53 protein-coding genes (1 of these 53 cut by a window edge) are annotated in these 56578 nt (G+C 64.1%); 28 read left to right on the forward strand and 25 right to left on the reverse strand.

From position 1 onward, the window contains the following. Positions 1-274: 274 nt before the first annotated feature. Both HV711_RS15295 and HV711_RS15300 read right to left on the reverse strand, forming a co-directional pair. Positions 275-1546 carry an SGNH/GDSL hydrolase family protein gene (locus HV711_RS15295; RefSeq protein ID WP_035482538.1) on the reverse strand — a complete coding sequence of 424 codons (1272 nt, stop codon included), beginning with the start codon at positions 1544-1546 and terminating at the stop codon, positions 275-277. 148 nt (positions 1547-1694) lie between these two features. Then, the gene (locus HV711_RS15300; protein ID WP_035482541.1) at positions 1695-3320 is read right to left on the reverse strand and encodes an NAD(P)/FAD-dependent oxidoreductase; all 1626 of its coding nucleotides are present in this window, start codon (positions 3318-3320) and stop codon (positions 1695-1697) included. 225 nt (positions 3321-3545) lie between these two features. On the opposite strand from HV711_RS15300, the gene paaA reads away from it, so the two are divergent. From paaA to HV711_RS15340, 8 genes are all read left to right on the forward strand, one after another. After that, positions 3546-4544 carry a 1,2-phenylacetyl-CoA epoxidase subunit PaaA gene (paaA, locus tag HV711_RS15305; RefSeq protein ID WP_013589842.1) on the forward strand — a complete coding sequence of 333 codons (999 nt, stop codon included), beginning with the start codon at positions 3546-3548 and terminating at the stop codon, positions 4542-4544. 38 nt (positions 4545-4582) lie between these two features. After that, positions 4583-4867 carry a 1,2-phenylacetyl-CoA epoxidase subunit PaaB gene (gene paaB / locus HV711_RS15310; protein ID WP_013589843.1) on the forward strand — a complete coding sequence of 95 codons (285 nt, stop codon included), beginning with the start codon at positions 4583-4585 and terminating at the stop codon, positions 4865-4867. An 8-nt stretch (positions 4868-4875) separates the two neighbouring features. After that, positions 4876-5679 (forward strand): 1,2-phenylacetyl-CoA epoxidase subunit PaaC, encoded by an 804-nt coding sequence (paaC, locus tag HV711_RS15315; RefSeq protein ID WP_013589844.1) that lies wholly within the window; start codon positions 4876-4878, stop codon positions 5677-5679. A 25-nt stretch (positions 5680-5704) separates the two neighbouring features. Continuing rightward, entirely contained in the window at positions 5705-6274 is a 570-nt protein-coding gene (paaD, locus tag HV711_RS15320) for a 1,2-phenylacetyl-CoA epoxidase subunit PaaD (RefSeq protein WP_028362224.1), read from the forward strand. Position 6275: 1 nt separating this feature from the next. Further along, complete coding sequence (paaE, locus tag HV711_RS15325; protein ID WP_028362225.1) at positions 6276-7364, forward strand: 1,2-phenylacetyl-CoA epoxidase subunit PaaE; 1089 nt, start codon at positions 6276-6278, stop codon at positions 7362-7364. A 146-nt stretch (positions 7365-7510) separates the two neighbouring features. After that, entirely contained in the window at positions 7511-8323 is an 813-nt protein-coding gene (locus tag HV711_RS15330) for a DUF1835 domain-containing protein (RefSeq protein WP_035482537.1), read from the forward strand. 24 nt (positions 8324-8347) lie between these two features. Further along, a complete protein-coding gene (locus tag HV711_RS15335; protein ID WP_013589848.1) occupies positions 8348-8956 on the forward strand; it encodes a TetR/AcrR family transcriptional regulator in 609 nt (202 codons plus the stop codon). Positions 8957-9199: 243 nt separating this feature from the next. After that, positions 9200-9868, forward strand: coding sequence for a GNAT family N-acetyltransferase (locus HV711_RS15340; protein WP_015003938.1), 669 nt, complete (start codon positions 9200-9202; stop codon positions 9866-9868). Between the two features lie 121 nt (positions 9869-9989). Here HV711_RS15340 and HV711_RS15345 read toward each other — a convergent pair whose 3' ends face one another. Beyond that, positions 9990-10487, reverse strand: coding sequence for an Lrp/AsnC family transcriptional regulator (locus tag HV711_RS15345; RefSeq protein ID WP_035482535.1), 498 nt, complete (start codon positions 10485-10487; stop codon positions 9990-9992). A gap of 176 nt (positions 10488-10663) precedes the next feature. Between HV711_RS15345 and hppD the strand changes: the two genes are divergently transcribed. Continuing rightward, positions 10664-11761 carry a 4-hydroxyphenylpyruvate dioxygenase gene (gene hppD / locus HV711_RS15350; protein WP_035482533.1) on the forward strand — a complete coding sequence of 366 codons (1098 nt, stop codon included), beginning with the start codon at positions 10664-10666 and terminating at the stop codon, positions 11759-11761. 169 nt (positions 11762-11930) lie between these two features. Here the strand turns inward: hppD and HV711_RS15355 are convergent, their stop codons facing one another. Further along, complete coding sequence (locus HV711_RS15355; protein WP_035482532.1) at positions 11931-12128, reverse strand: hypothetical protein; 198 nt, start codon at positions 12126-12128, stop codon at positions 11931-11933. A 363-nt stretch (positions 12129-12491) separates the two neighbouring features. Between HV711_RS15355 and HV711_RS15360 the strand changes: the two genes are divergently transcribed. Continuing rightward, positions 12492-16100 (forward strand): indolepyruvate ferredoxin oxidoreductase family protein, encoded by a 3609-nt coding sequence (locus HV711_RS15360; RefSeq protein WP_035482530.1) that lies wholly within the window; start codon positions 12492-12494, stop codon positions 16098-16100. 173 nt (positions 16101-16273) lie between these two features. Here the strand turns inward: HV711_RS15360 and HV711_RS15365 are convergent, their stop codons facing one another. Both HV711_RS15365 and HV711_RS15370 read right to left on the reverse strand, forming a co-directional pair. Next, entirely contained in the window at positions 16274-18556 is a 2283-nt protein-coding gene (locus HV711_RS15365) for an NADP-dependent malic enzyme (protein WP_013589854.1), read from the reverse strand. Between the two features lie 280 nt (positions 18557-18836). Continuing rightward, complete coding sequence (locus HV711_RS15370; protein ID WP_035482529.1) at positions 18837-20069, reverse strand: MFS transporter; 1233 nt, start codon at positions 20067-20069, stop codon at positions 18837-18839. A gap of 416 nt (positions 20070-20485) precedes the next feature. Between HV711_RS15370 and HV711_RS15375 the strand changes: the two genes are divergently transcribed. Then, positions 20486-21172, forward strand: a complete 687-nt coding sequence (locus tag HV711_RS15375; protein WP_013589856.1) for an orotate phosphoribosyltransferase — start codon at positions 20486-20488, stop codon at positions 21170-21172. Between the two features lie 122 nt (positions 21173-21294). Here HV711_RS15375 and HV711_RS15380 read toward each other — a convergent pair whose 3' ends face one another. Further along, complete coding sequence (locus HV711_RS15380; RefSeq protein WP_013589857.1) at positions 21295-21984, reverse strand: response regulator; 690 nt, start codon at positions 21982-21984, stop codon at positions 21295-21297. Positions 21985-22307: 323 nt separating this feature from the next. On the opposite strand from HV711_RS15380, the gene HV711_RS15385 reads away from it, so the two are divergent. The 5 genes from HV711_RS15385 to HV711_RS15405 all read left to right on the forward strand — a co-directional run bounded on the left by HV711_RS15385 (position 22308) and on the right by HV711_RS15405 (position 28476). After that, the gene (locus tag HV711_RS15385) at positions 22308-22910 is read left to right on the forward strand and encodes a YbhB/YbcL family Raf kinase inhibitor-like protein (RefSeq protein ID WP_028362233.1); all 603 of its coding nucleotides are present in this window, start codon (positions 22308-22310) and stop codon (positions 22908-22910) included. Positions 22911-23193: 283 nt separating this feature from the next. Continuing rightward, positions 23194-24141: an N-acetyl-gamma-glutamyl-phosphate reductase gene (argC, locus tag HV711_RS15390; protein WP_013589859.1), complete on the forward strand. Its 948-nt coding sequence runs from the start codon at positions 23194-23196 to the stop codon at positions 24139-24141. A 489-nt stretch (positions 24142-24630) separates the two neighbouring features. Then, positions 24631-26052, forward strand: a complete 1422-nt coding sequence (locus tag HV711_RS15395; protein ID WP_028362234.1) for a DUF2957 domain-containing protein — start codon at positions 24631-24633, stop codon at positions 26050-26052. Positions 26053-26151: 99 nt separating this feature from the next. Next, positions 26152-27402, forward strand: coding sequence for a DUF2957 domain-containing protein (locus HV711_RS15400; protein WP_175145139.1), 1251 nt, complete (start codon positions 26152-26154; stop codon positions 27400-27402). Positions 27403-27651: 249 nt separating this feature from the next. Then, the gene (locus HV711_RS15405; protein ID WP_035486044.1) at positions 27652-28476 is read left to right on the forward strand and encodes an OmpW/AlkL family protein; all 825 of its coding nucleotides are present in this window, start codon (positions 27652-27654) and stop codon (positions 28474-28476) included. A gap of 296 nt (positions 28477-28772) precedes the next feature. On the opposite strand, the gene HV711_RS15410 is transcribed toward HV711_RS15405, so the two are convergent. Continuing rightward, positions 28773-29408 carry a LysE family translocator gene (locus HV711_RS15410; protein ID WP_035486046.1) on the reverse strand — a complete coding sequence of 212 codons (636 nt, stop codon included), beginning with the start codon at positions 29406-29408 and terminating at the stop codon, positions 28773-28775. Positions 29409-29485: 77 nt separating this feature from the next. Then, complete coding sequence (locus HV711_RS15415) at positions 29486-30355, reverse strand: NAD(P)-dependent oxidoreductase (protein WP_013589864.1); 870 nt, start codon at positions 30353-30355, stop codon at positions 29486-29488. 144 nt (positions 30356-30499) lie between these two features. Here HV711_RS15415 and HV711_RS15420 point away from each other — a divergent pair, with 144 nt between their 5' ends. Then, the gene (locus HV711_RS15420; protein WP_035486052.1) at positions 30500-31297 is read left to right on the forward strand and encodes a Mut7-C RNAse domain-containing protein; all 798 of its coding nucleotides are present in this window, start codon (positions 30500-30502) and stop codon (positions 31295-31297) included. A gap of 79 nt (positions 31298-31376) precedes the next feature. Further along, positions 31377-31655 (forward strand): hypothetical protein, encoded by a 279-nt coding sequence (locus HV711_RS15425; protein ID WP_013589866.1) that lies wholly within the window; start codon positions 31377-31379, stop codon positions 31653-31655. A gap of 191 nt (positions 31656-31846) precedes the next feature. Here the strand turns inward: HV711_RS15425 and HV711_RS15430 are convergent, their stop codons facing one another. The 6 genes from HV711_RS15430 to HV711_RS15455 form a co-directional block, all read right to left on the reverse strand. Further along, positions 31847-32059 carry a hypothetical protein gene (locus HV711_RS15430; RefSeq protein ID WP_013589867.1) on the reverse strand — a complete coding sequence of 71 codons (213 nt, stop codon included), beginning with the start codon at positions 32057-32059 and terminating at the stop codon, positions 31847-31849. 221 nt (positions 32060-32280) lie between these two features. After that, positions 32281-33033 (reverse strand): IclR family transcriptional regulator domain-containing protein, encoded by a 753-nt coding sequence (locus HV711_RS15435; RefSeq protein ID WP_035486049.1) that lies wholly within the window; start codon positions 33031-33033, stop codon positions 32281-32283. A 274-nt stretch (positions 33034-33307) separates the two neighbouring features. Then, the gene (locus tag HV711_RS15440; protein ID WP_013589869.1) at positions 33308-33559 is read right to left on the reverse strand and encodes a hypothetical protein; all 252 of its coding nucleotides are present in this window, start codon (positions 33557-33559) and stop codon (positions 33308-33310) included. Positions 33560-34406: 847 nt separating this feature from the next. Continuing rightward, positions 34407-35360 carry an IS5 family transposase gene (locus tag HV711_RS15445; protein ID WP_035484719.1) on the reverse strand — a complete coding sequence of 318 codons (954 nt, stop codon included), beginning with the start codon at positions 35358-35360 and terminating at the stop codon, positions 34407-34409. 192 nt (positions 35361-35552) lie between these two features. Then, a complete protein-coding gene (locus tag HV711_RS15450) occupies positions 35553-36287 on the reverse strand; it encodes a DUF2242 domain-containing protein (protein WP_035484031.1) in 735 nt (244 codons plus the stop codon). A gap of 225 nt (positions 36288-36512) precedes the next feature. Further along, on the reverse strand, positions 36513-37175 hold the full coding sequence (locus tag HV711_RS15455) for a transglycosylase SLT domain-containing protein (RefSeq protein WP_035484033.1): 663 nt from the start codon (positions 37173-37175) through the stop codon (positions 36513-36515). A gap of 348 nt (positions 37176-37523) precedes the next feature. Between HV711_RS15455 and HV711_RS15460 the strand changes: the two genes are divergently transcribed. Next, entirely contained in the window at positions 37524-37784 is a 261-nt protein-coding gene (locus HV711_RS15460) for a DUF6723 family protein (protein ID WP_013589872.1), read from the forward strand. A gap of 132 nt (positions 37785-37916) precedes the next feature. On the opposite strand, the gene glmS is transcribed toward HV711_RS15460, so the two are convergent. From glmS to HV711_RS15485, 5 genes are all read right to left on the reverse strand, one after another. Further along, positions 37917-39734, reverse strand: a complete 1818-nt coding sequence (glmS, locus tag HV711_RS15465; protein WP_028362241.1) for a glutamine--fructose-6-phosphate transaminase (isomerizing) — start codon at positions 39732-39734, stop codon at positions 37917-37919. A gap of 63 nt (positions 39735-39797) precedes the next feature. Then, positions 39798-41159, reverse strand: coding sequence for a bifunctional UDP-N-acetylglucosamine diphosphorylase/glucosamine-1-phosphate N-acetyltransferase GlmU (glmU, locus tag HV711_RS15470; RefSeq protein WP_035484035.1), 1362 nt, complete (start codon positions 41157-41159; stop codon positions 39798-39800). A gap of 128 nt (positions 41160-41287) precedes the next feature. After that, on the reverse strand, positions 41288-42262 hold the full coding sequence (ttcA, locus tag HV711_RS15475; protein WP_013589875.1) for a tRNA 2-thiocytidine(32) synthetase TtcA: 975 nt from the start codon (positions 42260-42262) through the stop codon (positions 41288-41290). A 3-nt stretch (positions 42263-42265) separates the two neighbouring features. Next, positions 42266-42661 carry a dihydroneopterin aldolase gene (locus HV711_RS15480; protein WP_013589876.1) on the reverse strand — a complete coding sequence of 132 codons (396 nt, stop codon included), beginning with the start codon at positions 42659-42661 and terminating at the stop codon, positions 42266-42268. Between the two features lie 54 nt (positions 42662-42715). Continuing rightward, positions 42716-43534, reverse strand: coding sequence for an SDR family oxidoreductase (locus HV711_RS15485; protein WP_035484038.1), 819 nt, complete (start codon positions 43532-43534; stop codon positions 42716-42718). A 13-nt stretch (positions 43535-43547) separates the two neighbouring features. Between HV711_RS15485 and HV711_RS15490 the strand changes: the two genes are divergently transcribed. Beyond that, positions 43548-44738 carry a class I SAM-dependent methyltransferase gene (locus tag HV711_RS15490; protein WP_035484040.1) on the forward strand — a complete coding sequence of 397 codons (1191 nt, stop codon included), beginning with the start codon at positions 43548-43550 and terminating at the stop codon, positions 44736-44738. Positions 44739-44754: 16 nt separating this feature from the next. Continuing rightward, on the forward strand, positions 44755-44949 hold the full coding sequence (locus tag HV711_RS15495) for a DUF2905 domain-containing protein (RefSeq protein WP_013589879.1): 195 nt from the start codon (positions 44755-44757) through the stop codon (positions 44947-44949). 85 nt (positions 44950-45034) lie between these two features. Here the strand turns inward: HV711_RS15495 and HV711_RS15500 are convergent, their stop codons facing one another. The 4 genes from HV711_RS15500 to HV711_RS15515 all read right to left on the reverse strand — a co-directional run bounded on the left by HV711_RS15500 (position 45035) and on the right by HV711_RS15515 (position 49956). After that, positions 45035-46267: a multifunctional CCA addition/repair protein gene (locus tag HV711_RS15500; RefSeq protein ID WP_028362245.1), complete on the reverse strand. Its 1233-nt coding sequence runs from the start codon at positions 46265-46267 to the stop codon at positions 45035-45037. Next, positions 46264-46917, reverse strand: a complete 654-nt coding sequence (locus HV711_RS15505; RefSeq protein WP_013589881.1) for a glutathione S-transferase family protein — start codon at positions 46915-46917, stop codon at positions 46264-46266. The genes HV711_RS15500 and HV711_RS15505 overlap by 4 nt, the downstream gene beginning before the upstream one ends. A 37-nt stretch (positions 46918-46954) precedes the next feature. Then, the gene (locus HV711_RS15510; protein ID WP_013589882.1) at positions 46955-47908 is read right to left on the reverse strand and encodes a complex I NDUFA9 subunit family protein; all 954 of its coding nucleotides are present in this window, start codon (positions 47906-47908) and stop codon (positions 46955-46957) included. An 80-nt stretch (positions 47909-47988) separates the two neighbouring features. Further along, on the reverse strand, positions 47989-49956 hold the full coding sequence (locus tag HV711_RS15515) for a lytic transglycosylase domain-containing protein (RefSeq protein WP_035484043.1): 1968 nt from the start codon (positions 49954-49956) through the stop codon (positions 47989-47991). Between the two features lie 77 nt (positions 49957-50033). Here HV711_RS15515 and HV711_RS15520 point away from each other — a divergent pair, with 77 nt between their 5' ends. Further along, positions 50034-50576 (forward strand): 5-formyltetrahydrofolate cyclo-ligase, encoded by a 543-nt coding sequence (locus HV711_RS15520; RefSeq protein WP_035484044.1) that lies wholly within the window; start codon positions 50034-50036, stop codon positions 50574-50576. Between the two features lie 79 nt (positions 50577-50655). Here the strand turns inward: HV711_RS15520 and HV711_RS15525 are convergent, their stop codons facing one another. Next, positions 50656-51168, reverse strand: coding sequence for a winged helix DNA-binding protein (locus HV711_RS15525; protein ID WP_013589885.1), 513 nt, complete (start codon positions 51166-51168; stop codon positions 50656-50658). 202 nt (positions 51169-51370) lie between these two features. On the opposite strand from HV711_RS15525, the gene pxpB reads away from it, so the two are divergent. The 6 genes from pxpB to HV711_RS15555 form a co-directional block, all read left to right on the forward strand. Then, complete coding sequence (gene pxpB, locus HV711_RS15530; protein ID WP_035484046.1) at positions 51371-52024, forward strand: 5-oxoprolinase subunit PxpB; 654 nt, start codon at positions 51371-51373, stop codon at positions 52022-52024. Beyond that, a complete protein-coding gene (locus HV711_RS15535; protein WP_035484048.1) occupies positions 52021-53073 on the forward strand; it encodes a 5-oxoprolinase subunit C family protein in 1053 nt (350 codons plus the stop codon). Before pxpB ends, HV711_RS15535 begins: the two co-directional genes overlap by 4 nt. A 17-nt stretch (positions 53074-53090) precedes the next feature. Next, complete coding sequence (pxpA, locus tag HV711_RS15540) at positions 53091-53843, forward strand: 5-oxoprolinase subunit PxpA (RefSeq protein WP_013589888.1); 753 nt, start codon at positions 53091-53093, stop codon at positions 53841-53843. Positions 53844-54117: 274 nt separating this feature from the next. Continuing rightward, positions 54118-54867: a DUF969 domain-containing protein gene (locus HV711_RS15545; RefSeq protein WP_013589889.1), complete on the forward strand. Its 750-nt coding sequence runs from the start codon at positions 54118-54120 to the stop codon at positions 54865-54867. After that, positions 54864-55820, forward strand: a complete 957-nt coding sequence (locus HV711_RS15550; protein WP_035484050.1) for a DUF979 domain-containing protein — start codon at positions 54864-54866, stop codon at positions 55818-55820. The genes HV711_RS15545 and HV711_RS15550 overlap by 4 nt, the downstream gene beginning before the upstream one ends. 223 nt (positions 55821-56043) lie before the next feature. Beyond that, a protein-coding gene (locus HV711_RS15555) for a tetratricopeptide repeat protein (protein WP_035484052.1) crosses the window boundary here: on the forward strand, positions 56044-56578 show its start. The gene runs 1274 nt beyond the window's last position; the window shows 535 of its 1809 coding nt (coding positions 1-535); the start codon lies at positions 56044-56046; its stop codon lies off the right edge, out of view.

The raw sequence follows: 56578 nt of genomic DNA on the forward strand, positions 1-56578 counted from the left end.
TGTTAGTTTTTAAAGATCGGTTCGCACACTTCGCAGCGCCTGACTTCAACCACCCGGCACCGCTTCGTTCTGCGTCGCTGCATCAGCAGCAGAGAAGCGAGATTATGAAGACTCTCTTCCGTTTCGTCAACTAAATTTTTTCGCTTTCGCTTAAAAAACTGCTTGACGCCACCGCCGCTGGTTTCCGCCGCGGCTCGTCCTTCCAAAACGAGGAGCAAAATAATAGGTCACCGATAGCCTTATGGCAAGGGTGCGACGAAAACTTTGTGCCAGTTCACCTGTGCGCCGGATTCGCCACGGCCTCGACAGGGACCGCGTCGGCCATGGCGGCGTAACCGGCGTCGCTCGGATGGATGTGGTCGCCACTATCGAATTTGCGCTGCAGGCGATCAGGCGCTGCCGGATCGCGCAGGGCGGCGTCGAAATCCACCACGCCGTCAAAAGCATGGCTGGACCGGATCCACTGGTTCACGGCGAGTCGAATATTTTCCCGCTCGGGCGGAAGCGCCGCGGGCGTCAACGTTCCGCCGAACACTTTCACCCCCGCGTGTCGTGCGCCCGCGATCAACCGCTGATAGCCCGCGATCAGCCCGGCCGCCGTCACCGAAGCATGCGGGAAGTCGCAGTCAAGGCCGTTGCGCGCGGGCATCGCCGCAAAATTGATATCGTTGATGCCGATCAGCACAATCACCGACTTCACGCCGGGCCGCTCGATCGCATCCCGCCCAAAACGCGTGAGGAGCGCTTCGCCATAGCAAGGCGAATCGTTCAGCAGCCGATTGCCGCTGATGCCCAAATTGATAACCGCCGTCCACCCGTTGCCCGCACTCGCCAACCGCCGGGCCAATGCGTCGGGCCATCGGCGATTCTGGTTCAGGCTCGAGCGCATGCCGTCCGTGATCGAGTCGCCGATCGTCGCGATCGCCGTCGCCTCAGGCGCCGCGTCGACGGACAGCGCCGTCACCCACGCGTACTGCGTGAAGCGCGCGCGGAACGCCGCGGCTGCCGTGTCTTGCGTGTGATTGCCGGGCGCGGAAACATAATTGAGCTGACTGGAGACCCGGTGCCACGCCTCCATGCGCTGACCCGGCCCGACAAACGCGCTGACCGCATAAGGCGCGCCCTCCGCGACGTCCATCGCGATAGGATCGCTGTCCACCTCGCGGCCCGCCGGGAGGGTCACACTGCTTTTCCCACCGAACGTTACTCGCGCGCCGCCGCCAGCGGACGCCGCAGCGCCGCCGGCCGACCGCGCGATCCGCAGTTCCTCGATCACCAACGGCGTCTTGCCGTACTCGTTGCTGAGATGGATCCGCGCAGACTTCCCTGACAGCGTCGGATAAACAATCTGACGGACGGTGCGGCCGGCAACTTCCGGCGCGCGATAAAGCGGCGGCAAATCGGCACGCTGCGGAATGGGCTGCAGCGCGGTCGCCCAGGCGGCGACCCAATGCGCCGAGGTGTCGGCGGCCGCGGCGGGAACAGAAACGGCAAACTGGCCAAGCAGCGCCGCGCCGCATGCGGCAACCAGGGAGCGGATGGTCATTCCAGTATCTGACTCAGAGCAAAACGAGCATTGTGCACGATTCACGTCGCCCGCCGCGGGGAGCCACACCCAGCCCCGCCGGCGGGAGCGGCGAACAACCGGCAACTGACAGCACGCAACCCGCAAGCCGGCAGCATCGCCCGCGAACTCAGCCGGCCGCTGATGCCCCTGTCATTTTCAAAGCCACGGCTTCTGCCACTTCAATCCCGTCGATGGCCGCCGAGTAAATCCCGCCGGCGTACCCCGCGCCTTCGCCCGCCGGGTACAGCCCCTCGACGTTCATGCTCTGATAGTCGTCACGGCGGCGCACCCGGATCGGCGACGACGTCCGCGTTTCGACGCCCGTCAGCACCGCGTCGTGCATCGCGAAGCCGGCGATCTTCTTTTCCAGCTGCGGGAGCGCTTCGCGGATCGCCTCGATCACGTAGTCGGGCAATGCCGTACTCAGATCCGTGGGATGCACGCCTGGCTTATAGGACGGCACGACCGAGCCGAGCGACGTGGACGGCCGCCCGGCAATAAAGTCGCCGACCAGCTGGCCAGGGGCCATATAGTTGCCGCCGCCGAGTTCGAACGCCCGCTCTTCCCACTTGCGTTGAAACGCAATGCCGGCAAGCGGCCCGCCGGGGTAATCGTCGGGCGTAATACCCACGACGATTCCCGCATTCGCATTGCGCTCGGCCCGCGAATACTGACTCATGCCGTTGGTCACCACCCGGCCGGGCTCGGATGTCGCCGCGACCACCGTGCCGCCCGGGCACATGCAGAAGCTGTACACCGCGCGCCCGTTGCTGCAGTGATGCACGACCTTGTAGTCCGCGGCGCCCAGTTGCTTGTGGCCGGCAAACTTGCCGAACCGGCTGCGATCGATCACACCCTGTGGATGCTCGATCCGGAAGCCGAGCGAGAACGGCTTCGCTTCAATATAGACGCCGCGGTCGTGCAGCATCTGGAAGGTATCGCGCGCGCTGTGGCCCACGGCAAGCACCACGTGGTCGCAGCGCAGCGTTTCGCCGGTCGACAGCTTGAGGCCGCGCACTTTTCCCTGATCGATCTCGATATCGTCCACACGGGTCTGAAACCGCACCTCGCCGCCCAGCTCGTGGATGGTCGCGCGCATCTTCTCGACCATGCTGACAAGGCGAAACGTGCCGATGTGCGGACGGCTCAGATACAGAATGTCTTCCGGCGCGCCGGCACGCACGAATTCGTCGAGCACCTTGCGACCGTAGTGCTTCGGGTCCTTGATCTGGCTGTACAGCTTGCCGTCCGAAAACGTGCCCGCGCCGCCCTCGCCGAATTGCACATTCGATTCCGGATTCAGCACCGACTTGCGCCACAGGCCGAACGTATCCTTGGTGCGCTCGCGCACCGCCTTGCCGCGCTCGAGGATGATCGGCCGAAAGCCCATTTGCGCGAGGATCAGCCCGGCGAACAGCCCGCAAGGCCCCATGCCGATCACCACCGGGCGCGGGGCCGTGAGCTGCGCCGGGGCCTTCGCGACAAACCGGTACGTCATGTCGGGCGTCACGCCGCAATGCGGCACGTCGGCGAGACGCTTGAGCGCGGCGGCTTCGTCCGTGACCTCGACGTCGACGATGTAAGTGAGCTTGATGTCGGCGCGCTTGCGCGCATCGTGCGCGCGGCGGAACACCGTGTATCGGACGAGCCCGTCGCGCGGGACGCCGAGTTCCGCGAGCCGTGCGCGAACGGCGGCGTCGAGCGCGCTCTCGGGGTGATCGAGCGGGAGTTTGATTTCGCTAAGACGTAACATGAAATACGGATGCAGGAGGGGCCGCAAATGGGGCCGCCAATCGCGGCCAATTCGCAATTTTATAGGTTAAGCGTCGGCGCGGGGCTTTGGCGCAAAGCCGATGCATCGCCGATCTGCCCCTCGCCATCTATCGGCACGCGCATGTCGTCTCAAAATATTTATTAACCGACCGGTCGGTTGGTTTATACTGTGCGAACCAGACAACTCCCGCAGACGAGCGTCCCCATGTACACGCAATCCCTGGACATTCCCGGTAACGTGGCCCCGCTGGAATCCGGCGCGGCATCGCCGGACGAGGCGCAGTTCGACGCCGTGATGGCCGCCGACGGCAAGATCGAACCGCAGGACTGGATGCCCGAGGCGTACCGCAAAACGCTGGTGCGCCAGATTTCGCAGCACGCGCATTCGGAAATCGTCGGCATGCTGCCCGAAGGCAACTGGATCACGCGCGCGCCGAGTCTGAAGCGCAAAGCGATTCTGCTTGCCAAGGTGCAGGACGAAGCCGGTCACGGCCTCTATCTCTACAGCGCGGCGGAAACGCTCGGCGTCTCGCGCGATCAGCTGATTGCGGCGCTGCATGCCGGCAAGGCCAAATATTCGAGCATCTTCAATTATCCGACGCCCACTTGGGCAGATGTGGGCGTGATCGGCTGGCTGGTCGACGGTGCGGCGATCATGAATCAGATTCCTCTGTGCCGTTGCACCTACGGCCCGTACGCGCGCGCGATGATCCGCATCTGCAAGGAAGAGTCGTTCCACCAGCGCCAGGGTTTCGACGCGCTGATGGCCATGATGTCCGGCACCGAAGCCCAGCGCGAACTCGTGCAACAGGCGGTGAACCGCTGGTGGTGGCCCGTGCTGATGATGTTCGGCCCGAGCGACAAGGACTCGATCCACAGCAATCAGTCGTCGAAATGGGGCATCAAGCGTATTTCGAACGACGACCTGCGGCAGAAATTCGTCGACGCCACCGTCGAGCAGGCCAAGGTGCTGGGTGTCACGCTGCCCGACCCGGCGCTCAAATGGAATGAGGCGCGGGGTCATTACGACTACGGCGATATCGACTGGGAAGAGTTCTGGCGTGTCGTGAACGGCGACGGCCCGTGCAACCGCGAGCGCCTCGGCACACGCGTGAAAGCCCACAACGACGGCGCCTGGGTTCGCGAAGCGGCGCTCGCCCACGCCGAAAAGCAACGCCAACGCGCACAACAGCACGCCGCCTGAGCCGCGCGGCGCGCCATGCAACGAATCAGGAGATCAGGATGAACAAGGAATGGCCGATTTGGGAAGTCTTCGTGCGCAGCAAGCAGGGACTCGACCATAAGCATTGCGGCAGTCTGCATGCCGCCGACGCGCAAATGGCGCTGCGCATGGCGCGCGACGTCTACACACGCCGCCAGGAAGGCGTGAGCATCTGGGTGGTGCCTTCTTCGGCGATCACGGCCTCGGCGCCGCAAGACAAGGCGGAAATGTTCGAACCGGCGGGCGACAAGATTTACCGCCATCCGACGTTCTACACGCTTCCCGACGAAGTCAATCACATGTAAGCGCGCCCATGAACACGACGCCCGACCATCTGCAATATGTACTGCGCCTCGCGGATACCGCGTTGATTCTCGGTCAGCGCAACACCGAGTGGTGCGGCCATGGCCCGATTCTCGAAGAAGACATCGCGCTCTCCAACATGAGCCTCGACCTGATCGGCCAGGCGCGCCTGCTGTATACGCATGCGGCCTCGCTCGAGCAGCAGCTCACCGGCAAGAAGCGCAGCGAAGACGACTATGCGTACTTCCGCGCCGAGCGCGAGTTCGCCAATTACACCTTGGTCGAGTTGCCTCACTACGGCCCGCTGTCCGCGACCGCGCAGGCCGAGAAGGACTACGCCGTCACCATCGTGCGAAATTTCCTTTATTCGACGCTGATGGCGCACCTGTGGACGGCGCTCATGCAATCGAAGGACGCGCAGCTTGCCGCCATTGCCGCGAAGTCGATCAAGGAGACGAGCTACCACGTGCATCACGCGAGCGAGTGGCTGATCCGTTTCGGCGACGGTACGGACGAATCGCATCGCCGCGCGCAGGCCGCGCTCGACTACCTGATGCCGTACACGCGCGAATTCTTCAGCACGGACGCCGTGGAGGAAGCCGTCGCCGCCGCCGGCATCGGGCCGCTCAGCGCCGATCTCGAATCCGCCTGGCTCGACGACGTGCGCGCCGCGCTCGAACAAGCCACGCTCGCGCTCCCCGAGCCGGTCAAGCACATCACGACCGGCAAGCACGGCGAGCATTCCGAGCACATGGGCTTTGTGCTGGCCGAGATGCAAAGCCTTGCGCGGCAGCATCCCGGTGCGACCTGGTAAGCGCGGCCACTCTGCCGATCCGATCATGACGACCTCGACCGCTCCCCTAGCCGCGCCCCGCGTCGCCCACGACCCCACGCTGCAACGCGCGTGGGCCGTGCTTGAAGCCGTGCCCGATCCGGAGATTCCGGTGGTGTCGATCCGCGAGCTCGGCATTCTGCGCGATGTCCGCCGGGCCGACGATGGCGCGCTCGAAGTCGTGATCACGCCGACTTACTCGGGCTGCCCGGCCATGTCGCAGATCGCCGAAGACATCGGGCATGCACTCGAGCTCGCCGGCCTCACGCCGTATCGGATCGCCACGGTGCTCGCGCCCGCGTGGACCACCGACTGGATGACCGCCGAAGCCCGCGACAAGCTGCGCGCCTACGGCATCGCGCCGCCCACGGGCCATTGCGGATCGGCGGACGGCTCGGCCTTCGCGCCTCAGGAAAAAGTGATGCGCTTCGTGCCGCGCGCGCTGCCCGCGCCGTCGTGCCCACGCTGCGGCTCGGCCCATACCGAACGCCTCGCGCAATTCGGCTCAACCGCTTGCAAGGCCTTGTACCGCTGCCTCGACTGCCGCGAACCCTTCGACTATTTCAAACCCTACTGATATGGCTACCCCGCAATTTCATCCGCTGCGTATCCGCGAAGTGCGGCCGGAAACCGCCGACGCCGTCTCGGTCGCCTTCGAAGTCCCCGCCGACCTGCGCGAGTTGTATCGCTTCACGCAGGGCCAGTTCGTCACGCTGAAGACGCACATCGACGGCGAGGAAACACGCCGCTCGTATTCAATCTGCGTCGGCGTGACCGACTACGACCGCGACGGCGAACTGCGCATCGGCATCAAACGCGTGCGCGGCGGCCGCTTCTCGAATTTCGCATTCGACACGCTGCAGCCGGGCCACACGATCGACGTCATGACGCCGGACGGCCGCTTCTTCACGCACCTTAACGCAGACCACGGCCAGCAGTATGTGGCGTTCGCGGGCGGCTCGGGCATCACGCCGGTGCTCGCCATCATCAAGACGACGTTAGAAGTCGAGCCGCGCAGCACCTTCACGTTGATTTACGGCAACCGCAGCGTCGACCAGATCATGTTCGCGGAAGAACTGGAAGACCTGAAGAACCGCTTCATGAATCGCTTCGTGCTGTACCACGTGCTGTCCGACGATTTGCAGGACGTCGAGCTGTTCAACGGCGTGCTCGACCAGAAGAAATGCGCGGCGTTTCTGGCGAGCCTCGTGCCTGCGGATTCCATCGACGAGGCCTTTATTTGCGGCCCCGCGCCGATGATGGACGCCGCCGAGGCCGCGCTCAAAGCCGCCGGCGTGCCGCCGGAAAAAGTGCATGTGGAGCGCTTCGGCTCGCCGCTGCCGCAAGCGGGCGTGCCGCCCATCGAAATCACCGAAGATACGCCGGCCGCCGAGCTGGAAATCGTGCTGGACGGAAAACGCCGCAAGCTGCGCCTACCCTATCAGGGCGTGAGCGTGCTCGACGTCGGCCTGCGCGCCGGCCTCGCGCTGCCCTACGCGTGCAAAGGCGGCGTTTGCTGCACATGCCGTGCGAAAGTCGTGGAAGGCGAAGTGAAGATGGAAAAGAACTACACGCTGGAAGAACACGAGATCCGCGACGGCTTCGTGCTGACCTGCCAGTGTCATCCGATCAGTGACCGCGTCGTGGTGAACTACGACGAACGTTGACGAGACGCTCGTCGCGCATTGCGCCCGCCGTGCTTTGAGCCGTCCCGCGATCCGCTTACACTAGGGGCCGCTCGCCATCGGACCATTCCGGTCCGCGAGGCGAGCGGCCCTTTGTCAATCGCCCACTAAAACCCCAATCACGGCCGATGAGCACGATCCACCTCACGAACGGCGATGTCGCCGCGGAATCACTGCGCACCGCCTTGCGCGAAGCGGGCTGCGACGATCGCGTGCACGCCTTGCGCGACGACCTCGCGGTCGGCCCTTTGCGCGGCATCGACGACGGCCCCGACGTGCGCGCCACCTTCTGGGATCGCGTGAGCGCGGACACGAAGCGCGACTTCATCCGCGAGTTTCGCGAGCAGGCGGCGGCACTTGAGGCCATCGCGCGCGGCGCAGCGAACCTCGTGGTCTGGCACGCCGAAAGCGCCGCCGATCAATTGATGCTGCGCCGTGTCTGCTATTACCTGCGCAATCAGCCTCAGCGCCTCAACGAAGTGCGTTTGTCGATTCGCGATCTCACCGATGCCGGCGCCTGGGCGCACACCCGCAGGGATCGCGCGACGTCCGTCGGCATGTTCGCACCCGCGGTGCTGCAAACGCGTTTGCCTGACGCGGCGCCGATCTCCGTGCTGCGCATCAGCCGACTCGCGCTCGAATGGCAAGAAGCGAAACACGCCAACGGCGAAACGCGGCGCTGGCGCGACAACACCTTCACGAGCGGCAACTTCGCCGATCTCGACGCCCTGATACTCGAGCACGCCGGCGCCGACTGGCAGCCGGCCGCGCGCGTGGCCGCAGAAGTCATGACCGCCGAGCTCGGGTTTCTCGTCAGCGACAGCATTGTGCTGTGGCGTTTCCGCGAGCTGGCCGCCACACGCCGGATCAGGCTGCGCGGCGACGCGAGCGCGTGGCGCACCCTCGAACTGTGCGCGGCACTCGCACCCTGTCCCCACTGATAAGCCGATAAATAGCAGACCACCATGGCCCGCACCCGAGCCCCCGACCACGAAACCCAGCGCGAGCAGATTCTCGAACTAGCCGCGGCCAAGTTCGCGCAGACGAGCTATCCGAGCACGTCGATGTCAGATCTTGCCGCGGCGAGCGGCACGTCGAAAGCGCGCCTCTATCACTACTACGAGAGCAAGGAGGCGATCCTCTTCGATTTGCTGGATCGCTACACGAAACGGCTCATGCTGATCATCGCCGAGGTGGAGGGCGCGAGCCAGCGCCGCGGGCTGACCGAGCGCGAGACGTTCGCGGAGCTGATCCGCGCGTTCCTCTCCGAATATGAAACGTCGCACAGCCGGCACGTCGCCCTTTTGAACGACGTGAAGTATCTCGTCGACGCCCAGCGCGAGGTCATTCTCAACCGCCAGCGCGACGTGGTCGCCGCCTTTGCGCGGCAACTGGCACGCGCTTACCCGGAGCGCGCCACGCGCGAAAACCAGACCGCGCTCACCATGATGGTGTTCGGCATGATCAATTGGACCTTCACCTGGCTAAAACCGGGAGGACGCATGGGCTACCGGGAATTCGCAGAGCAGGTGGTGGCTATGGTCGACCACGGACTGGGCGCGGAAGCCCGCTGATTGCGCACCACAGCAATACGCACACAGCATGAAGACCCGGGTTGCATAGATACGACATCCTGAAACGAACGCCCGTATTTTTATATTTCTTTTGGTAATTCATAGACTTAGCGTCACAGCATTGCTCCATTAGGTAGCATCTTCCAATCTAGATACGGGTTTTCCCTAGTGCGGAGGTCGGGGTTCGGCTACAATCCTTTTTGCGGTGCACCAACGCCGCGCGATGAAAAGGAGAACCCGACCATGACCATGATTACACCCCGCGCCGCCGAGCCGATCGTCGCGCACGATCGCGCGTCGCTGCCAGCCGGTCGTGCGCCTGCTCTGGTCCGTGAACTCACGGCGGTCGACCGCGACCGTCTGTTGACCCATTTCCTCGCACTGGACGAAGACGACCGCCTGCTGCGTTTCGGACAAGTCGTGCCCGACCACGTCATCGAAAACTACGTCCGCGCGATCGACTTCACGCGCGACACCGTGTTCGGCGTATTCGACGATCAATTGCAGCTCACGGGTGTCGGTCACCTGGCTTACTTGCCGGCGGAAGGCGACAAGCGCACGGCCGAGTTCGGCGTTTCCGTGCTGGAAAGCGTGCGCGGCCAAGGTATCGGTTCCAGGCTGTTCGAGCGCGCGGCCATTCGCAGCCGCAACACACACGTCACCACGCTTTACATGCACTGCCTGTCGCGCAACTCGACCATGATGCACATCGCGAAGAAGGCCGGCATGAAGATCGAATACGCGTACGGCGAAGCGGACGCTTATCTCACGCTGCCGCCCGCGGATCAAACCAGCATCATCACGGAAATGCTCCAGGAACAGGCCGCAGTGTTCGACTATGCGCTCAAACGCCAGGCGCGCCGCACGTCGCGATTGCTCGAGTCTTTCATGCCGGCGGCCGCGGCGGCATAACAAGCGACGCATCGGGGCACGCAAGCGCCCGCGCAGCAACAAGGGGCAGCCGCATGGCCGCCCTTTTTCGTTTACCACGTGGACCTTTGAGCGCCGTGAACCGCGCGTCTTCGCAACACCTTTACAAAATAGGCAGCGCCGTCGTCTCCTTGATCGTTCCCAGCGAGAAGCTCGTTTTGACGTCGATCACCGAAGGATGATGCAGCAGCTGGTCCTGCACGAAGCGCGAGAAGTGCGCCATGTCCTCGACCTGAACCCGCAGCAGATAGTCCATGTCGCCCGTCATCGCGTGGCAAGCCACTACTTCAGGCCAGGTCTGGACGGCCGCGCGGAACAGGTCGGCGTGAGTCGCCTCGCCGCGCGGGCTGAGCGCCGAACCGCCGCGCTTTTCTAGCCGGACATTGACATACGCAAGCAGATCGAGCCCAAGGCGCTGCGCGTCCAGCAGCGCGACGTAGCCGCGAATCACCCCGCTCTCCTCAAGCCGCCGGATGCGCCGCAAACACGGACTCGGCGAGAGATTGATCCGCTCGGCAATCTCCTGATTCGACAACCGGCCATTCTCCTGAAGGATCGCCAGAATCCGCCGGTCGATTGCGTCCATCTCGATATGAGCCACTTTCTGCCGCCGTTAGATGAATTTGAGCCAGAAAATAGCGCAACGCTACGCCTTGGGGATTAAGTTCGCAAGTTTCCGGCGCGATGCGGCCTTTACACTGGCGTCATTCGGTCGCGCTCTATCGCATTTCGCGCGCGCGATTCCGGCGCACAGCGCCCTCGACATGGAGACAGGCAATGCAGGTTCCAACCTGGGACAATCCCGTCGGCACCGACGGCTTTGAATTCATCGAATACACGGCACCGGATCCCAAAGCGCTCGGCAAGCTGTTCGAGCAGATGGGATTCACCGCTGTCGCGCGTCATCGTCATAAGGACGTGACGCTTTACCGGCAGGGCGACATCAACTTCATCGTCAATGCCGAGCCGGATTCGTTCGCGCAGCGCTTCGCGCGCCTGCATGGCCCGTCGATCTGCGCGATTGCGTTCCGGGTTCAGGACGCGGCGAAGGCCTACCAGCAGGCCGTAGAAAAAGGCGCGTGGGGCTTCGACAACAAGACGGGCCCGATGGAACTGAACATTCCGGCCATCAAGGGCATTGGCGATTCGCTGATCTATTTCGTCGACCGCTGGCGCGGCAAGAACGGCGCCGCGACCGGCAGCGTCGGCAACATCGACATTTACGACGTGGACTTCGAGCCGATTCCCGGCGCGAATCCAAACCCGGTCGGTCATGGCCTCACTTATATCGACCACCTCACGCACAACGTGCACCGCGGTCGCATGCAGGAATGGGCGGAATTCTACGAGCGCCTTTTCAACTTCCGCGAAGTGCGTTACTTCGACATCGAGGGGAAAGTGACGGGCGTGAAGTCGAAAGCGATGACGTCGCCGTGCGGCAAGATCCGCATTCCGATCAACGAGGAAGGTTCGGAAACCGCCGGCCAGATCCAGGAATATCTGGACGCGTATCACGGCGAAGGCATCCAGCACATCGCGCTCGGCAGCAACGACATTTACCGTACCGTCGACGGTCTGCGCGCGTCGAACATCTCGCTGCTCGACACGATCGACACGTACTATGAACTGGTGGACCGCCGCGTGCCGAATCATGGCGAGCCGCTCGAGGAACTGCGCAAGCGCAAGATTCTGATCGACGGCGCGCCGGACGATCTGCTGCTGCAAATCTTCACGGAGAACCAGATCGGCCCGATCTTCTTCGAGATCATCCAGCGCAAAGGCAATCAGGGTTTCGGCGAGGGCAACTTCAAGGCGCTCTTCGAATCGATCGAGCTGGATCAGATCCGCCGGGGCGTCGTGCAGGACAAGGCGTGAAACAGTGAGGCGTCCGCCGGCGTTGGCGGATGATCAAAAGCACGCATAGGCGTTGATAAAGCGACAAGGGCGAGGATTTCACGATCCTCGCCCTTGTCGCGTGTTCCGCTGCCTGAGTCCAAGCCGGGCAGCGGCGAGGCAACCATCGACACGCTGCATCAGCAGCGCGTCATGAATTCTGGTCTTCCTTGCGAGACGCGCTCTCGCGCGCGATGCGATTGATGGCAACGCGCGCCGGCGCAACCAGCGCCGTGCGGCTGATCGCGCCAGACAGCGCCCCCGTGCTCGCGTTCGAACGCACCGGCGCGCTCATGGCGAAAAAAGCGGCCGACACCATCAGGAAGGTCTGGATGTTTCTCGTGTTCATGCGTACTCCTTTTCTAACTGCCCTGTTGTCGTGAAGCGCCGCAACATGCGGCACGTTGGCAGACATTGCTCACAGGTGCGGTGTTAGACAGACAGCTCAACTGCGGTTCCGCGAAATTGTAGGTTTTACAGCTTGTTACACCGACTGGCGCGCGCGACGGGCGAACCTTGCAAAAGAACGCGACCGCTGAAATGACTTACCTGACGACCGTGGCTCCGGAAGCTCCCGCCTGATGCGGCGGGTTTTCACCAGTGCTACCATCACTTAAAACACGTCAATATGGCGACCCCGGCCATACGCATTCACAAGATGCCGCGGCCCAAAAGTTCTGGCGATCCCAAACTGGGTGGAGGAGTACACATAATGAATGCCCCGCTAGACGCTGGTCAGCGAGCCTCGCTCGAAGCCGCGCTATCTTCCGTCACGCTCGACGACAAATACACCCTCGAACGCGGCCGCGCATACATGAGCGGCATTCAGGCGCTGGTGCGTCTGCCGATGCTGCAGCAGGAACGGGACCGCGCCGCCGGCCTGAATACCGCCGGCTTCATCTCCGGCTACCGCGGGTCTCCGCTCGGCGGACTCGACCAATCTCTGTGGAAGGCGAAACAGCATCTCGCCGCGCATCAGGTCGTGTTCCAGCCCGGCGTCAACGAAGACCTCGCGGCCACCGCCGTCTGGGGCTCGCAACAGGTCAACCTGTACCCGAGCGCCAAATACGACGGCGTGTTTTCGATGTGGTACGGCAAAGGCCCGGGCGTCGACCGTTCCGGCGACGTGTTCAAGCACGGCAATTCGGCGGGATCCTCGCGGCACGGCGGTGTGCTCGTGCTAGCCGGCGACGATCACGCGGCCAAGTCATCGACCCTCGCGCATCAGTCGGAACACATCTTCAAGGCATGCGGCCTGCCGGTGCTGTTTCCGTCGAACGTGCAGGAATATCTCGACTTCGGTCTGCACGGCTGGGCCATGAGCCGCTATTCCGGGCTGTGGGTCGCGATGAAGTGCGTGACCGACGTGGTCGAGTCGTCGGCTTCCGTGGAAATCGACCCGCATCGCACGAAGATTCTGCTGCCGGAAGATTTCGCAATGCCCGAGGGCGGACTGAACATCCGCTGGCCCGATCCGCCGCTCGTGCAGGAAGCGCGTCTGCTCGACTACAAATGGTACGCGGCGCTCGCGTACGTGCGCGCCAACAAGCTCGATCGCGTGGAAATCGACTCGCCGCACGCGCGCTTCGGCATCATGACGGGCGGCAAGGCCTATCTCGACGTGCGTCAGGCGCTGACCGACCTCGGTCTCGACGACGAAACGTGCGCGCGCATCGGCATTCGGCTGTACAAGGTCGGCTGTGTGTGGCCGCTCGAGGCGCAGGGTGCGCAAGCCTTTGCCCGCGGCCTCGACGAAATTCTCGTGGTCGAGGAAAAGCGTCAGATTCTCGAATACGCGATCAAGGAAGAGCTGTACAACTGGCCGGACACGCAGCGTCCGCGCGTCTTCGGCAAATTCGACGAGAAAGACGGCGCGGGCGGCGAATGGTCGGTGCCGATGGGCAACTGGCTGCTGCCGGCGCATTACGAACTCTCGCCGGCGATCATCGCGAAGGCAATCGCCGCGCGGCTCGCGAAATTCGATCTGCCGTCGGATGTGCGCGCCGGCATTGCCACGCGCATCGCTGTGATCGAAGCCAAGGAAAAGGCGCTCGCGCGCCCGCGCGTCGAAGTCGAGCGCAAGCCGTGGTTCTGCTCGGGCTGCCCGCACAACACGTCGACGAATGTGCCCGAGGGTTCGCGCGCCATGGCGGGTATCGGCTGCCATTACATGACAGTGTGGATGGACCGCAGCACCAGCACCTTCAGCCAGATGGGCGGCGAAGGCGTCGCGTGGATTGGCCAGGCGCCGTTCACGAACGACAAGCACGTGTTCGCCAATCTCGGCGACGGCACCTACTTCCACTCGGGCTTGCTGGCGATTCGCGCGGCGATCGCGTCGAAGGCGAACATCACCTACAAGCTGCTCTACAACGACGCGGTGGCGATGACGGGCGGCCAGCCGGTCGACGGCGTGCTGACCGTGCCGCAGATCACGCATCAACTCGCCGCAGAAGGCGCGTCGAAAATCGTCATCGTCACCGACGAGCCGGAGAAGTATTCAGGCAACGTCGGCCTCGCGCCGGGCATCGACATCCACCATCGCGACCAGCTCGACGAAGTGCAACGTCAGTTGCGCGAGATTCCGGGCACCACGATCCTGATCTACGACCAGACCTGTGCGACCGAAAAGCGCCGCCGCAGGAAACGCGGCGCCTATCCGGACCCGTCCCGCCGCGTCGTGATCAACGAAGCGGTGTGCGAAGGCTGCGGCGACTGCTCGGTGAAGTCGAACTGCCTGTCGGTCGAACCGCTCGACACCGAATACGGCACCAAGCGGCAGATCAACCAGTCCACGTGCAACAAGGACTTTTCCTGCGTGAACGGCTTCTGCCCCAGTTTTGTGTCCGTTGAAGGCGGCCAGTTGCGCAAGCCGAAAACGGCCTCGGGCATTGTCGGCGATGCCATGCCGCCCGTGCCGGAGCCCGCGCTGCCCGCCATCGACCGTCCTTACGGCGTGCTGGTCACCGGCGTGGGCGGCACGGGCGTCGTGACGATCGGCGCGCTGCTCGGCATGGCCGCGCACCTGGAGAACAAGGGCGTCACCGTGCTCGACGTCACCGGCCTCGCGCAGAAAGGCGGCGCCGTGATGAGCCACGTGCAGATCGCGAACAAGCCCGGCGACATCCACGCCACGCGCATTGCCATGGGCGAAGCGAGCCTCGTGATCGGCTGCGACGCCATCGTGACGGCGAGCGACGAATGCGTGTCGCGCATGCAAGCCGGCCAGACGCGCGTCGTGCTCAACAGCGCGCATACGCCGACAGCCGAGCTTATCAAGAACCCGAACTGGCGTTTCCCCGGCAGCAGTACCGAGGCAGACGTGCGCGCGGGCGCGGGCGACGAATGCGTCGATACCGTCGACGCGAACCATTTCGCGGTCGCACTGCTCGGCGACGCCATCTACACGAACCCGTTCGTGCTCGGCTATGCATGGCAACGCGGCTGGGTGCCGCTCACGTATCAGTCGCTGATGCGCGCCATCGAGTTGAACAACGTGCAGGTCGAAAAGAACCGCGCGGCCTTCGAATGGGGCCGTCGGGCGGCACACGATCCGGCAGCCGTGCGCAAGTTCGCGCAATCGCAAGGCAAGGGTGCCGGGGCTGAAGCGGCTGATGCGGCGAGCGGCAAGATCATCTCGCTGCATACGCCGAAGGCGCTCGACACGCTGATCGACAAACGCGCGTCCTACCTCGCGGCATGGCAGAACAACGCTTACGCAGAGCGGTATCGCGTGCTGGTCTCACAAGTGCGGGCAGCGGAATCGGCGCTCGATTCAGCCGACACCCAGTTGCCGCTGACAGAAGCCGTCGCGAAAAATCTGCACAAGCTGATGGCCTACAAGGACGAGTACGAAGTCGCGCGCCTTTACAGCGATCCCGCGTTTATCGAGAAGCTGAAGGCGAGTTTCGAGGGCGACTGGAAACTGCACATCCACCTCGCGCCGCCCCTGTTCTCGAAGAAAGACGCGCAGGGTCATCTGATCAAGAAGAAGTACGGCCCGTGGGTGTTCAGCGCCATGCATGTGCTCGCGAAGCTAAAGTTCCTGCGCGGCACGGCGCTCGACATTTTCGGCAAGACGGAAGAGCGTCGCACCGAGCGCGCGCTGATCGGCGAGTATGAAGCGCTGGTTCGGGAACTGATCGGCCGGCTCAGCGCGCAGAACCGCGATCTGGCCGTCGAACTCGCGAATCTGCCGGACGGCATCCGCGGCTTTGGGCACATCAAGGAAAACAATCTGAAGGGCGTGCGCGTGAAGTGGAACGATCTGCTCGCGCGCTGGCGCGCGCCGCAGACTGGAACGACGCAGCACGCGGCTTGACGCGCTTTCGGACGTACGCCGCGCTCCGCGCTTGGCGCACGGCGTTCGGGCCGCAAAAAAAACCGCCGCGGAAATGAATTCCGTGGCGGTTTTTTTGCAGGCCGGCTGCGGAGCTGACCGCCGCAGGCCACCGGCCATGACGGCCGGTGCGCCCGCATGAGGCGCCGCGCCGATTACCGGTTGTTCACCGACTTGCGCGCGTTCGCCGAAGCGACCGCCGTCATGTTGATGATCCGGCGCACGGTCGCGGCCGGCGTCAGCACGTGGACCGGCTTTTCTGCGCCGAGCAGGAACGGGCCGACGGTCACGCCTTCGCCGCCGACCATTTTCAGTAGGTTGTAGGCGATGTTCGCCGCTTCCACGTTCGGCATGATCAGCAGGTTGGCTTCGCCCGACAGCGTCGTGCCCGGGAAAGCGGCCTTGCGAACGACTTCCGACAGCGCCGCGTCGCCGTGCATTTCGCCGTCGATTTCGAGCGTCGGCGCACGTTCCGCGATCAGCTTGCGCGCCGCGGCCATGCGTTGCGACGATGAAGACGGCGCGCTGCCGAAGTTCGAATTCGACAGCAGCGCGACCTTCGGCGTGATGCCGAACTTTTCGATTTCGCGCGCGGCGAGCATCGTCATGTCGGCGAGCTGCTCGGCGGTCGGCACTTCGTTCACGTACGTGTCGCAGATGAACAGGTTGCGGCCCGGCAGCATCAGCAGGTTCATGGCGGCGAAGTTCTGCACGTTGTCCGCCTTGCCCAGCACCTGCTCGATGAACTTCAGATGCGTGTGGTACTGGCCGATCATGCCGCAGATCATGCCGTCGGCTTCGCCGAGGCGCACCAGAATCGCGCCGATCAGCGTGTTGAACTTGCGCATGGCCGCCTTGGCGACGTCCGGCGTGACGCCTTCGCGCGCGCCCAGTTCGTGATACGCCTGCCAGCATTGCTGATAACGCGGATCGTCTTCCGGATCGACGATCTCGACATCTTCACCGCACTTGAGCTTCGAGCCCATCTTCTTCAGACGCATTTCGATCACCGACGGACGGCCGACCAGAATGGGCTTGGCGATCTTTTCCAGCAGCACGAATTGGGCGGCACGCAGCACGCGCTCGTCCTCGCCTTCCGCGAAGACGATGCGCGCCGGCTCCGACTTTGCGGCCGCGAACACCGGACGCATGACCATGCCCGTGCGGTACACGGTCGTGCCGAGCTCCTCGCGATACGCGTCCATGTCCTTGATCGGACGGGTCGCGACGCCCGAATCCATGGCCGCTTGCGCAACGGCCGGCGCGATCTTGATGATGAGGCGCGGATCGAACGGCTTCGGAATCAGATATTCCGGACCGAATTCGAGCGAATGTCCTTCATACGCCTTCGCGACTTCATCGCCCTGATCGGTTTCTTCCGCCAGCTCGGCGATCGCGCGCACGCACGCGAGCTTCATTTCTTCCGTGATGGTGGTCGCGCCGACATCCAGCGCGCCGCGGAAAATGAACGGGAAGCACAGCACGTTGTTGACCTGGTTCGGATAGTCCGAACGGCCGGTCGCGATGATGCAGTCCGGGCGCACCTTCTTCGCTTCTTCCGGGCGGATTTCCGGCTCCGGATTGGCCAGCGCGAGAATCAGCGGCTGGGTGCCCATTTCGGCGACCATTTCCGGCTTCAACACGCCCGCGCTCGAACAGCCGAGGAACACGTCCGCGCCGCGGATCGCGTCAGCCAGCGTGCGTGCCTCGGTATTGGCCGCATAGCGTTCCTTCGACGGATCCAGGTTGCCGCGGCCTTCGTAAATCACGCCCTTCGAGTCGACGACGAGAATGTTCTCTTTCGACAAACCGAGATTGACCAGCAGGTCCAGACATGCGATAGCCGCCGCGCCCGCGCCCGAGCAGACCAGCTTCACGCTGCCGAGCTGCTTGCCGACCACCTTCAGGCCGTTCAGGATCGCCGCCGACGCGATGATCGCCGTGCCGTGCTGATCGTCGTGGAAGACCGGAATCTTCATGCGCTCGCGCAGCTTCTTCTCAATGTAGAAGCACTCCGGCGCCTTGATGTCTTCCAGGTTGATGCCGCCGAGCGTGGGTTCGAGCATCGCGATAGCCTCGACGAGCTTGTCGGGATCGGACTCGGACAGCTCAATATCGAACACGTCGATGCCGGCAAACTTCTTGAAGAGACAGCCCTTGCCTTCCATCACCGGCTTGGCCGCGAGCGGACCGATGTTGCCGAGGCCGAGCACCGCCGTGCCGTTCGTGATCACGCCGACGAGATTGCCGCGCGACGTGTACTTCTGCGCGTCGAGCGGCTCGTCGTAGATCGCCATGCAGGCGGCTGCCACGCCCGGCGAATACGCGAGCGACAGGTCGAGCTGGTTGGACAGCGGCTTGGTCGGCGTGACCGAAATCTTGCCGGGCTTCGGATTCTGGTGATAGGCGAGAGCGCTTTGCTTCAGTTGTTCGTCCATTTTTTGCCTGCGAGACGTAAGAAATTTGGGCCGGCACACCGCACGCCCGGCGGCGCTTCGTTCTATCGAATGGATCATCGACCGAGGCGCTTTTCGCGTGCGCCGGTTAGGCGCGGCGTCGGTCCTCGGCGGAGGGCGGGACGGTGCGGAGTGCTACGCGGGTCGGTTAGTGTACACCTCGCGCGTGTCCATGGACCGACTGGTTAATGCGCCTCGCCATCGGCGAAACAGCCGCCAGCCATGCTGCGGCGCCGCATTCCCATGCGCCGGCCGGCAGCGCTCAGTGCAGCTCGGCGCCGCGCCGCTCGGGAATAAGAAGGAGCGTGGCGAGCACGTCCAGCACGTAGATCGAAGCGAGAAAGATGAGCGCCACCGCAAACGAATAACGCGCGGCGAGCGCGCCGACCACCACCGGCCCGAAGCCGCCGACCGCCCGGCCCACGTTGAAGAGGACGTTTTGGGCGGTGGCGCGCGCGTCGGTGGGATAAAGCTCGGAAATCAGCGCGCCGTAGCCGCCGATCATGCCGTTGACGAACACGCCCATCGCCGCGCCGCCGACGAGCAGCGCCGCCGGCGTCGTCAGATGCGCGTAGACGAAGACCATTGCCACGGCGCCGAGCTGATAGAACAGAAAGGCCGGCTTGCGGCCGAAACGGTCCGCCGCCACGCCGAAGAGCCAGATGCCGCAGGCCATGCCGACGACGGTCGCGGCCGTCCAGACGCCGGAGCGGGTCAGCGAGTAGCCGAAGGTCTTCGACAGATAGCTCGGCAGCCAGATCATCAGCCCGTAATAGCCGAAGTTCTGCACCGAGCAGAGAATCGCCACGCCTAGACTTGCGCGCGCGGTCCGGGCGTCGGCGATCAGCCGTTTCAGCGGCAACTGGCGCACGCCCCGCGCGGCGCGCTCGGTGAAAAGCGCCGGTTCCTCCACGCGCCGTCGCACGAAGAAGGACGCCACGGCAGGCAGCAAGCCCAGCGCGAACATGCCGCGCCAGCCGATGAGCGGCAACAGCAGCGGCGTCAGCAACGCGGCCGCCAGCACGCCGAGCTGCCACCCAAGGCCGACATACGACGAGACCCGCGCCCGCTGCGCGGGCGGCCACGCCTCGGCCACGAGCGTCATACCGATGCCGAACTCGCCTCCGAGCCCAATCCCCGCGATGGTCCGGTAAACCAGCAGGTCGCCGTAGCCTTGCGCGAGCGCGCACAGCCCCGTGAACACGGCGAACACGAGAATGGTCCACGTCAGCATGCGCACGCGTCCGTAATAGTCGCTCAGCACGCCGAAAATCAAACCGCCGGCCACCGCGCCGATCAAGGTCCACGTGACGAGCGAGCCGGCCTGCGCGGAATTGAGATGCAGATCCGCCGCGATGACGGGCAGCATGAATCCGAGAATCAGCAGGTCGAAGCCGTCCATGGCATAGCCGAGCACGGACGCGACGAGCGCCCGGGCGGCATAGCCGTTTCGGGCGGAAGCGGGCGTGTCGGCAGCGGAAGAAGCGGGCGTCATGGGAAGCAGTCCGTGATTCGGTCGACGACGGCAACAGCCGGCGCCGGAGAAATTCGCGTGAGTGTAAAGGCGGCCCAGACGGCTCACAAGCTAGCCAAAAAGCCAATCCCGACGCGCGACTGCAACGTGCCCCGCGTCACCCCGGCTCGGGCGAAGCTTCCCGGGAAGCGTGGCGGGCCACTGCGCGCCACGACTCACGCGGCGGCGTCAAAGCGGCCGCGACTCGCCGCCCACCCGCACGACAGCCTCCTCGGAAGGACCCGTTTCGGGTAAAATGTCGGCCTACGCGCGCAGCAAAACCGGCCAGCCTCCACTGGCCGGCTGCACATTCCGCCCAGCACGGCGCGGCATGTCCCGCTTGCTGCGCCACCGGGCCCAGCGCCCGCTTCTCCCCGCTCAACCCCAAGGATCCGCCCATGACAGGCTTCGATCGCCAGACGATCTCCGACACCACCGCCAAGATGCTGCTCGAAGTACAAGCAGTGCACTTCAACGCGGAGAAACCGTACATTTTCACGTCCGGCTGGGCGAGCCCGGTTTATATCGATTGCCGCAAGCTGATTTCCTACCCGCGCGTGCGCCGCGGCCTCATGGAAATGGCGGAAACCACCATTCTGCGCGACGTCGGCTATGAGCAGATCGACGCTGTGGCCGGCGGCGAAACCGCGGGCATTCCGTTCGCGGCATGGCTGTCCGACCGCCTGATGGTGCCCATGCAATACGTGCGCAAGAAGCCGAAGGGCTTCGGCCGCAATGCGCAGATCGAGGGTCTGCTGACCGAAGGGCAGCGCGTGCTGCTGGTGGAAGACCTGACCACGGACAGCCGCAGCAAGATCAACTTCATCAATGCGCTGCGCACCGCCGGTGCCACGGTGAATCACTGCTTCGTGCTGTTTCACTACAACATCTTCAAGGAAAGCGTGTCGGTGCTGAAAGACATCGACGTCGATCTGCACGCGCTCGCGACCTGGTGGGACGTGCTGCGCGTCGCCAAGGAAAACAAGTACTTCGACAGCAAGACGCTCGACGAAGTCGAGAAATTCCTGCACGCGCCGGCTGAATGGTCGGCGGCGCACGGCGGCGCCACCACCACGCCGCAGTAATCTCGGCTCTTACGCCTCGGCCAAACAGAAAGGCCGCCTGTCTCGCGACAGGCGGCCTTTTTGCTGCAACATGCCGAGCGGCTCGCCCGGCGATTTATCCGTCAGCGCACTGCGGCGAGCAGCTACGCGACATCGCCCGTATCTTCCGCCGAATGCGACGACAGGTTCAGCAAGCCGTTGCTCTGCGCGTACTGAAAGAGTTCCGAATCGCGGTCGATGCCGAGCTTGCGCATCGCCGTGTTTTTCTGCGTGCTGATTGTCTTGATGCTGCGGTTCAGTTGCTCCGAAATTTCCTTGATGGTCATGCCCGACACGAACAGGCGCACGACTTCCAGTTCGCGCCTCGACAGCATGACTTCGTCGCTCTTGCCGCCTGCGTTCATGCGCAGCGCGTCGAGCGACGCCTTCACCGATGGGCTCAGATATTCGAGATGCCGGCTCACGTGCTGCACCGCGAGCCCGATATGGCTCAGGTCGTCGGACTTGTTGACGACCGACGTCACGCCGAGCTCCCGCAACCGTTGCAGCAAGGCGGCGTTTTCCAGCATCGTTAGCACGACGATGGGAAGGTTCGGAAAATTGCGGCGCAGATAGCCGATCAACGGCAGGCCGTCGCCGAACTGCCCGCCCGGCATGGCGAGGTCGGTGACGAGCACGTCGCACGCGGTGGTTTGCAGCACCTTGATCAATTCCGTGGACTGCCTTGCTCGCGCAACCACCTGGATGCCGGGAAACTTGAGCAAGGCCTGTTCGGCGCCGAATAGGATGACTGGATGATCGTCGGCGATGACGACCTTGACTACGTCTTGCATTGCCCGCACCTCGACAAGAAAATCCCTCTCCAAAACTTCAGACATGCGTTGTTATTCTTAATGTTTAGTTCGACCTAATAGGACACGGGCGACATCGCGTACATTGTTCCGACTATAGCTGATTTTAGGCTCGCAATCCGCTTGCGCGCACAACAATGATGCATCGTAGAGCTAATGTTAGACTTGATTCGACGTCGAGGCACAAAATAGGGACAATAAACACCGCGAGGCAACCGCCTTGCGCCCTCGCAGCGACCTGATGCTGCATGGGATCTGAGCCGGCGCCCGCGCGCCCACTCCGATCGACACAGGAGAACCGGCACATGCGCTCGCGTTGCCTGGTTGTTTCGCACGCTTCACCGTCTAGCAGTACGCCGTTTTTTGTCTGCGCCACGCTCGGCCTGGCGCTCTGGCTCGCGCATGGCCCAGCGGCCTTGGCCGAGACCACGTTTTCGATCACGAGCGCGAGTTTTCGCGCGGGTGGCGCAGTCAATTCCCCACAGGTTTTCGATCAGGACGACTGCAAAGGCGGCAACCGTTCGCCGCAACTGACATGGCGCGACGCGCCGGCCGGGACCCGCAGCTTCGCGATCACCATGTTCGATCCCGATGCGCCCGGTCGCGGCTGGTGGCATTGGGCGGTCGCGGGCATTCCGGCGACGGTCGAGAGCCTGCCCGAAAACGCGAGCGCGTCCGGCTTCCTGAAAAAGCTCGGCGCCGTGGAAGCCCGCAACGATTTCGATGTCGACGGTTACGGCGGCCCCTGCCCGCCGCCCGGCAAACCGCACCGCTACGTGATCACCGTGTATGCGCTGAATACTGCCAACCTCCGTCTGGCGCAAGGCCGCCCGGCGCTGATGTTCGATCACGAGATCGGCACGGCGGCGATCGGCAGCGCGAAGATGGTGGTGAACTACGGCCGGTAGGCCGGCACGCCGGCGCTCGCGCGGGGCCGGTTCCTCGCGAATGCGGTGCTGCGACGACTTAACGCCCCCCGCCCGCACGCACGCCAGGCCGCCCGCAAAGCCCCGAGCCCGGGCCGGCCGCGTCCGACAAGTCACGCCACTGTCACTTCGCGCGGGCATCGTCGTTTTTCCGCTGTTTTTGCGCCGTTTTCCCGCACCTGCGCACGCGCATGCCGATGAAGTCTTAAAATGGCGGTTTCGCGCGGCGTCGGCCGCCGTTCCCCAAGAAGCCAGTGAGATCGAGATGAGCACGAAAGTTTTTGTCGACGGACAGGAAGGCACGACCGGCCTGAAGATTTTCGAATACCTGTCGCAGCGCGCCGACGTGGAAATTCTGCGTATCGACGAAGCGAAGCGCAAAGATATCGAAGAGCGCCGCCGTCTCATCAACGCGTCGGACGTCACGTTCCTGTGTCTGCCCGACGTGGCTTCGCGCGAATCGGCTTCGCTGGTCGAGAACGAGCGCACGGTGCTGATCGACGCGAGCACCGCGTTCCGCACGTCGCCGGACTGGGCTTACGGCCTGCCGGAACTTGCGCGCTCGCAGCGCGAACGCCTGCGCACGGCCAGGCGCATTGCCGTGCCGGGCTGCCACGCGTCGGCATTCGTGCTCGCCATGCGGCCGCTCGTGGAAGGCGGCGTGGTCGCGCCGGAGTTCGACGCGCATGCCTATTCGATTACCGGCTACAGCGGCGGCGGCAAGAAGATGATTGCCGACTACGAAGCCGGCGGAAACAGCAAGCTGAAGAGCCCGCGTCCTTACGCGCTCGGTCTCACGCACAAGCATCTGCCGGAAATGGCGGCGCATACGGGCTTGAAGTCGGCGCCGGTTTTCACGCCGATTGTCGGAGATTTCTACAAGGGTCTTGCGGTCACGACGTACTTCTCGCCGCGTCAACTGGCGAAGAAGACCACGCCGCAAGAAGTGCAGGCGCTGCTTGCCGAGTACTACGCGGGCGAAGCGTTCGTGCGCGTCGCGCCGTTCGACGCAGAGGCGAATCTCGACGGCGGCTTTTTCGACGTCCAGGCGAACAACGACACCAATCGCGTCGATCTCTTCGTGTTCGGCACGGCGGAGCGCTTCGTGACCGTTGCGCGTCTCGACAACTTGGGCAAGGGCGCTTCGGGTGCGGCGATCCAGTGTATGAATCTCGCGATCGGCGCCGCCGAGGAAAGCGGTTTGAAACGATAACGAAAGTTTAATAGCGCGGCAATGTGCCGTTTGCAAGCTTCACGAAAGCCGGTCTTTAAGACCGGCTTTTTTTGTTTTAAACCCGCCGCCGCTCCGATCGATTGAAAGATAATCAGTAGTAGCCCGCATTACTTTAAAAATCGAAAACAGGCTGGGCGGGATTTTTAAGGTAAGTTTTCCCGTCGACGACCCGCGCGGCATACTTTTCCGCCTGGGGAAACTCCGGATTTTTTGTCGAACGGTCGTTCGAAGATCATGGAGCCATTTTGCTCCAAGGCTTACCAGTCAAGGGCGTGCAAGGAAACAACGACGAGCCGCCTCGCGTCGCAATCTGCGTTTTTGTTTAAAAGGGCCGATAGCGCCCGCGCACTGCGCGTTTCGCCAAAATGCCGCTGTTTGAATCGTGCTTTTTAGACGGCTCATTCAATTGACATGCATTAATCGCGCGGCGAAATTAGCTCGCACAAATACATGAAGGGAGACAGCAGCATGGCGGACGCCATTATTCGAGGTTTGGCAGTGGCTATTGCCACGACTCCGTTTCTTATTGCTTGCGGCGGCGGTAAATCCGATAACCCGGGGCCGATCAACGCGCCGCAATGCTCGGGGTCGAGCTGCGGCGTACAAGGTCCGCCTGCTTCCAGCAGCACCTCCGCTGCGCTGTGTCCCGCGACCGCCGACATCGTCAAAAGCACGTTTCTCGGCGGCGCCGGCAGCGGCGAGGTCGTCCAGCTGAATATCAATGCCACCGCGATGACTTACACGCTCAAGTGGCTGGAATCGCCGATTCCGCTGCGCACCGGCACGGTCACGCCGACACGCGCGGGCACGCAGATCACGGGCGCGGTAATCCATCCGCCAACCGGCACGCTGCCGACCGCGGAGCAAACGCGCTGCGCCTTCATTCTCGGCGCCGGCACCGGCACGGCCGCCGGCGACGGCCAGCCCTACACGACGCCCGGCTTCACCAACAACCCGAATCCGCCGATGATCTTCGTCGGCCAGGGCGTAGCGGGCGGCGGCATTCCCGGCGCGACGATCCAGTTCGACGGACTCTCCGTTCCGCTGATCGGCTCGGGCATCGGCGCGGTGCCGAACCGCCACTTCGACTTCTACCCGTTCCTCGGCTTCGCGAGCACGACCACGGACATCACGAAGCTGCCCGGCACCTACAACGGCCTCCTGTATCACCTCGCGCCATCCGGCAACTATTCGACCGTCGCGACCAACACCGTCGAAACCTTCGACGCGAGCGGCACCTGCACGAGCAGCAACGCCGCGAACCCGAACTACTCGCCGAATGCGGGCGGCTGTCTGTCCACCGGCAATCCGTGGACCCTGAACAGCAGCGGCTACTTCGACAGCCAGCAGGCGCCGCAGATCGTCCAGCAGTTCCAGATGCCGCTGATCGGCGCGACCGGCAAGTCGGCCACGGCGCACATGGTGCTCGGCCAGATCAACGGCGCGACGGTGCCGCTCATTGTGCGCACCGGCTATATCAACCTCGGCACGGCGCCGCTGCATCTCGACGCCAAGGTCGACGACGAATCGGGCATCGCGATGCTTGCCGCCGCGACCCCGCTTGCCTCGGGCGGCTTCGACGGCGGCTACGTGGGCGCGGACTCGAACTTCAAGTACACCGCGACGCTGATCCAGGGCGCCGTCGGCACCTTCATCAATCCGACCACCTCGGCGGCCGAAAGCGGCTTCGGCCTCGGCTACGGCCTCGCGAGCCCTGGACTCGTCGGCGTGCAGGACACCAACGGCAAGACTGGCCTCGCGATCGCGTCGGGCGGGCTTTATGCCATCGAAGTCCAGGGCGCCGAGAACGGCGGCATCGCCCCGACGTCGGCCAATTCGGATACACCGAGCACGCCCTATTTCGGTATCGGAGCGCAAATCAGCAAGTAGTCCATGGAGCACACGCAGTTCGCAGTACGAGACATAAAAGAGCAAGCGGTGGCTGGACAGGGAGCCGGCCATCTACAACGAAAAAATTCTGGAGGCGGTATGAAATGGAGATTTCTGTCGGTGCTCGCATTAGCGGCACCGTTGCTCGCGGCATGCGGCGGCGGAGGCGGCGGCAATGGCGACGGTCCGGTGACGCAAGTTCGGCTGTGTCCCGCGACGCTGGACTACAACACGGTCTACACGGGCGGCGGCGGTGACGGCGAACTCGTCAAACTGCAGCTCGACACGACGAAGATGACCTGGCAAGTCACCTATGTGGAATCTCCGATTCCGGCGACCACCGGCACCGTCGTGCCGACGCGCGCCGGCCAGACCGCAAGCGGCACGCTGACGCAGGAAACCCTGCTGCCGACCAACAAGCTCAACCAGTGCGCGTTCCGGCTGAACGGCGCGAGCCTCGACCCGAATCGCCCGGCGCGTATTTTCGTCGGCGAAGGCGTGGCGGGCGGCACGATTCCGGGCGCCGAGATTTCGTTCGGCGGCATTCTCGGCGTCGGCGCGGTGCCGGATACCAAGTTTCCGTACTACCCGTTCATCGGTTTCTCGTCGATTGAAACGGATCTTGCGAAGGTGGCCGGCACCTACAACCAGCTCGGCTATCACCAGGTGCCGTCGCAGAATTTCATGCCGGTCGCCGTGGATACGAAGATTACGATCAACGCGGACGGCACGTGGACCGAATGCGACAACTCGGGCGTCAACGCGGGCAAATGCCAGCAGCCGGGCAGCAATTTCGCGCAGGCGTCCGACGGCAGCGGCGCGTTTCAGACCAACAACTTCCAGGGACAGGCGAAACCCACGCTCGCCACCACGCCCGAAGCGCGCGGCTACATGATCGTCGGCAAGCTGCGCAACCAGCTCGTGCCGATTCTGGTGCGCACCGGCGCCGCGAACTCGTCGGTGACCGTGCCGCAAAACGGCGCGCTCGGCCCTTACGCCGACGACGAATCCGGTATCTCCATTCTCGCGCCGCAAAGCGCGCTGGCGCTCAACTCGCAGAACGGCGAGTACATCGGCGTAGATAGCCAGTTCGACTATCGCACCACCGCGCTCGAAGGCACGCAGGCGACGCTGCTCGATCCGTTCAACCCGTCGCAGGCTTCGCTCGCGACGGCGCTGAACCTCGACTTCACGCAGACCGTGCCCGGCGTGGTCACGACGACGCACGTGGGCGCGTCCACGGGCAATACGCCGACCGGAAAGATGATTTTCACGGGCGGCGTGTTCGGCTATCTCGATCTGACCAACGCCGCCTCGCCGTATTTCACGATCGGCGCCTTCGTCCAGTAACCGGCGCGTTCCGCGCCGTCCGCACGCAATGAGGCGTTCGCGCCCCGGCGTTCGTGCCTTGGGCGACGGTGTCCTAGGGCATTCGCGCTCCCGGGCATTTTCGCCGCGCGCATTCATGCACCGGCTTCCGTCCGCGCTGCAGCGCGGCGGCCGGCGCACCGCCTGTTCCGCGCGCGGCTCCGCGGTCTACCCGCCGACGCCCACCGCGCGCGCATGGCGCCCGACGGCCGCTCAAGGAGGAGCAACACCATGAAAAAGATCTGTCTTGCAATACTGGCCGCGTGCCTCTCAGTCAGCGCTCACGCGCAGCACGCGGGCGACAACGTCGCCGTGCTCGGCTGGTTCCACGTCATGCCGAAAGATTCGAGCACGCCGCTGACCACCAACGTCGCGCCAACGCCGATCAACACCCCGCTGCGTCTGCCGAACTCCTTCACGTCAGCGGGCACGAGTCTCTCGACGAACACCGCCAACACGGTCGGCCTCGTCATGAGCCATTACCTGACCGATCACATTGCGGTGACGACCGTGGCGGGCGTGCCCCCCGTGTTCAAGATCTACGGTCACGGCACGATCAAGCCGCCGGGCCCGGCGGGCGCGCTCGGCCAGCAGAATATCGGCGATCCGCAAACCAATCCGATCGTGAAAAGCGTGCGCCAATGGAGCCCGGCCCTGCTCTTTCAGTACTACTTCAATGCGCCGACAGCGAAGTTCAGGCCGTTTATAGGCGTGGGCGTGTCGTACAACTGGTTTTCTGACATTCAGCTGAGCCAGAACTTCGTGCAATCGACGCAGGAGAATCTCGGCGCCATCCTCGCCGCCGGCGCAGGGAAGCCGGGCAAGACGCAGGTGTCGGCGAAGGCGTCGTCGTCGTGGGCGCCGGTGTTCAATGCGGGGCTCGCGTACAACATCACCGACCATTGGGGTCTCGTGGCGTCGGTCACCTACATTCCGCTGAAGACGACGTCGTCCGTCATCATCAAGGCGGCGGACGGCACGGAACTGGGCGTGTCCAAAGCCGAACTGAAAGCCGACCCGATCATTTCCTTCCTCGCGGTTTCCTACAAGTTCTGAGCGGATAGCAACACTGGCAACCCTGCGGCATACGCGTCGCAGCTTCAGGCGCAGTAAGCCGGCGGCCCTCTCAAGGGCCAGCCGGCTCCGTGTTTTTGCAAGACCGGGGAAATTGTGGGCAAAAAAAAGCCCGCCTAAGTTGGCGGGCTGAATCCATATCAGAGGAGACATGGAGGAGACAAGACGAACTATAGCAAATGGTTTGGTGCGACGCAACATGAAAATCAGGGTTGTCCCCTCTTGTTGCGAATTCGCCACATGTGCTTGTTCGGCAGCATGAGTCCCGCCAGAGCCTGTTAATGCCGGACGAGCGCCATCATCGCGCCAAAGCCGACAAACACGCCGCCTGTCAGCCGATTGAACAGACGCGCCACGCTGCGGCTCCTGAGCCGCGTACCGATGCGCGTGCCGAACCCCGCATACACGAGATACCAACTCACTTCGATCACGGCGAACGTGGCGACAAGAATGCCGAACTGCGGCCGCTTGGGCAGCGCGGCGTCGATGAATTGCGGCAGCAGGGCGGCCGCGAACAGAATCGCTTTCGGGTTACTGCCCGCCACCAGAAAGCCGTTGCGAAACAACGCGAACCGCGAATGGGCCGGCTTCGCGGCCAGTTCCTCGACTTGCGACGCGGCGGCCTCGTCGGCGGGTGCGCGCCACGCCTTGATGCCGAGATAGACCAGATAGGTCGCGCCGATCAAACGCAACGCGTTAAAGAGAGCCGGCCACGCTTCGAGAAACACCCCAAGCCCCGCCGCCGATACCGCCAGCATCAGCACCAGCGCCGACAGGCAACCCGCCATGGTGGCACCGGTGCGGCGCAGGCCGTGCCGCGCGCCGTGCGTCATGACGAGCAGCATGTTGGGGCCGGGAATGGCGCACACGACAAAGACAGTGGCCACAAACAGCCACCAGGTATGCAGACTCATCACATCACCGTGTAGAAAATGGGACGGCCATTATCGCCTGTTGCGCGGCCGCTCGCGCGCCGCGCTTGCGGCAATGCTCAGCGGCCGGCGCGGCGGGCCGCCACCTGGCCGAGCACGGCGAAGTCCTTCTCACCGTCGCCGTGCGCGACCGCCTCGATCAGGCTGTCGCGGACAACGCTGGCAATGGGCAGGGGTGTCGTGACTGCGTCGGCCGCGGCGAGCGCGAGGCGCAGGTCCTTGAGTCCCAAGCGGGCCTTGAAGAGCGCCGGCTCGTAGCTGTTTTCCGCGATCATCTTGCCGTAGCCTGCATAGACGGGTCCGGGGAAAATGCCGCTCGTGATCACGTCGAGGAAATCCTGGATCGCGAGACCATGGCCGGAGACAAGCGCGGCGGCTTCGCCGAGCGTCTCGACGGCCGCGCCGAGCATGAAGTTCGCGGCCAGCTTCATGACATTCGCCTGTTGCGGCAGCGAGCCGATGCGCCAGGTTTTCTGACCGATCGCGTCGAACACCGGCTGCACACGGTCGATCGCCTCCGCCGGGCCGCCCGCGACGATCGTCAGCTTGCCCGCCGCGGCGACGTCGGGCCGGCCGAGCACTGGCGCCGCGACGTAATTGATGCCGCGCGACGCGTGCGCGGTCGCGAGTTCCTCGGCCAACGCGACCGAGATCGTCGCCATGTTGACGTGAATGAGCCCGCGCGGCGCATGTTCGAGCAACGACGCCGTCACGACCTCGCGCAGCGCGGCATCGTCGGCGAGCATGGAAAACACAGCGTCGCCGGCAAAAGCGTCGGCTGGCGTCGCGACGATTCGCGCGCCCGCGTCCGCGAGCGCTTGCGCGCGCTCCGGCGAGCGGTTCCACACGCGCACCTGGTGTCCCGCTTTCAGAATGTTTGCAACCATCGCGGCGCCCATCTCGCCGAGACCGATAAAACCGATGTCCATCTGTGGCTCCGTCTTCTAAAGATGTGGAAGTAAAGCACACCCATGCGACAGATGCAGGAAAACGCGGCAACGCGGGCACGCGAACGCGGCGGCGGGGGCGCGCGCCGCCCGGCACGCAACGGCGCGCAGTGCGATACTGCGACGATGGTCACCGCGACTTTCCGCTTCTACGAGGAGCTGAACGATTTTCTCGCCCGGCCGCTGCGCCGGCGCGCGTTTGCCTATGCCTGCGCGCGCGACGCGACCACGAAGCACGCGATCGAGGCGCTCGGCGTGCCGCATACCGAAGTCGAACTGATCCTCGTGAACGGCGAGTCGGTCGGTTTCAACCATCTGCTCGCGGATGGCGACCGCGTCGCCGTGTATCCGAAGTTCGAGGCGCTCGACATCCGCCCGCTGCTGCGCGTGCGCGAGCGGCCGCTGCGCGTCGTGCGCTTCATTGCGGATGCGCATCTCGGCGGCCTCGCCCCGCTGCTGCGGCTGGCGGGCTTCGACACGCTCTACGACAACCATTTCCCCGACGCCCACATCGAAGCGCTGGCCGCCGCCGAAGAGCGCATCGTGCTGACGCGCGACCGCGAGCTGCTGAAACGCCGCGCCATCACGCACGGCTGCTACGTGCGCGCGCTGCGGCCGCGCGAGCAATTGCGCGAGGTGTTCGAACGGCTGGATCTCGCCGGCAGCGCGCAGCCGTTTCGACTCTGTCTGATGTGCAACGCGCCGCTTCGGCGCATCGCGCGCGACGAAGTCGGCGACCGCGCGCCCGATGGCGTCCTGCAGCGCCACAAGCAGTTTGTCACCTGCGACGTATGCCGACGTGTCTTCTGGGAAGGCACCCACTGGCAACGGATGCGAGCTCTGATGGACAGCATGGCGGCCACGCCCGCCCAGTCCGATTCGCTTGATTCCGGTGAATGCGGTGCGCCCGGCGCTTCGGCCTGAAACGCGCCGCGGCGCGCTCGCCCGACGTAACGCCGCGTGCGTACAATGCGGGATTACTTATCTGTCAGAGGCCTGACGTATGGCGATGAAAAAAACCGACCTTGAAAAGAACAAGGCGCTCAAACTGAACAACGCAATGAAGCAGTCCACTGCCGAGCGCTTCGGCAAAGCCGCGGCTGCGGCGCCCAAGGTCGATCGCCGGGAACAGCGCAAGCTCGATCAGGCGCAAGGACTTGTGGCGTTCGCGTGCAAGCTGAACGGTGATCTGGTCGCCGAGCTGAAAGAGCGCGCTGCCACGCATCCAGAAGGCATGACGGGGCTGCTGAACGAAGTCATCAAACGCGGTCTTGCGGGATAAGCATAGCTCGCGAGTGACGAGTGCCGGCGCGGCATGCACGCTTGCTGTCCGCGCGTAGACTGCGATTGCGCCGAGCCGGCGCGATAAACCCGGCTGAATGCAAAAAGGCCAGAGCTTGAGCTCTGGCCTTTTTGCTTGCGGCGCGTCTTGAGTGCGGCTGAAAAGCCGCGCCCGCTGGCGCGACGCGCCTCTTAGTTCTGCGAACCCTTGTCGTTCGTGCCGGCTGCCGATGCCGCTGCCGCGACCGGAGCGCGCTTGCCGTGCGACTTCAGCTTCTTGATGTGATGCTTCTTCGGTGCGCTAGCTGCAGCAGCCGGAGCGGCTGCGTCCGATGCTTGCGCGAAAGCCTGAACCGAGACCAGCGCGATGGATGCAGCTGCGAGCGAGACGATAACTTTTTTCATGTGTTGTTCCCCAAACCTCAACGACTGAGTCAGTGTGAATGAAATAGCTGCACGGTGAAGCAGGGAGGGCTTAGGAGCCTTACCGCTCCCCGCGGGAGAGTATTACCTGGCGTAGGCGGTTTGTCATGCGCAAAACCGGATATGTATTTTCCTGGAGACAGCTTGCTTTCGACATGCTTTCACTCACAAACACCCGATATGGGGAGACGACGCGCCGCGCATCAGACGAGGTTGCGCAGCAGGCTGGCGGTCTCGAGCAGCGTCGGCAGAACGCGGTGTAGCGCCGCGTTGGCCGACTCCTGGCCGATCGGCATGCTGACGCTGATCGCAGCGACGACCGTGCCGTGCCGGTCGCGCAACGGCACGGCAACGCCGCGCACGCCGAGTTCCAGTTGCTGGTCGGTGACCACATAGCCGTTGCGGCGGATTTCGCCGAGCACTTCGCGCAGCCGTTCGACGGTGGAATAGGTGTGCGGTGTGAACACCTTGATCGGGTACGACGCCAGCCATTGCTCGATACTCCCGGGTGCCTGGAACGCCAGCAACACCAATCCCGCCGACGACAAAGGCGCCGGCGCGCGCGAGCCCAGCACGAAGCCGACCGCCATCGCGCGATTCACGCCGTTGCGGGCCACGTAGACCACGTCGTGTTCGTCGAGAATCGCGACGAGCGCCGTCTCCTGAAGCGTCGCCGTGATGCGTTGCAGGAAGGGCTGCACCGTGCGCGGCAAGCGCGCGGAGTCGAGATACGACTGACCGAGCCGGAGAACGCGCGGCGCGAGCCAGAAGAGCTTGCCGTCCGTGTCGACATAGCCGAGCTCGCGCAGCGTCAGCAGATAGCGGCGCGCCGCGGTGCGCGACAGCCCGGCGCGGCCCGCGACGGCGGTCGGCGTCATGCGCGCGTGTTCTTCGTCGAATGCTTCGATGATGGCCAGTGCCTTGGCGGCGCCGGCGATCCAGTCTTTGTCGTCCATCGGGTTGCCATGAGAGTCGGCCGGCTCATGGGCGGTGCGGCAGGCGCCGCGCGCGGGGCCGCTGTGTCGGAGACAGTCGATACAGTCGGTACGGAAAGGCCGGCCACTGCGCGCCATTGTGCCGGAAGCGGCGCGGCCGTTGCGCGGTAATCGCGCACACCGGCGCGATGCCAGGTCGCACTTCGGTTTGCTGCCGCGAGGGACTGGCTGGATTTGCCAGCAGCGGCAATTCACTCGAGCGCCGGGGCTCGACGCATCCGAGCCCCAACAGCGTTCAGGCCGCCCGGGGATGCGCGTACAGGTGCTGGGCGTCGCCCGTCGGCGGAAACACGCACCAGCAACCGTCGTCGTGACGGAAGAAGAAAAGTCCGCGGGAGCCGTTTGCTGCCGACGTTTCAACATGGACATAGCGCCGGCCGCCCACGCGCGTGCGGCTGAATTCGGTGACGTGAACAGCCGCGGAAGGCGCCGGCGCGAGCCACTTCTCGACGAGGAAACGCAACGAGTGTTCGCTCGTGGCTCTCATGACCTGCTCCCAGCCGGTTTGTTCGCCGATGCTTCGCGGACCGTATCCGTGCTGTCGTCGCTTTCGTGACTCTCGCCGGAAGCCTCGTGCCGCTCGGCCGATGCAAGCGCCATCTCCCGGTTAGTGGCGGCCGCCCGCAACGTGCTGCAATGGGCTGCATGCCGGATATCCGAAAGGAGACGGACCAACTGTCGTGCTGTTTTGCGCTTCATTCCACACCCCCGCACTGCACCAATTACTTCAGAGATCACTTTAACTCTATGCCTGGATCGGGCGTTGCCAAACCGGTTTTGACAAAATAGCAACAGTTGCGCTCGCAAAAACACACACGCAATCTTCGTACCGTCCGCCTTCAATTTGCGCGCGACGGGCAAAGCCATCTGTACGCTCGCGAGCAAACGCCAGACGAAAGCCGCACTCGCGCGGAGTGCTGCGCCCGGCCAGTTATCCACACCGGCCTTTGCATAACGTTGGGATAGCGCATGGAACAGCCTGTGCGCCGAATCTTGATAAGGCGGGCACGGCGTCACGCGCCGCAAAACTTATCCCGCTCTGGCCGTCTTTCTGCAGAGCCGTCCCGCGCGGTTATCGGATTCCCATTACCTTGATGTAACGGAAGAATCGGCGGTTATCCACAGAGCGGACTTACCCTTGTTAAGGAAGCTCTGCACAACACGTTTCAAAAAACCTGCGTCCTACACAGACGATGGCAGGACGCGAACAGATGCCGGGGCTGATGTTTTGTCGCGACATGTCGGGCCGCCAATGTCGGTGAGAGAGTCGCTAGGGCGCACGGTTTGTCAAATGGAGCGAGAGCCAGAGGCCCACTTCGTTGTGCGCGGCATCTCTACGCTTTGTGCAGCGCCTTGCGCATCATCCATAAATTGCCCAGCGCAAGTAACGTAGTGATCTGAGCGGTGTTCTTCGCCAGTCCCCGGTATCGCGTCTTTAGGTAACCAAACTGTCGCTTGAGGATTCGGAAAGGATGTTCGACCTTCGCACGAATGCCGGCCTTCAGTCGTTCGATTTTGTCGTAGATTGCATCGACACGGTTCTTCAAGTTCAGTTGTCTTCGCTTGCTGGGTCGCATCGCAACATGCCATCGAGCCGAGCCCTTTTGCTGCCGTTTTTCGATGCCCCGATATCCAGCGTCCGCGTAAACATCTGTTTCTTCGCCGTGCAACAACGATAGTGCTGCGTTGATGTCGTGTACGTTAGCCGCTGTTCCGACGACTGTGTGAACCAGGCCTGAGTCCGCGTCCACGCCGACGTGCGCTTTCATGCCGAAGTACCAGTTGCGGCCTTTCTGGGTCGACTGCATCTCTGGGTCGCGTGAACCGGAGCCGTTCTTCGTCGAGCTAGGCGCTGCAATCAACGTGGCGTCGACAGCCGAACCCGCCTTAAGCATCAAGCCCTTCTCGCTCAATATCTCGTTGACTACCGCGAGGATCTTCGCGGCGATACCATGTGTTTCAAGTAGACGCCGAAACCGCAAGATGGTCGTTTCGTCCGGGAGACGGGTCATCGCACCATCGAGGCCCGCGAACTCGCGATACAGCGGGACATCGTAGAGTGCTTCTTCCATCGCCGGATCCGACAGACCGAACCACTGCTGCATGAAGTGCACCTGCAACATCGTCGCAACCGGAAATGGCGGACGCCCAGTTTTCCCCTTCGGATAATGCGGCTCGATCAACGCAATCAGCCTCGACCAAGGCACGACGCGTCTCATCTCGTCGAGAAACTCGCGCTTGCGCGTGCGTTTGGTTGACAGGTTCAAGCCGAGATGAAGTTGCGTCATCGTGATGCCTCCAAGTCGTTCATCTACTGATAGTATCCCTAACCGTTACTTTAAGAAGGAGTTTTGCAGAGGTTCCTTAACTACTACTACGTATGTATACGAAGAAAGTAAACGACATAGGACAACTGCCGCGGCGCGCTGCGTTTGCAAGCGAAGCGCGCCGCGTTCCGTGGCAACGCAGGGTCTTGGAACTTAACGGAGGGTGCCGGCTTCGCTCGCAGGCGCGAGAGCGGCGGCTTTATTGATCGAGAGGTCGGGGGTTTGCGCTGCGGGTGTCGATAGCGGTGCGGGTGCCGGCGCTATAGCCGGTGCTGTTGCCGTTACTGGCGCAGCCTCCACCGGGACCGGCAACACATGCGTCTCGATGCGGTCATTGACGACAGGCTGAGTCCGCACCACCGTCTGCAGATAATGATCGACGAGACCGAAGAAGCGGTCGTAGAACTTGCCCGACGGAATCGTTTCGCTGGAGATTTTCACCATGGCGTCGCTGTTCGAGCGGATCGGCAACGAGAGCGAACCGAGCACGCTCAGCCCGACGCTCGCCGACGTATCGCTCTTCTTCAGCGCAAAGCCGTTTTGCACCGCATTGACGTAGACGATGCTCGTACTGCTCGCCTCTTCGCCGGGCGTGCAGACCACGTGAAATTCGACGACCACGTGCGTGTCGCCAGACGGCTGGAAGTTCTTGGTCCCGTCGACGGTGTCGTTGCGCGTCATCGTCGTCAAATAGCCTTGGCTCAGCAGTGCGCGGCGCGCGGCTTCGCAGGTGTCGGTCACGCTCGAGTTGAAATTGCGCGCATACGGGCTCGCGCCGGTCTCGAAGAGTTCCTGCTGGAACTTCGGCGTCGGCGCGCTGCTGCATGCGGCGAGCATGAAGAGGCCGCACAGCGAGGCGGCGGGGGTCTTGAAAAGCGAGGTAGGCATGGTCGATCAGAAACGCTGCGTAGACGAGGGGCGAACCGCGAAGGCAATGCATTGTAGAGCGGTTGTCGCGCGTGCGTAAAAAGCGCGCAGCAAAGCCGACCGTGCGCGAATTGCGGCTGTCTTCAAGGTGTGACTGGGAGCAGGATCTCAGCGAGAGTGAGAAGCGCTCAGTTGATGCGTCTGACCAAGACGCGGCGCATGGCAAAAGGCCGTGAGCGCCGGCGTTCAGTTCGATGTCGCCGACAGTCCCGCCGCGCTGACGGCGCCGCTGGCGCCAGCATTGGTGCTCACAGCACCCGCGGAAGGGACAGCAAACGCATTCGTCCAATTGCCCGACGCGGCCGGGCAGCGACCGGCCACGCGCGCATCGCAGACGCCCGCCTGGGCGTCTGCATTTTTCGCTGAGTCTTCCCGGGTGGCGACGTTCGCGAAGTCGCCCGCGCGCAAGCTCACTTTCTGCGCGTAGGCTTGCGAGCCGCCATAACTCTTGAGCGCGGCGTTCATGTCGCCGTTTGCCGAGCGCATGTAGCCGTACAGGATCGCGGAGCCCACCTCGATGTTCGCCGTCGGCTCGGTAAGATCTTTCACGTTGCGCAAAAGCCCGCGGTGCGCACTCGGCACGACCTGCATGAGCCCCGTTGCGCCATTCGCGCCCTTGGCCTTTTCCTTGAAGCGCGATTCGATCGAGATGATGGCCAGCAGCAGCGCAGGCGGCAACGAATATTTCGACGCCGCCGATTGCACGGCATCCGAAATCTTTTCAGCCTTTTCTTTCGCGATGCCGAATTTCTGCGTCAGATACGCGGACACACGGTCGCCATTTTCCTCGGCCATCGCGGATTGCGCGACACCGAGCGAAAGCAGAATCAGGCAGAGTAACCGGTTCATGGCAAACGTCTGAGGAAAAAGTCAGCGCATTATAACCTTGCCTTAAAAATAGGCAGCTAGTGGTTGGGGTGCGGATCCGGGGCTCGGGGTGGGTCGGGAAAGCCGCGATGTCGCCGAGTGCCGGGCGCGTCGGCGTGCTGGAGACGATGGTTTTGAGGGGCTGATAATTTATCTGTTAGTTGCAAATCTGACTCAGGGGAGCACCCGGTCGCCGCGTTCCCCTCAGTGGCGACCCTGCGCCTCCTTGAGATTTGAGACAATGCTGGTCGTGCCACGATAAACCGCCGTCCGTTACGGCGGTTTGCCCCGCGGCAACCGCAGACTGACCGAACACGAGAAGTCCCCAGTATGAGCAAGACCGCATTCATCCCAAGCGTCCCCGCAACGTCTGAGGACGATTTCGAAATTTCGGCGACGTCCCGACTCGCCGGCTATCGGCGCTTCTTCGGCGTATTGAAGGTGGTTCGTACGACGGACGGCCGCGTGCTGTTCCCTTTCGACGGCGCGCCGGAACTCGGCCCCTACCCGACTAAGCTGGAAGCCATCGCCGCCGCGCAGGTCTACGGCGAACACATCGCGACAAGCGACCTCGCCCGGCCGGAGTTGTGAGCGAGCGAGGCCTCGGGACGCGGATTCCTTGGCGACCGCGACATAAGACGGCCGACGGCGCAAAAAAACGCCGGCTATATAGCCGGCGTTTATGTTTGATGCCCTAACTCAATCGCCCACGCGACCCACCCCTCACTCCACCGTGACGGACTTGGCGAGATTCCGCGGCTTATCCACATCCGTGCCTCGCGCGCAGGCCGTGTGATACGCGAGCAACTGCAGCGGTACGACATGCAGGATCGGCGAGAGCAGACCATAGTGCTCCGGCATGCGAATCACGTGGATGCCGTCGTCGTTGACGATCTTCGTGTCCGCATCCGCGAAAACGTACAGCTGGCCGCCGCGGGCGCGCACTTCCTGAATGTTCGATTTCAGCTTCTCCAGCAGCGCGTCGTTCGGCGCCACCGTCACGACCGGCATCGCCTCCGTGACCAGCGCGAGCGGCCCGTGCTTCAACTCGCCCGCCGGATACGCTTCCGCGTGAATATAGGAAATTTCCTTCAGCTTCAAGGCGCCTTCTAGCGCAATCGGATAATGCATGCCGCGTCCGAGGAAGAGCGCATGTTCCTTGCGCGAAAATTCCTCCGACCACGCGATGATCTGCGGCTCCAGCGCCAGCACGCTGTTCAGCGCAGCCGGCAAATGGCGCAGCTGCTTGAAGTATTCGGCTTCCTGCTGCGGGCTCACGCGGCCGCGCAGCTTGGCGAGCGTCACGGCCAGCACGAAGAGCGCGACCAGCTGCGTGGTGAACGCCTTGGTGGAGGCCACGCCGATCTCGCGGCCCGCATGCGTGAGAAACGCCAACTCCGTCTGGCGCACCATTGCGCTCGTGCTGACGTTGCACACGGCCAGCGTATGACGATGCCCCAGTTCCTGCGCGTGCTTGAGCGCCGCGAGCGTATCCGCGGTCTCGCCCGATTGCGAAATGACCACGACGAGCGACTTCGGGTTCGGCACCGACTCGCGGTAGCGATACTCGCTGGCAATTTCGACCTGTGTCGGAATTTTCGCAATCGACTCGAGCCAGTACTTCGCCGTGAGCCCCGAGTAGTAGCTCGTGCCGCACGCAAGAATCAGCAGATTGTCGATGTCCGCGAAGACTTTGTCCGCGCCTTCGCCGAACAGCGACGCCTCGAACGAATCGGATTGCGGAATCGTGTCCGAGATCGCGCGCGGCTGCTCGAAAATTTCCTTCTGCATGAAGTGACGATACGGGCCGAGTTCCACGGCGCCGCCGTAGGCCGCAACCTGCCGCACTTCGCGCCGCGCTTCGTTGCCTTCGCGGTCGGCGATATGCACGCCTTCGAGCGTGAGTTCGCACACGTCGCCTTCCTCGAGGAAGATGAAACGCTCGGTGCTGCCCGCCAGCGCAAGCGCGTCCGAGGCGAGGAAGTTCTCGCCCTCGCCGAGCCCGACCACGAGCGGCGAGCCTTGGCGCGCGCCGACCACGGTATGCGGCTCGTCCTTATGCAGCACTGCAATCGCATACGCGCCGTGCAATTGCGCGACGGCCTCGCGCACAGCCGCGAACAGATCGCCGCGATACAGGCTGTGAATCAGGTGCGCGATAACCTCGGTGTCGGTCTGCGAGACAAACGTGTAACCCTTGCCACGCAACATCTCGCGCAGCGGCTCATAGTTTTCGATGATGCCGTTGTGTACCAACGCGAGCGCATCTTTCGAGAAGATCGGATGCGCGTTGTCGGTCACCGGCGCGCCGTGCGTGGCCCAGCGCGTATGCGCGATGCCCGTGATGCCGCCGAGGTGGCTGTCGCGCACCTGATCGTCGAGATCGGCGACGCGCGCGACGCTGCGCGCGCGCGCCGGGCCGCTGTCGCCCAGCACTGCGACGCCGCACGAGTCGTAGCCGCGATATTCGAGGCGCCGCAGTCCTTCGATCAGGACGGGGACGATATTACGTTGCGCTGCCGCGCCGACAATGCCGCACATGGTCTGTTCCTATTGAGTGCTGGAATTTTGCGGGGCGCGCTTCGCGCCGCCCGCGCCTCTCCGTCAATTTTTCTTTTTGGTCGGGCGCACGTAGCCCGACTTGCTGGTCTGGGTCTTGTCGTTCAGCACGAGCGCGTCCTGCTCGACGTCCTTCCAGACCGTCGTGCCTGCCGCGATTGTCGCGCCGCGCTTCACGCGCACCGGCGCAACCAGTTGCGTGTCGGAGCCGACGAACACATCGTCTTCAATGATCGTCCGGAATTTGTTTGCGCCGTCGTAGTTGCAGGTGATGGTGCCCGCGCCGATATTCACGCGCGCGCCGATGTCCGAGTCGCCGATATACGTGAGATGGTTCGCCTTGGAGCCGTGGCCGAGCACCGCGTTTTTCACCTCGACGAAATTGCCGACATGCGTTTCGTCGCCGAGCGACGCGCCCGGCCGCAGACGCGCATACGGTCCGAGCACGACCTTCGCGCCGACCTGCGCGCCTTCGATATGCGTGAACGCGTCGACCCGCGTGCCCGCGCCGATACTCGCGTTGCGGATCACGCAGTTCGGTCCGATCGTCACATTGTCGGCCAGTATGACGTGGCCTTCGAACACGCAGTTCACGTCGATCGACACGTCGCGGCCGCATTCCAGCGTGCCGCGCACGTCCACGCGCGCCGGATCGGCAAGCGTCACGCCGGCCACGAGCAACGCCTCCGCCACATTGCGCTGATGAATCCGCTCGAGCTCCGCCAACTGCTGCTTGCTGTTCACGCCGAGCGTTTCCCACTCGTCCTGCGGCTGCGTGGTGACGACTTCCAGACCCGCCTCGATGGCCATTTCGACGGCGTCGGTCAGATAGAACTCGCCTTGCGCGTTGTCGTTCTTCAGCGCGGCGAGCCAGCCCGACAGCCGCTCCGTGGGCGCCACGACAATGCCGGTGTTGATTTCGTCGATGAGAAGCTGGTCCGCGCTCGCATCTTTCTGCTCGACGATGCGCGAGACGTTGCCCTGCGGATCGCGCACGATACGGCCGTAGCCCGTCGGATCCGCCAGCGTGACGGTCAGCACGCCGTAGGCGTGACTGCCCGCACGTTCGACGAGCGCCTGCAAGGTGCTCGCGCGCGTGAGCGGCACGTCGCCGTAAAGCACGAGCGTAGGCACCGAGGGATCGAGAAGCGGCAAGGCCTGCTGCACCGCGTGGCCGGTGCCGAGCTGTTGCTCCTGCACGGCGAATTGCAGGTCGGGCGCGGCAACCGTTTCGCGGACCGCTTCCGCCCCATGTCCGATAACGACGACGAGGCGCGTAGGCTTCAGCGTGCGGGCAGTGTCGATGACATGAGCGAGGAGCGGCCGGCCAGCCAGAGGATGGAGCACCTTGGGCAGCGCGGAACGCATGCGCTTACCGGTGCCTGCCGCCAAAATCACGATGTTCATGGCGTCGGCAAATAGACGAGTTTGGAGCCGACGATTCTATCACGCACCCTCTTGCGAAAATGGCCGCGAAAGCGGCCACATTGCAAGCGAAAGTAAGTGCCCAAGCGCCTTTTTTGCAGGAATTCCGGTCAAAGATCGTCAAACTGCACGATCGAGATCGGCCGCGCCGCGCCAAGCGGCGCGCCCTCGTTGGCATCCGTCGAACACGGCTCTTCGTCGAAAGCGATATCGCCTTGCGGGTCGGCCTCGCCGGTCGCGCGCAGGCCGGCGAACGGAAACAGCTTGTGATCCATCAGATGCGACGGAACCACGTTCGACAACGCGTTGAACATGTTCTCGATGCGGCCAGGAAAGCGCTTCTCCCAATCGCGGATCAGCGCCTTCATTTCCGCGCGTTTCAGGTTCGGCTGACTGCCGCACAGGTTGCACGGAATAATCGGGAACTCGCGCAACTCCGCGTACTTTTCCAGATCGGTTTCCTTCACGTAGGCGAGCGGGCGAATCACGATGTTCTTGCCGTCGTCGGATTGCAGCTTTGGCGGCATGCCTTTCAGCTTGCCGCCATAGAACAGATTGAGCAGCAGCGTTTGCAGAATGTCGTCGCGATGATGGCCGAGCGCGATCTTCGTCGCGCCCAGCTCACCCGCCACGCGGTAGAGAATGCCGCGCCGCAGCCGCGAGCACAGCGAGCAGGTGGTTTTGCCTTCCGGCACCAGCCGCTTGACGATGCTGTAGGTGTCCTGATTCTCGATGTGAAACGGAATGTCCAGTTGCTTCAGGTACTCGGGCAGCACGTGTTCCGGAAAGCCGGGCTGCTTCTGGTCGAGATTCACCGCGACGATGTCGAAGTCGATCGGCGCGCGCTCGCGCAAGCGCATCAGAATGTCGAGCATCGCGTAGCTGTCTTTGCCGCCCGACAGGCACACCATCACCTTGTCGCCGTTCTCGATCATGTTGAAGTCGCCGATCGCCTGGCCGACCTGACGCGCGAGCCGCTTGAAGAGCTTGTTGTTCTCGTACGCTTCCTTCTGCTCGCGGCGCGTGAGCGGCGACTTCTGGCGCGCGGCGGGCGTGGTGTCGTCGATGATGTCCGGCGCGTTCATGCCTCAGTCCTCCTTGATGCGGAACACTTCGACGCCCACTGCGTCGCAGTCGGGATAAACATCCGGCTTCTCGGTCGAAACGCGCGCGGCCCGCACCTGCGGATGCGCGAGCATGGTCTTCACGAGGTCGTCGCAGAGCGTTTCCTGCAAGTGAATATGGCCTTGCTCGACGCGGCGCGAAATGGTGGAGCGCATGAAATCATAGTCGACGACCTCGGCCAGCTTGTCCTCCACCGGCGTGGACAGCGCGAGCGGCACGAACAGTTCGACGTTGATCACGACGCGCTGTTCGCCGCGCTTTTCGAAATCGTGCACGCCGATGTTGATGTGCACTTCGTAATTGCGCAGAAAGAGCCGGCGGCAATCGGCGAGCCGGGGATGCGAAAGAGCGGCAAACATGTTCGTTCCAGTCGAAAAAAGCGTGCGTGGCACGCAAAGGGGCGCGGACCTGAGTTAGGCGCCCGTCAAAAACATTACGTCGCGCGGCAGCGGCACGAGGTGCTGCCCGCCGTCGACCACCAGCGTCGTTCCTGTGACGCCGGTTGCGTCCGCGAGATACAGCGCGGCGGCGACAATATCCTCCGGCCGCGACGCGCGGCCCAAAGGCGTTACACGGTGAGCGGCCGCGAAACTTTCCGCGGTCTGGCCGCCGGATTGCATGGTGAGACCCGGCGCGAGCCCGACCACGCGGACTTTCGGCGCCAGCGCCTGCGCGAGCGCGACGGTGGCGGTCTGCAACGCCGCCTTCGACAGCGTGTAGGACAGGTAGTCCGGGTTCATGTTGTACAGCTTCTGGTCCAGCACGTTGATCACCACGCTGCGCTGCGTTTCGTCCGTCAGCGCGACGGGGGGCGTCGCGTCGTACAGCATGCGCGCGAGGACGAGCGGCGCGCCCAGGTTCATCGCGGTCAGCTTGAGCAGCAGCTCATAGCCGACGTTGCACGCCGTGTCTTCCTCGAAGCGCGACGCATTGTTGACGATGCACGCCGGCCGGCCAAGCGCCGCACTACAGGCCGGCAACAAGCCCGCGACCTGCGTCTCGTCGCCCAGCTCGGCGTGCAAAGCCACCGCCCGGCGACCCAGCGCGGTGATTTCTCCGACCACTTCTTCGGCTTCGCGCCGCGAGGCGCCATAGTGCACGGCGACGTCCCAGCCTTGCGCGGCAAAGCCGAGCGCGAGCGCGCGTCCGATGCGGCGCGCGGCGCCGGTAATCAGCACGACGCGCGGCGCGTCGGGCGCGCGGGCGGCGGCGGTGTCCGTAGAAGCGGTCATTTACAATGCGGGAATGAATCCGAAAGCTCACCAACCCGATAGTTTACCTGTTCCCGGCCCGAGCGCGCTGGCGCAGTCCGAGGCGCTCGTCGCGCGGATTCGGGCCGAGCTCGACGACGCCGGCGGCTGGATGCCGTTCGACCGCTACATGGAGCGCGCGCTGTACGCGCCCGGTCTCGGCTATTACAGCGGCGGCGCCCGCAAGTTCGGCCTGCGCGGCGACGACGGCAGCGACTTCGTCACCGCGCCGGAGCTGTCGCCGCTCTTCGCGGCCACGCTCGCGCGCCCCATCGCGGAAGCCTTGCAGGCAAGCGGCACGCGCGACGTGATGGAGTTCGGCGCCGGCACCGGCAAGCTCGCGGCCGGCCTGCTGAACGCGCTGGCAGCGCTGGGCGCGGAGTTCGACAGCTATTCCATTGTCGATCTGTCCGGCGAACTGCGCGAGCGCCAGCGCGAGACCATCGACGCCGCGGCCCCCGCGCTCGCCGGCAAAGTGCGCTGGCTGGACGCGCTGCCCGAGCGCTTCGAAGGCGTGGTGATCGGCAACGAAGTGCTGGACGCCATGCCCGTGCGGCTCTTCGCCTGCGCGGACGGCGCCTGGCGCGAACGCGGCGTGATCTGGCGCGACGGGCGGTTCGCCTTCGAAGACCGACCGGTCGCGGCGTCGGCCGAGCTGGCGCTGCTGTCCGACATCGACACGGCGGGCGGCGATTACATTGCCGAAACGCACGACGCCGCGCGGGCCTTTACGCGAACCATTTGCACGATGCTCGCGCGCGGCGCGGCGTTTTTCATCGACTACGGATTCCCGCGTCACGAGTACTACCACCCGCAGCGCACCCAAGGCACGCTGATGTGCCACTACCGCCATCGCGCGCACGGCGATCCGTTTGTCTATCCCGGCCTGCAGGACATTACCGCGCACGTGGAATTTACCGGCATCGCCGAAGCGGGCGTGGAGACCGGTGCGGACCTGCTCGGCTTCACGTCGCAAGCGCGCTTCCTGCTGAACGCGGGCATGACGGACGCGCTCGCCGAAATCGATCCCGCCGACACCGCGCGCTTTCTGCCCGCGGCGAATGCGGTGCAGAAGCTGCTCTCGGAGGCCGAAATGGGCGAGCTCTTCAAGGTGATCGCATTCTCGCGCGGGCTCGACGACACCCTGCAGGCGTTCTCCAGCGGCGACCGCTCGCACACCTTGTAATGCCGGGCTACGCGCGATGATCCGCTGGCTGCTGACCACCTTTGTCGCCCTGGCTGTGCTGTCGGCCTGCTGGCCGTGGCTGCGCAAGCTGGGCATCGGACGCATGCCGGGCGACGTGACGCTGCGTCTGTTCGGACGCGAATATCATTTCCCGTTCATGTCGACACTGTTGCTGTCGATGCTGCTCTCGCTTATCGCCAGACTTTTGTAGAAGCCGCGCTGCGTGGTGTTGCGCTTGCGCTGCGTTTTCGCCGCGTTTTCGCGGAGGTGCGGCGCGAGCGCGAGCCGCCACACACTCACCCCAGCGCCGCCGCCACCGCGCGCACGCGCTCCTCGTGCACGGCGTCCTTGATCCCCGCCGGCGCATCGGCAAACCGCTTCGCGACAGCGCCCGCATCCACGCCGCGCGCGGCGACGAGCGCGACTCTCAGCCGCTCCGCCTGCGGATACTCCCGCGCCTCGCAACCGAGCCGCCCGCGCGCGTCCGCCTCGCACGCCTGCAAGGCTTCGGCAAAGCGCGAAGGCTTGCGAATCGCGTCGCCGCGCTCCAGCAGCCGCACGAGCGCAGCCGCGCCCATTTCCATCACGCGATGAATGTTGCCGTGCTCGCGCGCGACCAGCAGCGCGAGGTCGCGGCAGTCGTTCGGCACGCGCAGGCGCTCGCACAGCGGCTTGAGCAGATCGACGCTGCGTCCTTCGTGGCCGAGGTGGCGCGGCAGGATGTCTGGCGGCGTAGTGGCCTTGCCGAGGTCGTGCGTCAGCGCGGCGAATCGCACGGGCAGCGCGTAGCCCTGCTGCGCGGCGTGGTCGAGCACCATCATCACGTGCACGCCCGTATCCACCTCCGGGTGATAGTCCGCGCGCTGGGGAACGCCGAAGAGCGCGTCGATCTCCGGCAGAATCCGCGCCAACGCGCCGCACTCGCGCAAAACCGCGAACATGCGCGACGGCTTTTTTTCCATCAGGCCGCGCGACACCTCCTGCCAGACGCGTTCGGCGACGAGCGCGTCCACTTCGCCGTCGGCGACCATCTTGCGCATCAGCGCGAGTGTCTCCGGCGCGACGGTGAAATCTGCGAAGCGCGCAGCGAAACGCGCGATCCGCAAAATGCGCACGGGATCTTCCAGGAACGCGTCGCTGACATGGCGGAAAAGTTTGGCCTGCAAGTCGCGCTGGCCGCCGAACGGATCGACGACCGGCCCGGTCAGCTCGCCGTCGGGGCGCACTTCGCGCGCCATCGCGTTGATGGTCAGGTCGCGGCGCGCGAGGTCTTCTTCGAGCGTCACGTCCGGCGCATAGAAAAACTGGAAGCCGTGATAGCCGGCGGCCGTCTTCCGCTCGGTGCGCGCGAGCGCGTATTCCTCATGCGTCTCGGGATGCAGGAACACCGGAAAGTCTTTGCCCACCGGACGATAACCCTGCGCGACCATCTGCTCGGGCGTCGCGCCGACCACGACGTAATCGCGGTCCTGCACCGGCACGCCGAGCAGTTCGTCGCGAATCGCGCCGCCTACTGCATAGATATTCATGGGCATTCGTCGAGATACGGCACAGCGTAGGTGTCGCTCAACGCGTCGTCGATCCATGCTTTGACCGCCGGCTCTTGCATCAGTCGACGAACATAAGCCTGCGACGTCTCCGACAACGCCGGCTGCCACGTGTTAAAGCGCATGGCCACCGGCGCATACATGGCGTCGGCAATACTGAATTCGCCGAACAGGAACGGCCCACCGTAGGTGGCGAGGCAGTCGCGCCAGATCGTCTCGATACGCGCGATGTCGGCGAGCACGCCGGGCTTCGCGTTCTTGCCGGGAAACGACGCGCGAATGTTCATCCACATGTTCGAGCGCAATTCGCCGAAGCCCGAGTGCATCTCGGCGCTGATGCTGCGGGCGCGCGCGCGCGCCGCCGGGTCGCGCGGCCATAGCGCGTGCTGCGGGAAACGCTCGGCGAGCGTCTCGGCAATGGCGAGCGAGTCCCAGATCGCCTCGCCCGCATCGTCGATCAGACAGGGAATTTTGCCTGGCCCGTTCGGCGCGTGCGCGAGGACCGCGGCATTCGTGCCCGGCTGGTTCAGATGAATCAGCACTTCGTCGAACGCAATGCCGAAGTGCTTCAGCAGCAGCCATGGCCGCATCGACCACGATGAATAGTTCTTGTCACCAATAAGCAGCTTCATGCCGGTTCGTATGAAGAGTGGAAAAAAGTAAAAGAGATCAGCGCCCGGCGCTCGCGCGGAATGCATCGAAACGCGAACGTGACGACGCACCGGTCAGATAGACGGGCGCAATGGTTTCGATGCTGGCGGGCTCGATGCCCAGCTCGGGCGCAAGCGGGCGGCTCAGCACGTTGTCGACTTTCATGGAGTCGAGATTGTCGCGCGTGATAACCGGTTCGCCCGGCGCCATTTCGAAGGTCATCGCCTGCATGCGCGCGAGCGCGTCGGGCAGACGGATGATGCTCGCGTGCCGGCCGATCACGTCGCCGCAATATTTGACTAGCTGTTCGAGCGTATACACGCTCGGGCCGCCGAGTTCATAGGTCTTGCCGTTGGCCGCGTCGAGATCGAGCACATTGACAATGGCTTTGGCCACGTCGCCGACATAAACGGGCTGAAACTTCGCGTCCGGCATGGCCAGCGGGATCACCGGAAAGATGCGCTGCAAAAACGCGAACTTGTTCAGGAACTGGTCTTCGGGCCCGAACACCACCGACGGCCGGAACACCGTCCATGCAAGATTCGCCGCGTGCACCGCTTTCTCGCCGTCGCCCTTCGAGCGCGAGTACATGCTCGGGCCGTTCGAGTCCGCGCCGAGCGCGCTCAGATGAATCAGCCGATGCACGCCCTTGCCTTCGCAAGCCGCGGCGATTCGCGTGGGCAGTTCGACATGCGCGCGCGCGAATTCGGGACCGTAGGGCGTGCGGCGTTTGCCGTGCAGCGTGCCGACCAGGTTGATCACGCAGTCGGTGCCTTCGACAAAGCGCGCAAGCTGCACCGGATCGAACACATCGGTTTCGATCACGTCGATAGGCAGCAGCGTGAGATGGCGCGCGTTGTAGCGCCGCCGCGTGGCGATGCGCACGTCTTTGCCCATTTCAACGAGGGCGTTGACGAGATGGCTTCCGATAAACCCGGAACCGCCGATGATCGCAATGGCTTTATGTCGCATTTTCGACTCCCTGGTGGAAGCCGCGGCAACGGCTGGCGAGGCGCGCCGCCGCCTCGCAGGAGGCAGCGGCGGCACGGCGCTTACGGTGCAATGTAACCCAGACGCGCCTTCAGCGATTGCGGACGGCCTTCGAACAATGCCGCGTAGTAGACCGTGTTGGACAACACATTCTTAACGTAGTCGCGCGTTTCCTGGAACGGAATCGCCTCGGCGAAGATGGCGCCTTCAACCGGATGCTGCAACGACTGCCGCCAGTTGCGCGGACGGCCCGGACCGGCGTTGTAACCCGCGGTGGCCAGCACGGCGGAACCATCGAACTGATTGTAGATCATCGACAGATAGTTCGTGCCGAGCAGGATGTTGGTGTTGATGTCGTTCATCTGCTCGCGCGAAATCGGGCCGAGGCCGATCCTTTTCGCGACGAGTTGCGCCGTGCCCGGCATCAACTGCATCAAACCGCCCGCGCCGACTTCGGAACGCGCGTTGATGATAAAGCGCGATTCCTGGCGAATCAGCCCGTACGCCCATTCCACGTCCAGACCGGTGGACTGCGCATCGCGCTCGACAATATCGCGGAACGGCGATAGATAGCGCAGAGAGAAATCGTGCTCGGTTTTCGTGCGGTCGGCCGTGTTGACGGTGCGGTCGTACAGCTGGATGCGGCGTGCGTACTCGGCAGCGGCGAGCAACTGACGATCGCTCATGTTGCGCAGCGGCCAGTTCCATTCGCGATTGCCTTCCAGACGCAGATTCAGCGCGTAGAAGCGCTGGGCGAGGTCGAAGCCGGGCGTGTTGCCGGCCTGCTGGACTTCGGCATCGGTCACCGAGGTTTTGGGCGGCGCCACGATCTTCTGGCCGAGTTCTTCTGCGGCGAGCTGGCCGTAGAAATTGAAGCCCTGCGAGATCGACTCGAATTCCTGGTTGGCCGTAGTCGTGTCGCCCGCCTGCTTGAGCGCGCGGGCGTGCCAGTAAATCCACGACGGCTGGTTGCGCAGCGCCGCCGGCATCTGCTCGATCGACCAGCGCACCATGTTCCAGTCGCCGGCGAGAAGTGCCGTGCGCGTGCGCCATTCGTACGCGGGATTGGAGAGCGGCGCGTTCGCCGACAGGCGGTACCAGTCGGTCGCGCTCGGCATCTGCTTCGCGGCGGCCTGATAGGCAATCGTGCCCCAGCCGATGGCGCGCTCCGGCGAATTCAGCGAAGGCGCGACCGACGCAAAGGTGGCCGCCGCCATGGCCGGATCGTTGCGCGCCATGCGCGTGATCGCGAGCAACGCCAGCTGATGCGATTGCGGATCGGCACCGACGCCGCGCGCGAGCAGCAACGGCGGCGTATTCGCCGCCTGGCCGAACAGCACGGGATCGGGCGCGTGGTCGCCCAGCGCGTCGACGAGCTTGCTGCCGACATTCGTGTAGTTCTGCTCGTACGCGAGACGGATCTGCTGCCAGATGTCGTCGGTACTGAACTGCTTGTTGACGCCGAGCATCGTGATCAGGTCGACGCAGCCGTCGCCGTACCATTTCGGATCGACGAGCAGCGCGCGCGCCGCGTCTGCGACATTCTCGCCGCGCGACGCACGCGATTCGAGCGCGTAGCACTTCACCTGCGTGTCGTCGTTCAGGACAAAGCGCGCATATTGCTGATCGAAGTTGCGCCAGTCGTGACGCGTGCCGAGCACCGTCAGATAGTCGTTACGCATGCGGTCGGCAATGGCCTGACCGTCGTATTTCTGCAGGAACGCGAGCACCGGCGCATCCGGCGCGTCGACGCGCGCATGGCCGCCCGAATCGAAAAGCTGCGGCTTGAGCTGGAAATACTCCAGATACGAAGGCGCCGGATAGCCCGGAATCATGCTCGCGAGCTGCGCCGCGCGCGCCGCGTCGTTATTGCGGGCAGCCTCGCGCAACTGGACGAAAATCTGGTCGTCGTTGGTGAGCTGCGAAATGGGAAGTGGTTTGACGGCTGACGCGGTGCTGCATGCGACGAGAGCGGCTGCGGCAAGCGCCATACCGGCCGCGCGATATACTCGAAAAAGACTTTTTGACATCGTTGTTTCTGGAGCGCGAATTGAACCCAAGCATAGCATGCAACCCTTCCGCCGAATCGAAAAAGGCGCTGCGTCGAATGCTATTGGAAGCAAGGCTGCAAGCGGCTTCCGAGCCGACGAACAATGCCGCGCTCGGGCGCCGCGTGCTCGACGCGCTGAAGCATTTCGATGTCAAAAGCGTGGGGTTCTACTGGCCGCTCGCCGGCGAATTCGATGCGCGCGCAGCGGTCTCCATCTGGCTGACGGGCGGCTCGCCGCGCGAAGCCAGTCTGCCGATCATCAGGGAACGCGGCTTGCCGCTCGAGTTCCACGCGTGGTCGCCCGACGCGCCGATGAAGATCGGCCACCACAAGATTGCCGAGCCGGCAACGGAACGCCTCGTGATTCCCGAGCTGCTGCTCGTGCCCTGCGTGGGTTTCGACGCCGACGGCTACCGGCTCGGCTACGGCGGCGGCTATTACGACCGCACGCTCGCCGGCTGGCCCGGCGCGACGAGGCCGATTACGGTAGGTGTCGCATATGAAGCGTGCCGCACGCTCGCGCTCGAACGCGAGGCGCACGACATTCCCCTAGACATGATCGTCACCGAGACGGGGCTGCATGCGCGAGCCGCCGCTTAAGCCGAGCGAAGCGCGCAGCGCGCGCGTTCGCTCGCTCTACGCTGAGGTGCATTGACGCGTCAGGCCGCGCGCCTCTTCTTTATAACGACGCCGCCGCGCGCGCGGCCGTGTCGTACATGCCCGACGCACTGCGCATCAATTGCGCCGCCTCGCCGATCTGCTCGTTAGTGAGGCCGCTTTCCTTCAGCGTCGAAATGAGGCAGCTTTCGCGCACCTCGCGATACTTGAGGCATAGCGCGCGGCCCGCCTCCGTCGCCGAAAAGAACACTTCCTTGCCGGTCTTTTCGCTTTTTACATACCCTCTAGCTACGAGCTTCTTCAGCGCATAGGTTGCGACGTGCGTGTCTTCGATATTCAGCACGAAGCAGATGTCGGCCAGCTTCTTGCGACGCTCGCGATGACTCACGTGATGCAGCAGCGAGACTTCGATGGCGGTCATGTCCTTTTCCCCCGCCGCCGACATGCAGCGCACCATCCATCGGTTGAATGCGTTGCCGGCCATGATGAGCGCGTACTCGAGCTCGGACAGCTCCGCGCTCGTGTCGGACACGAGATGTTCCGACGAGACGATCTTGGTGGGATGCCGCGACATGTGAATTTCTCAGAAAACGAAATGGGAAGTGTCCGGAGTGTACGACGAGCGGGCGCGCCCCGCGAGCCTGGCGAAAACTCTTATTGATAAATCGTTGATATTTTATTGACAATGTATCCTTCAAACATCGCGTGACTGTCGTGCCGTGGTTGTCCGACGTTGCGCAATGCAGAACTCTTTGACTTCTCCGGGTCTTCAAGCCATGAGCCAACCCCACATCTTTCCGCTCGGCGACGCCGCGCTGGTCTGCGAGGCGCCCCCGCCCGCGACGCTCGACTGCCAGCGCCGCGTCTGGGCGGTCGCCGAACTCGCGCGCGACTGGCCGCATGTGCTCGAAGTGGTGCCGGGCATGAACAATCTGACGCTCGTGTTCGATCCGCTCGAAGCCGACCGCGACGCGCTGTCGAAGCGCTTGCAGGAAACCTGGGACGCCGCCGGCCAAGCCCCGTCGGCGGGCCGCGACGTGGAGATTCCGGTTCAGTACGGCGGCGAGTTCGGCCCCGACCTCGGCGCCGTGGCGAGCCACACCGGTTTGGGCGTGCGGGAAGTCATCGAGCGGCATTCCAGCGGCCAGTACGTGGTGTTCTTCCTCGGCTTCCAGCCGGGCTTCGCCTATATGGGCGGGCTCGACGAGGCGCTGCACACGCCGCGCCGCGCGTCGCCGCGGCTGGAAGTGCCGGCGGGTTCCGTCGGCATCGGCGGAGAGCAGACCGGCATCTATCCGGCGACGTCGCCGGGCGGCTGGCAACTGATCGGCCGCACCGAGCTGCCGCTCTTCGATCCCGCGCGCCGCCCGCCCACGCTGTTGCAGCCGGGCGACCGGGTGCGCTTCACCATCGCGGGGATACACGCATGATCGACGTGATTCGCGCAGGTCTTCTGACCACCATCCAGGACCTCGGCCGCCACGGCTACCGGCATCTCGGCGTCGCGATGGGCGGGGCGCTCGACCGGCTGTCGCTGGAAGTCGGCAACCGGCTGGTCGGCAACCGGCCCGACGCGGCCGGCCTCGAAATCACCTTCGGTCCGACCGTGCTGCGGTTTCTGCGCGCGACACGGGTCGCGATCACGGGCAGCGAATTCGGCGCGACGCTCGACGGCAAGCCGGTCTATTCCTGGTGGAGCCTGCCCGTCAAAGCCGGGCAGGAGCTGGTGCTGAACGCGGCGAGGCGCGGCATGCGCGGCTACGTGTGCGTCGCGGGCGGCATCGACGTCTTGCCGATGCTCGGTTCGCGCAGCACGGATCTCGCCGGACGCTTCGGCGGCCTCGGCGGCCGCGCGCTGCGCGACGGCGACCGCGTGCCGCTCGGCGCGCCGCCGCAGCGCGGCCACGTCGGCTTCTCGCCCGAGGCGCCGGAATTCGGCGTGAAAGCGCCCGCGTGGTGCAAGTTCGTGCTCGTCGACGAGCCGCTGCGGCGCGGCCGGCATCCCACGGGCGTGCCTTGGGCGGTGCCGATTCGCGTGCTGCGCGGCCCGGAATACGACAGCTTCACGGAAGAAGCGCAGGAATCGTTCTGGTCCGACGAGTGGCTCGTCACGCCGAACAGCAATCGGATGGGCTACCGGCTCGCCGGCAGCGAACTGAAACGCAAGCAGAAGGCCGACCTGCTGTCGCACGCGGTGCTGCCGGGCACGATCCAGGTGCCGCCGAACGGCCAGCCCATCGTGCTGATGAGCGACGCGCAGACCACCGGTGGCTACCCGAAGATCGGCGCGGTGATTCAGGCCGACTTGTGGAAGCTCGCGCAAGTGCGCCTGAACGCAGCCGTGCGCTTCATCCCGACCACACCTTACGAGGCGCGCCAGGCATTGCTCGAAGAGCGCACCTACTTGCGGCAGATCGACGCCGCCATCGCCATGCATGAAGAGCGCTGCGCGCGGCAAATGGCCGTCGCGGCGTTGTAACTGAATAGAGGAACACCATGGAAATCGATCTGAATGCCGATCTCGGCGAAGGCTGCGGCTCCGACGAGGCGCTGCTCGACCTCGTCAGCTCGGCCAATATCGCGTGCGGCTGGCACGCGGGCGGCGCCCAGGCCATGCGTGACTGCGTGCGCTGGGCAGTGCAGAAAGGCGTGTCGATCGGCGCGCATCCGAGCTTCAACGATCCCGAGAATTTCGGCCGCAAGGAAATGGACTTGCCGGCGAGCGAGATCTACGCGGGCGTGCTGTATCAGCTCGGCGCACTCTCGGCGATCGCGCAGGCCGAGGGCGGGCGCATCGCGCACGTCAAGCCGCACGGCGCGCTCTACAACCAGGCCGCGCGCGACCCGAAGATCGCGGATGCGATCGTGTCGGCCGTGCATGACTTTGACCCGTCGGTCGCGGTGTTCGCGCTTGCCAACAGCGGGCTCGTGACGGCCGCGCGCAACGCGGGGCTGACCGCCATCGAAGAAGTGTTCGCCGATCGCGGCTATCGCGCCGACGGCTCGCTCGTGCCGCGCAAGGAGCCGGGCGCCCTGCTCGACGATGAAGACGAAGTGCTCGAACGCACGCTCGCAATGGTGCGCGAGCAGCGCGTGCGCGCGGTCGACGGCCAGTGGGTGCCGCTCAATGCGCAGACCATCTGCCTGCACGGCGACGGCCCGCACGCGCTCGCGTTCGCGCGGCGCATTCGCAGCGCGCTGGAGCAGGCCGGTATCGAAGTGCATGCGGCCGGCGCTGCCAGCGTCTGACGTCGGCGAGTTTGTTCCGCGCCATGCCTTGATGATCCTCCAACGCCCCGCTCCATGCGGGGCGTTCGCGAGGTGCGGAACGCTTCCGGCGGATCGGCGGCGAGTTCGCCGCAGCAACGCGAGTTGCAGTTGCAGTTGCAGTCGAAGGTGAAGTAGCAGTACGTAGCAACGCGGCCGCCAAGAGCCGCGGCAACAAAACGGCGCGCGGATCGCCACGCGCCGGCCCATGCTGGCCGCCACAAGCGGCGAGGTTGAAACCTGTTTGGAGATCCAGATGCAGACAACAGTCAGTTTATGGCCGCTGATCGGCGTGGCCGTCATCATCGTTGGCTTTTTATTGCGGTTCAATCCGATGCTGATCGTGGCGGTTGCCGCGATCATCACCGGCCTCGCCGCGCACTTCCCGCCTGAAAAGATCCTCGCCGAAATCGGCACCGGCTTCATCAAGACGCGCAACATTCCGTTGATCATTCTTCTGCCGCTCGCGGTGATCGGCCTGCTCGAACGGCACGGCCTGCGCGAGCGGGCGCAGACGTGGATCAGCGGCATCAAGGCCGCCACGGCCGGGCGTCTGCTGATCGTCTATCTGCTCGTGCGCGAACTCACCGCGGCGGTCGGCCTGACCGGGCTGGGCGGACATCCGCAGATGGTGCGCCCGCTCATCGCCCCGATGGCCGAAGGCGCCACCGAAACCCGCTTCGGCAAGATCAGCGACGCCGTGCGCTTCAAGTTGCGCGCCTTCTCGGCGGCAACGGACAACGTGGGCCTCTTCTTCGGCGAGGACATTTTCGTCGCGTTCGGCGCCATCGTGCTGATGACCACCTTCCTGAAAGAGGCCGGCATCGTCGTCGAGCCGATTCACGTGGCGGTGTGGGGCATTCCGACCGCGATCAGCGCGTTTCTGATTCACGGCTTCCGCCTGTATCTGCTCGACCGCAAGCTCGACCGCGAACTGCGCGGCAACGCGAAAGCGGGCAGCAACACCGTTTCGCCGGCGCAATCGGCCGCAGGAGACAAAGCATGACGCTCACGATTACCTATCTCTTCTGGCTGCTGGGCGTGGTGCTGCTGATCATCGGCGGCATGATCGTCACCGACAAGGAACACCCGCGCCGCCTGACGGCCGGCGGCTTCTGGATTCTCTACGCGCTGATCTTTCTGATCGGCGACAAGCTGCCGCCCGCCGTGGTCGGCGCCGCAGTGATCGTCATGGCGCTGATTGCCGGCTTCGGCGGCGTGACCGCGGGCAAGCCGCGCGTGCTCTCGCTCGAAGCGCGCAAGGCGAGCGCCGCGCGGCTTCGCAACAAGCTGTTCGTGCCCGCGCTGACGATTCCGGTGATCACGGTGATCGTCACGCTGTCGGCGAGCCACCTGGTGTTCGGCGGCGTGCCGCTGATCGAAAAGGCCAACGTCACCCTGATCGGCTTCGGCATCGGCTGCGTGATCGCGCTCGCCATTGCCTGCGTGCTGACGCGCGACACTGTCGGCCAGTCGATGAAGGAAGCGCGCCGCCTCGTCGACGCGCTCTCCTGGGCCGCGGTGCTGCCGCAAATGCTCGGCATGCTCGGCCTCGTGTTTTCGGATGCGGGCGTCGGCAAAGCCGTCGCGCACGTGACGACCGCGTACATCAGCCTCGACTACCGGTTCATCGCGGTGGCTGTGTACTGCATCGGCATGGCGCTCTTCACGATGGTGATGGGCAACGGCTTCGCCGCTTTCCCGGTGATGACGGGCGGCGTCGGCGTGCCGATTCTCGTCGGCGTGTTTCATGGCAATCCGGCCGTGATGGTGGCGATCGGCATGTTCTCGGGCTACTGCGGCACACTGATGACGCCGATGGCCGCGAACTTCAACATGGTGCCGGCGGCACTGCTCGAACTGCCTGACAAGAACGCGGTGATCAAGGTACAGATTCCGACAGCGCTCACGCTGCTGGTGGTCAATATCTTCCTGCTCAATTTCCTGATGTTCAACTAGGACGCAGCAGTAAAAGACAGTAGAAAATGCAGCATTTCCGATGTGCCATGCGACGTTTCCGCGGCACATCGGTGAAGCATGAGGAACAGGAAAAACCTGCAACGGAAATGGGATGTGTCCGAACGCCGGCCCATGAGACCGGCCATAAGATGCCGGACGATCTCCCGTCCACGCGCGCGGGCGCGCGCGTAGCGCACCGCCGCGGCTCTTCCCGCAGGTCTTCATGGAACATCAATCCCAGCGCCCCGGCGGGCGCACCGCGTCGCCGCCGTCGTCCAGTGTCGCTTCGCTCGTCGACGCCGCGCTGCACGCACATCAGGCCGGTCGGCTCGACACCGCCGACTCCCTCTACCGCGAAATCCTCGCGCTCGATCCAGCAAATGCAAGGGCCTTGCATTACTTCGGCGTACTGCACTATCAACGCGGACAGCACGCGACGGCCGCCACGCTGATGAGCCAGGCGCTCAAGCACGACCGTCACGACGCCGCGTGCTGGAGCAACCGCGGGCTCGCCGCCGCCGCGCTCGGCCGACTGGACGAAGCCACGATCTGCTACGACCAGGCGCTGCAGCTGCAGCCCGATTTCGCCGACGCGCGCAACAATTTCGGCGTGGCCTTGCAGGCCCAAGGCGCACTGGATGACGCGATCGAGCAGTACAGGCTCGCCATCGCGTCGAATCCCGCACTCGTCGATGCGCATCTGAACCTCGGCACGGCGCTCGGCAAGCTCGGCCGTTTCGCGGAAGCGCTCGCGTGTT

Source organism: Paraburkholderia phenoliruptrix, from assembly GCF_902859825.1.
Taxonomy (GTDB): domain Bacteria; phylum Pseudomonadota; class Gammaproteobacteria; order Burkholderiales; family Burkholderiaceae; genus Paraburkholderia; species Paraburkholderia phenoliruptrix.

Excerpts from the sequence above, each read along its gene's own strand:
- HV711_RS15295 (WP_035482538.1), bottom strand. The coding sequence starts at position 1,546 with ATGACCATCCGCTCCCTGGTTGCCGCATGCGGCGCGGCGCTGCTTGGC.
- HV711_RS15300 (WP_035482541.1), bottom strand. The coding sequence starts at position 3,320 with ATGTTACGTCTTAGCGAAATCAAACTCCCGCTCGATCACCCCGAGAGC.
- paaA (WP_013589842.1), top strand. The coding sequence starts at position 3,546 with ATGTACACGCAATCCCTGGACATTCCCGGTAACGTGGCCCCGCTGGAA.
- paaB (WP_013589843.1), top strand. The coding sequence starts at position 4,583 with ATGAACAAGGAATGGCCGATTTGGGAAGTCTTCGTGCGCAGCAAGCAG.
- paaC (WP_013589844.1), top strand. The coding sequence starts at position 4,876 with ATGAACACGACGCCCGACCATCTGCAATATGTACTGCGCCTCGCGGAT.
- paaD (WP_028362224.1), top strand. The coding sequence starts at position 5,705 with ATGACGACCTCGACCGCTCCCCTAGCCGCGCCCCGCGTCGCCCACGAC.
- paaE (WP_028362225.1), top strand. The coding sequence starts at position 6,276 with ATGGCTACCCCGCAATTTCATCCGCTGCGTATCCGCGAAGTGCGGCCG.
- HV711_RS15330 (WP_035482537.1), top strand. The coding sequence starts at position 7,511 with ATGAGCACGATCCACCTCACGAACGGCGATGTCGCCGCGGAATCACTG.
- HV711_RS15335 (WP_013589848.1), top strand. The coding sequence starts at position 8,348 with ATGGCCCGCACCCGAGCCCCCGACCACGAAACCCAGCGCGAGCAGATT.
- HV711_RS15340 (WP_015003938.1), top strand. The coding sequence starts at position 9,200 with ATGACCATGATTACACCCCGCGCCGCCGAGCCGATCGTCGCGCACGAT.
- hppD (WP_035482533.1), top strand. The coding sequence starts at position 10,664 with ATGCAGGTTCCAACCTGGGACAATCCCGTCGGCACCGACGGCTTTGAA.
- HV711_RS15355 (WP_035482532.1), bottom strand. The coding sequence starts at position 12,128 with ATGAACACGAGAAACATCCAGACCTTCCTGATGGTGTCGGCCGCTTTT.
- HV711_RS15360 (WP_035482530.1), top strand. The coding sequence starts at position 12,492 with ATGAATGCCCCGCTAGACGCTGGTCAGCGAGCCTCGCTCGAAGCCGCG.
- HV711_RS15365 (WP_013589854.1), bottom strand. The coding sequence starts at position 18,556 with ATGGACGAACAACTGAAGCAAAGCGCTCTCGCCTATCACCAGAATCCG.
- HV711_RS15370 (WP_035482529.1), bottom strand. The coding sequence starts at position 20,069 with ATGACGCCCGCTTCTTCCGCTGCCGACACGCCCGCTTCCGCCCGAAAC.
- HV711_RS15375 (WP_013589856.1), top strand. The coding sequence starts at position 20,486 with ATGACAGGCTTCGATCGCCAGACGATCTCCGACACCACCGCCAAGATG.
- HV711_RS15380 (WP_013589857.1), bottom strand. The coding sequence starts at position 21,984 with ATGCAAGACGTAGTCAAGGTCGTCATCGCCGACGATCATCCAGTCATC.
- HV711_RS15385 (WP_028362233.1), top strand. The coding sequence starts at position 22,308 with ATGCGCTCGCGTTGCCTGGTTGTTTCGCACGCTTCACCGTCTAGCAGT.
- argC (WP_013589859.1), top strand. The coding sequence starts at position 23,194 with ATGAGCACGAAAGTTTTTGTCGACGGACAGGAAGGCACGACCGGCCTG.
- HV711_RS15395 (WP_028362234.1), top strand. The coding sequence starts at position 24,631 with ATGGCGGACGCCATTATTCGAGGTTTGGCAGTGGCTATTGCCACGACT.
- HV711_RS15400 (WP_175145139.1), top strand. The coding sequence starts at position 26,152 with ATGAAATGGAGATTTCTGTCGGTGCTCGCATTAGCGGCACCGTTGCTC.
- HV711_RS15405 (WP_035486044.1), top strand. The coding sequence starts at position 27,652 with ATGAAAAAGATCTGTCTTGCAATACTGGCCGCGTGCCTCTCAGTCAGC.
- HV711_RS15410 (WP_035486046.1), bottom strand. The coding sequence starts at position 29,408 with ATGAGTCTGCATACCTGGTGGCTGTTTGTGGCCACTGTCTTTGTCGTG.
- HV711_RS15415 (WP_013589864.1), bottom strand. The coding sequence starts at position 30,355 with ATGGACATCGGTTTTATCGGTCTCGGCGAGATGGGCGCCGCGATGGTT.
- HV711_RS15420 (WP_035486052.1), top strand. The coding sequence starts at position 30,500 with ATGGTCACCGCGACTTTCCGCTTCTACGAGGAGCTGAACGATTTTCTC.
- HV711_RS15425 (WP_013589866.1), top strand. The coding sequence starts at position 31,377 with ATGGCGATGAAAAAAACCGACCTTGAAAAGAACAAGGCGCTCAAACTG.
- HV711_RS15430 (WP_013589867.1), bottom strand. The coding sequence starts at position 32,059 with ATGAAAAAAGTTATCGTCTCGCTCGCAGCTGCATCCATCGCGCTGGTC.
- HV711_RS15435 (WP_035486049.1), bottom strand. The coding sequence starts at position 33,033 with ATGGACGACAAAGACTGGATCGCCGGCGCCGCCAAGGCACTGGCCATC.
- HV711_RS15440 (WP_013589869.1), bottom strand. The coding sequence starts at position 33,559 with ATGAGAGCCACGAGCGAACACTCGTTGCGTTTCCTCGTCGAGAAGTGG.
- HV711_RS15445 (WP_035484719.1), bottom strand. The coding sequence starts at position 35,360 with ATGACGCAACTTCATCTCGGCTTGAACCTGTCAACCAAACGCACGCGC.
- HV711_RS15450 (WP_035484031.1), bottom strand. The coding sequence starts at position 36,287 with ATGCCTACCTCGCTTTTCAAGACCCCCGCCGCCTCGCTGTGCGGCCTC.
- HV711_RS15455 (WP_035484033.1), bottom strand. The coding sequence starts at position 37,175 with ATGAACCGGTTACTCTGCCTGATTCTGCTTTCGCTCGGTGTCGCGCAA.
- HV711_RS15460 (WP_013589872.1), top strand. The coding sequence starts at position 37,524 with ATGAGCAAGACCGCATTCATCCCAAGCGTCCCCGCAACGTCTGAGGAC.
- glmS (WP_028362241.1), bottom strand. The coding sequence starts at position 39,734 with ATGTGCGGCATTGTCGGCGCGGCAGCGCAACGTAATATCGTCCCCGTC.
- glmU (WP_035484035.1), bottom strand. The coding sequence starts at position 41,159 with ATGAACATCGTGATTTTGGCGGCAGGCACCGGTAAGCGCATGCGTTCC.
- ttcA (WP_013589875.1), bottom strand. The coding sequence starts at position 42,262 with ATGAACGCGCCGGACATCATCGACGACACCACGCCCGCCGCGCGCCAG.
- HV711_RS15480 (WP_013589876.1), bottom strand. The coding sequence starts at position 42,661 with ATGTTTGCCGCTCTTTCGCATCCCCGGCTCGCCGATTGCCGCCGGCTC.
- HV711_RS15485 (WP_035484038.1), bottom strand. The coding sequence starts at position 43,534 with ATGACCGCTTCTACGGACACCGCCGCCGCCCGCGCGCCCGACGCGCCG.
- HV711_RS15490 (WP_035484040.1), top strand. The coding sequence starts at position 43,548 with ATGAATCCGAAAGCTCACCAACCCGATAGTTTACCTGTTCCCGGCCCG.
- HV711_RS15495 (WP_013589879.1), top strand. The coding sequence starts at position 44,755 with ATGATCCGCTGGCTGCTGACCACCTTTGTCGCCCTGGCTGTGCTGTCG.
- HV711_RS15500 (WP_028362245.1), bottom strand. The coding sequence starts at position 46,267 with ATGAATATCTATGCAGTAGGCGGCGCGATTCGCGACGAACTGCTCGGC.
- HV711_RS15505 (WP_013589881.1), bottom strand. The coding sequence starts at position 46,917 with ATGAAGCTGCTTATTGGTGACAAGAACTATTCATCGTGGTCGATGCGG.
- HV711_RS15510 (WP_013589882.1), bottom strand. The coding sequence starts at position 47,908 with ATGCGACATAAAGCCATTGCGATCATCGGCGGTTCCGGGTTTATCGGA.
- HV711_RS15515 (WP_035484043.1), bottom strand. The coding sequence starts at position 49,956 with ATGTCAAAAAGTCTTTTTCGAGTATATCGCGCGGCCGGTATGGCGCTT.
- HV711_RS15520 (WP_035484044.1), top strand. The coding sequence starts at position 50,034 with ATGCTATTGGAAGCAAGGCTGCAAGCGGCTTCCGAGCCGACGAACAAT.
- HV711_RS15525 (WP_013589885.1), bottom strand. The coding sequence starts at position 51,168 with ATGTCGCGGCATCCCACCAAGATCGTCTCGTCGGAACATCTCGTGTCC.
- pxpB (WP_035484046.1), top strand. The coding sequence starts at position 51,371 with ATGAGCCAACCCCACATCTTTCCGCTCGGCGACGCCGCGCTGGTCTGC.
- HV711_RS15535 (WP_035484048.1), top strand. The coding sequence starts at position 52,021 with ATGATCGACGTGATTCGCGCAGGTCTTCTGACCACCATCCAGGACCTC.
- pxpA (WP_013589888.1), top strand. The coding sequence starts at position 53,091 with ATGGAAATCGATCTGAATGCCGATCTCGGCGAAGGCTGCGGCTCCGAC.
- HV711_RS15545 (WP_013589889.1), top strand. The coding sequence starts at position 54,118 with ATGCAGACAACAGTCAGTTTATGGCCGCTGATCGGCGTGGCCGTCATC.
- HV711_RS15550 (WP_035484050.1), top strand. The coding sequence starts at position 54,864 with ATGACGCTCACGATTACCTATCTCTTCTGGCTGCTGGGCGTGGTGCTG.